At 34.9% G+C, this 57,671-nt stretch carries 62 protein-coding genes, 6 pseudogenes and 2 other annotated features (1 of these 70 only partly in view); of the genes and pseudogenes, 13 read left to right on the forward strand and 55 right to left on the reverse strand.

Going from position 1 to position 57,671, the window contains the following annotated elements:
- The 8 genes from NST60_RS00340 to NST60_RS00375 form a co-directional block, all read right to left on the reverse strand.
- Positions 1-1,253: the 5' portion of a glutamine--tRNA ligase/YqeY domain fusion protein gene (locus NST60_RS00340; RefSeq protein ID WP_341097934.1), read on the reverse strand. It extends 427 nt beyond the left edge of the window; only the first 1,253 of its 1,680 coding nucleotides appear in the window; it begins with the start codon at positions 1,251-1,253; its stop codon lies off the left edge, out of view.
- Positions 1,254-1,325: 72 nt separating this feature from the next.
- Positions 1,326-1,578, reverse strand: a binding site (T-box leader).
- A 148-nt stretch (positions 1,579-1,726) separates the two neighbouring features.
- Positions 1,727-2,116: a VOC family protein gene (locus tag NST60_RS00345; protein WP_016205177.1), complete on the reverse strand. Its 390-nt coding sequence runs from the start codon at positions 2,114-2,116 to the stop codon at positions 1,727-1,729.
- A gap of 179 nt (positions 2,117-2,295) precedes the next feature.
- On the reverse strand, positions 2,296-2,619 hold the full coding sequence (locus tag NST60_RS00350; RefSeq protein ID WP_016205178.1) for a HesB/IscA family protein: 324 nt from the start codon (positions 2,617-2,619) through the stop codon (positions 2,296-2,298).
- Between the two features lie 179 nt (positions 2,620-2,798).
- Entirely contained in the window at positions 2,799-3,293 is a 495-nt protein-coding gene (locus NST60_RS00355; protein WP_016205179.1) for a hypothetical protein, read from the reverse strand.
- A gap of 108 nt (positions 3,294-3,401) precedes the next feature.
- Positions 3,402-3,875 carry a hypothetical protein gene (locus NST60_RS00360; RefSeq protein WP_341097936.1) on the reverse strand — a complete coding sequence of 158 codons (474 nt, stop codon included), beginning with the start codon at positions 3,873-3,875 and terminating at the stop codon, positions 3,402-3,404.
- Positions 3,876-4,017: 142 nt separating this feature from the next.
- Entirely contained in the window at positions 4,018-4,320 is a 303-nt protein-coding gene (locus NST60_RS00365; protein ID WP_341097938.1) for a hypothetical protein, read from the reverse strand.
- A gap of 231 nt (positions 4,321-4,551) precedes the next feature.
- On the reverse strand, positions 4,552-5,724 hold the full coding sequence (locus tag NST60_RS00370) for an MFS transporter (protein WP_341097939.1): 1,173 nt from the start codon (positions 5,722-5,724) through the stop codon (positions 4,552-4,554).
- A gap of 58 nt (positions 5,725-5,782) precedes the next feature.
- Positions 5,783-5,962, reverse strand: coding sequence for a hypothetical protein (locus tag NST60_RS00375; protein WP_016205304.1), 180 nt, complete (start codon positions 5,960-5,962; stop codon positions 5,783-5,785).
- 175 nt (positions 5,963-6,137) lie between these two features.
- On the opposite strand from NST60_RS00375, the pseudogene NST60_RS00380 reads away from it, so the two are divergent.
- Positions 6,138-6,260 (forward strand): annotated as a pseudogene (locus NST60_RS00380) (LysR family transcriptional regulator); the annotation flags it as partial.
- 116 nt (positions 6,261-6,376) lie between these two features.
- On the opposite strand, the gene NST60_RS00385 reads toward NST60_RS00380, so the two are convergent.
- Complete coding sequence (locus NST60_RS00385; protein ID WP_341097941.1) at positions 6,377-7,714, reverse strand: ISLre2 family transposase; 1,338 nt, start codon at positions 7,712-7,714, stop codon at positions 6,377-6,379.
- A 187-nt stretch (positions 7,715-7,901) separates the two neighbouring features.
- On the opposite strand from NST60_RS00385, the pseudogene NST60_RS00390 reads away from it, so the two are divergent.
- Positions 7,902-8,696 (forward strand): annotated as a pseudogene (locus tag NST60_RS00390) (LysR family transcriptional regulator); the annotation flags it as partial.
- Between the two features lie 314 nt (positions 8,697-9,010).
- Here NST60_RS00390 and NST60_RS00395 read toward each other — a convergent pair.
- From NST60_RS00395 to dnaN, 6 genes and pseudogenes are all read right to left on the reverse strand, one after another.
- Positions 9,011-9,448, reverse strand: a complete 438-nt coding sequence (locus NST60_RS00395; protein ID WP_156827897.1) for a GNAT family N-acetyltransferase — start codon at positions 9,446-9,448, stop codon at positions 9,011-9,013.
- A gap of 105 nt (positions 9,449-9,553) precedes the next feature.
- A complete protein-coding gene (locus NST60_RS00400; RefSeq protein WP_016205302.1) occupies positions 9,554-9,745 on the reverse strand; it encodes a DUF6366 family protein in 192 nt (63 codons plus the stop codon).
- A gap of 236 nt (positions 9,746-9,981) precedes the next feature.
- Positions 9,982-10,575: pseudogene (locus NST60_RS00405) on the reverse strand (DUF2441 domain-containing protein).
- 83 nt (positions 10,576-10,658) lie between these two features.
- Positions 10,659-10,952 (reverse strand): antibiotic biosynthesis monooxygenase family protein, encoded by a 294-nt coding sequence (locus NST60_RS00410; protein WP_016205300.1) that lies wholly within the window; start codon positions 10,950-10,952, stop codon positions 10,659-10,661.
- 100 nt (positions 10,953-11,052) lie between these two features.
- Positions 11,053-11,316: a DUF2268 domain-containing putative Zn-dependent protease gene (locus tag NST60_RS00415; RefSeq protein WP_341099753.1), complete on the reverse strand. Its 264-nt coding sequence runs from the start codon at positions 11,314-11,316 to the stop codon at positions 11,053-11,055.
- 191 nt (positions 11,317-11,507) lie between these two features.
- Positions 11,508-12,638, reverse strand: a complete 1,131-nt coding sequence (gene dnaN / locus NST60_RS00420; protein WP_341097943.1) for a DNA polymerase III subunit beta — start codon at positions 12,636-12,638, stop codon at positions 11,508-11,510.
- 313 nt (positions 12,639-12,951) lie between these two features.
- Here dnaN and NST60_RS00425 point away from each other — a divergent pair, with 313 nt between their 5' ends.
- A complete protein-coding gene (locus tag NST60_RS00425) occupies positions 12,952-14,067 on the forward strand; it encodes an IS4 family transposase (RefSeq protein WP_016201461.1) in 1,116 nt (371 codons plus the stop codon).
- 141 nt (positions 14,068-14,208) lie between these two features.
- Here the strand turns inward: NST60_RS00425 and NST60_RS00430 are convergent, their stop codons facing one another.
- The 5 genes from NST60_RS00430 to argS form a co-directional block, all read right to left on the reverse strand.
- A complete protein-coding gene (locus NST60_RS00430) occupies positions 14,209-14,637 on the reverse strand; it encodes a YfmQ family protein (protein WP_254415031.1) in 429 nt (142 codons plus the stop codon).
- A gap of 186 nt (positions 14,638-14,823) precedes the next feature.
- The gene (pdxR, locus tag NST60_RS00435) at positions 14,824-16,266 is read right to left on the reverse strand and encodes a MocR-like pyridoxine biosynthesis transcription factor PdxR (protein WP_341099754.1); all 1,443 of its coding nucleotides are present in this window, start codon (positions 16,264-16,266) and stop codon (positions 14,824-14,826) included.
- A gap of 177 nt (positions 16,267-16,443) precedes the next feature.
- Positions 16,444-17,313, reverse strand: coding sequence for a DUF2268 domain-containing putative Zn-dependent protease (locus NST60_RS00440; RefSeq protein ID WP_341097945.1), 870 nt, complete (start codon positions 17,311-17,313; stop codon positions 16,444-16,446).
- A gap of 367 nt (positions 17,314-17,680) precedes the next feature.
- The gene (locus tag NST60_RS00445) at positions 17,681-18,457 is read right to left on the reverse strand and encodes a YcnI family copper-binding membrane protein (RefSeq protein WP_341097946.1); all 777 of its coding nucleotides are present in this window, start codon (positions 18,455-18,457) and stop codon (positions 17,681-17,683) included.
- Between the two features lie 122 nt (positions 18,458-18,579).
- Positions 18,580-20,262 carry an arginine--tRNA ligase gene (gene argS / locus NST60_RS00450; RefSeq protein WP_341097947.1) on the reverse strand — a complete coding sequence of 561 codons (1,683 nt, stop codon included), beginning with the start codon at positions 20,260-20,262 and terminating at the stop codon, positions 18,580-18,582.
- 65 nt (positions 20,263-20,327) lie between these two features.
- Positions 20,328-20,540: a binding site (T-box leader), on the reverse strand.
- A gap of 121 nt (positions 20,541-20,661) precedes the next feature.
- Between argS and NST60_RS00455 the strand changes: the two genes are divergently transcribed.
- Entirely contained in the window at positions 20,662-20,955 is a 294-nt protein-coding gene (locus NST60_RS00455) for a hypothetical protein (protein WP_016205293.1), read from the forward strand.
- Between the two features lie 56 nt (positions 20,956-21,011).
- Here NST60_RS00455 and NST60_RS00460 read toward each other — a convergent pair whose 3' ends face one another.
- The 17 genes and pseudogenes from NST60_RS00460 to NST60_RS00540 all read right to left on the reverse strand — a co-directional run bounded on the left by NST60_RS00460 (position 21,012) and on the right by NST60_RS00540 (position 33,255).
- Positions 21,012-21,407 (reverse strand): hypothetical protein, encoded by a 396-nt coding sequence (locus tag NST60_RS00460; protein WP_341097949.1) that lies wholly within the window; start codon positions 21,405-21,407, stop codon positions 21,012-21,014.
- A 680-nt stretch (positions 21,408-22,087) separates the two neighbouring features.
- A complete protein-coding gene (locus NST60_RS00465; RefSeq protein WP_016205291.1) occupies positions 22,088-22,531 on the reverse strand; it encodes a hypothetical protein in 444 nt (147 codons plus the stop codon).
- 106 nt (positions 22,532-22,637) lie between these two features.
- On the reverse strand, positions 22,638-22,868 hold the full coding sequence (locus NST60_RS00470; protein WP_254415026.1) for a hypothetical protein: 231 nt from the start codon (positions 22,866-22,868) through the stop codon (positions 22,638-22,640).
- Between the two features lie 168 nt (positions 22,869-23,036).
- Entirely contained in the window at positions 23,037-23,699 is a 663-nt protein-coding gene (locus NST60_RS00475) for a GH32 C-terminal domain-containing protein (RefSeq protein ID WP_254416418.1), read from the reverse strand.
- Between the two features lie 16 nt (positions 23,700-23,715).
- Positions 23,716-24,342 (reverse strand): PTS transporter subunit EIIC, encoded by a 627-nt coding sequence (locus tag NST60_RS00480; RefSeq protein WP_198013241.1) that lies wholly within the window; start codon positions 24,340-24,342, stop codon positions 23,716-23,718.
- Entirely contained in the window at positions 24,309-24,779 is a 471-nt protein-coding gene (locus NST60_RS00485) for a glucose PTS transporter subunit EIIB (protein WP_254415025.1), read from the reverse strand. Before NST60_RS00485 ends, NST60_RS00480 begins: the two co-directional genes overlap by 34 nt.
- The gene (locus NST60_RS00490) at positions 24,772-25,410 is read right to left on the reverse strand and encodes an alpha-amylase family glycosyl hydrolase (RefSeq protein ID WP_341099757.1); all 639 of its coding nucleotides are present in this window, start codon (positions 25,408-25,410) and stop codon (positions 24,772-24,774) included. Before NST60_RS00490 ends, NST60_RS00485 begins: the two co-directional genes overlap by 8 nt.
- A gap of 169 nt (positions 25,411-25,579) precedes the next feature.
- Positions 25,580-26,413, reverse strand: a pseudogene (locus tag NST60_RS00495) (IS4 family transposase); the annotation flags it as partial.
- Entirely contained in the window at positions 26,391-26,960 is a 570-nt protein-coding gene (locus tag NST60_RS00500; RefSeq protein ID WP_341099759.1) for an alpha-amylase family glycosyl hydrolase, read from the reverse strand. The gene NST60_RS00500 and the pseudogene NST60_RS00495, both read right to left, overlap by 23 nt.
- Before the next feature lie 131 nt (positions 26,961-27,091).
- Complete coding sequence (locus tag NST60_RS00505; RefSeq protein ID WP_341097951.1) at positions 27,092-28,090, reverse strand: LacI family DNA-binding transcriptional regulator; 999 nt, start codon at positions 28,088-28,090, stop codon at positions 27,092-27,094.
- A 285-nt stretch (positions 28,091-28,375) separates the two neighbouring features.
- Positions 28,376-29,020: a TVP38/TMEM64 family protein gene (locus tag NST60_RS00510; RefSeq protein WP_016205285.1), complete on the reverse strand. Its 645-nt coding sequence runs from the start codon at positions 29,018-29,020 to the stop codon at positions 28,376-28,378.
- 275 nt (positions 29,021-29,295) lie between these two features.
- Positions 29,296-29,472, reverse strand: a complete 177-nt coding sequence (locus tag NST60_RS00515) for a hypothetical protein (RefSeq protein ID WP_341097952.1) — start codon at positions 29,470-29,472, stop codon at positions 29,296-29,298.
- A gap of 223 nt (positions 29,473-29,695) precedes the next feature.
- Positions 29,696-30,811 carry an IS4 family transposase gene (locus tag NST60_RS00520; protein ID WP_100525938.1) on the reverse strand — a complete coding sequence of 372 codons (1,116 nt, stop codon included), beginning with the start codon at positions 30,809-30,811 and terminating at the stop codon, positions 29,696-29,698.
- Between the two features lie 117 nt (positions 30,812-30,928).
- Positions 30,929-31,177 (reverse strand): hypothetical protein, encoded by a 249-nt coding sequence (locus tag NST60_RS00525; RefSeq protein ID WP_341097953.1) that lies wholly within the window; start codon positions 31,175-31,177, stop codon positions 30,929-30,931.
- 140 nt (positions 31,178-31,317) lie between these two features.
- The gene (locus NST60_RS00530; protein ID WP_016205283.1) at positions 31,318-32,019 is read right to left on the reverse strand and encodes a hypothetical protein; all 702 of its coding nucleotides are present in this window, start codon (positions 32,017-32,019) and stop codon (positions 31,318-31,320) included.
- Entirely contained in the window at positions 32,016-32,891 is an 876-nt protein-coding gene (locus tag NST60_RS00535; protein WP_341097955.1) for an ABC transporter ATP-binding protein, read from the reverse strand. The genes NST60_RS00530 and NST60_RS00535 overlap by 4 nt, the downstream gene beginning before the upstream one ends.
- Complete coding sequence (locus tag NST60_RS00540; RefSeq protein WP_016205280.1) at positions 32,884-33,255, reverse strand: GntR family transcriptional regulator; 372 nt, start codon at positions 33,253-33,255, stop codon at positions 32,884-32,886. Before NST60_RS00540 ends, NST60_RS00535 begins: the two co-directional genes overlap by 8 nt.
- Before the next feature lie 222 nt (positions 33,256-33,477).
- Here NST60_RS00540 and NST60_RS00545 point away from each other — a divergent pair, with 222 nt between their 5' ends.
- Together NST60_RS00545 and NST60_RS00550 are read left to right on the forward strand one after the other, a co-directional pair.
- On the forward strand, positions 33,478-33,732 hold the full coding sequence (locus NST60_RS00545) for a YueH family protein (protein ID WP_016205279.1): 255 nt from the start codon (positions 33,478-33,480) through the stop codon (positions 33,730-33,732).
- Between the two features lie 197 nt (positions 33,733-33,929).
- Positions 33,930-34,433, forward strand: coding sequence for a GNAT family N-acetyltransferase (locus NST60_RS00550; protein WP_341097957.1), 504 nt, complete (start codon positions 33,930-33,932; stop codon positions 34,431-34,433).
- Between the two features lie 243 nt (positions 34,434-34,676).
- Here NST60_RS00550 and NST60_RS00555 read toward each other — a convergent pair.
- The 6 genes and pseudogenes from NST60_RS00555 to NST60_RS00580 form a co-directional block, all read right to left on the reverse strand.
- Positions 34,677-34,901: pseudogene (locus tag NST60_RS00555) on the reverse strand (histidine phosphatase family protein); the annotation flags it as partial.
- 13 nt (positions 34,902-34,914) lie between these two features.
- Complete coding sequence (locus NST60_RS00560; protein ID WP_341097958.1) at positions 34,915-35,247, reverse strand: histidine phosphatase family protein; 333 nt, start codon at positions 35,245-35,247, stop codon at positions 34,915-34,917.
- Positions 35,248-35,282: 35 nt separating this feature from the next.
- Positions 35,283-36,203: a ketopantoate reductase family protein gene (locus tag NST60_RS00565; protein WP_341097960.1), complete on the reverse strand. Its 921-nt coding sequence runs from the start codon at positions 36,201-36,203 to the stop codon at positions 35,283-35,285.
- A gap of 114 nt (positions 36,204-36,317) precedes the next feature.
- Positions 36,318-36,488, reverse strand: coding sequence for a hypothetical protein (locus NST60_RS00570; RefSeq protein WP_341097961.1), 171 nt, complete (start codon positions 36,486-36,488; stop codon positions 36,318-36,320).
- A gap of 2 nt (positions 36,489-36,490) precedes the next feature.
- Entirely contained in the window at positions 36,491-38,761 is a 2,271-nt protein-coding gene (locus tag NST60_RS00575) for an MFS domain-containing histidine kinase (RefSeq protein ID WP_341097962.1), read from the reverse strand.
- On the reverse strand, positions 38,739-39,431 hold the full coding sequence (locus tag NST60_RS00580) for a response regulator transcription factor (protein WP_169188443.1): 693 nt from the start codon (positions 39,429-39,431) through the stop codon (positions 38,739-38,741). The genes NST60_RS00575 and NST60_RS00580 overlap by 23 nt, the downstream gene beginning before the upstream one ends.
- Before the next feature lie 241 nt (positions 39,432-39,672).
- Here NST60_RS00580 and NST60_RS00585 point away from each other — a divergent pair, with 241 nt between their 5' ends.
- Both NST60_RS00585 and NST60_RS00590 read left to right on the forward strand, forming a co-directional pair.
- Positions 39,673-40,350, forward strand: a complete 678-nt coding sequence (locus NST60_RS00585; RefSeq protein WP_341097963.1) for a FadR/GntR family transcriptional regulator — start codon at positions 39,673-39,675, stop codon at positions 40,348-40,350.
- A 72-nt stretch (positions 40,351-40,422) separates the two neighbouring features.
- A complete protein-coding gene (locus NST60_RS00590) occupies positions 40,423-41,592 on the forward strand; it encodes an MFS transporter (protein ID WP_445304386.1) in 1,170 nt (389 codons plus the stop codon).
- 39 nt (positions 41,593-41,631) lie between these two features.
- On the opposite strand, the gene NST60_RS00595 is transcribed toward NST60_RS00590, so the two are convergent.
- The 4 genes from NST60_RS00595 to NST60_RS00610 all read right to left on the reverse strand — a co-directional run bounded on the left by NST60_RS00595 (position 41,632) and on the right by NST60_RS00610 (position 45,175).
- Complete coding sequence (locus NST60_RS00595) at positions 41,632-41,940, reverse strand: hypothetical protein (protein WP_341097964.1); 309 nt, start codon at positions 41,938-41,940, stop codon at positions 41,632-41,634.
- Between the two features lie 119 nt (positions 41,941-42,059).
- Complete coding sequence (locus NST60_RS00600; protein WP_341097965.1) at positions 42,060-42,941, reverse strand: NAD-dependent epimerase/dehydratase family protein; 882 nt, start codon at positions 42,939-42,941, stop codon at positions 42,060-42,062.
- 96 nt (positions 42,942-43,037) lie between these two features.
- Complete coding sequence (locus NST60_RS00605) at positions 43,038-43,427, reverse strand: DUF3841 domain-containing protein (protein ID WP_341097967.1); 390 nt, start codon at positions 43,425-43,427, stop codon at positions 43,038-43,040.
- A 1,226-nt stretch (positions 43,428-44,653) separates the two neighbouring features.
- Complete coding sequence (locus NST60_RS00610; RefSeq protein ID WP_412758699.1) at positions 44,654-45,175, reverse strand: ECF transporter S component; 522 nt, start codon at positions 45,173-45,175, stop codon at positions 44,654-44,656.
- Between the two features lie 148 nt (positions 45,176-45,323).
- On the opposite strand from NST60_RS00610, the gene pdxR (NST60_RS00615) reads away from it, so the two are divergent.
- Positions 45,324-46,721, forward strand: coding sequence for a MocR-like pyridoxine biosynthesis transcription factor PdxR (pdxR, locus tag NST60_RS00615; protein ID WP_341097970.1), 1,398 nt, complete (start codon positions 45,324-45,326; stop codon positions 46,719-46,721).
- A gap of 484 nt (positions 46,722-47,205) precedes the next feature.
- On the opposite strand, the gene plsY is transcribed toward pdxR (NST60_RS00615), so the two are convergent.
- The 7 genes and pseudogenes from plsY to NST60_RS00650 form a co-directional block, all read right to left on the reverse strand.
- A complete protein-coding gene (gene plsY, locus NST60_RS00620) occupies positions 47,206-47,829 on the reverse strand; it encodes a glycerol-3-phosphate 1-O-acyltransferase PlsY (protein ID WP_341099762.1) in 624 nt (207 codons plus the stop codon).
- A gap of 182 nt (positions 47,830-48,011) precedes the next feature.
- Positions 48,012-49,016, reverse strand: a complete 1,005-nt coding sequence (locus tag NST60_RS00625; RefSeq protein ID WP_341097971.1) for a serine hydrolase domain-containing protein — start codon at positions 49,014-49,016, stop codon at positions 48,012-48,014.
- 513 nt (positions 49,017-49,529) lie between these two features.
- Positions 49,530-50,117 (reverse strand): hypothetical protein, encoded by a 588-nt coding sequence (locus tag NST60_RS00630; protein WP_341097972.1) that lies wholly within the window; start codon positions 50,115-50,117, stop codon positions 49,530-49,532.
- Between the two features lie 231 nt (positions 50,118-50,348).
- A pseudogene (locus NST60_RS00635) lies at positions 50,349-50,525 on the reverse strand (S9 family peptidase); the annotation flags it as partial.
- A gap of 272 nt (positions 50,526-50,797) precedes the next feature.
- On the reverse strand, positions 50,798-50,974 hold the full coding sequence (locus NST60_RS00640; RefSeq protein ID WP_341097973.1) for a hypothetical protein: 177 nt from the start codon (positions 50,972-50,974) through the stop codon (positions 50,798-50,800).
- 78 nt (positions 50,975-51,052) lie between these two features.
- A complete protein-coding gene (locus tag NST60_RS00645; protein ID WP_341097974.1) occupies positions 51,053-51,988 on the reverse strand; it encodes a DNA/RNA non-specific endonuclease in 936 nt (311 codons plus the stop codon).
- Between the two features lie 174 nt (positions 51,989-52,162).
- Positions 52,163-52,543, reverse strand: coding sequence for a reverse transcriptase domain-containing protein (locus NST60_RS00650; RefSeq protein ID WP_341097975.1), 381 nt, complete (start codon positions 52,541-52,543; stop codon positions 52,163-52,165).
- Between the two features lie 251 nt (positions 52,544-52,794).
- On the opposite strand from NST60_RS00650, the gene NST60_RS00655 reads away from it, so the two are divergent.
- From NST60_RS00655 to NST60_RS00670, 4 genes are all read left to right on the forward strand, one after another.
- Complete coding sequence (locus NST60_RS00655; RefSeq protein ID WP_341097976.1) at positions 52,795-53,139, forward strand: ArsR/SmtB family transcription factor; 345 nt, start codon at positions 52,795-52,797, stop codon at positions 53,137-53,139.
- Between the two features lie 3 nt (positions 53,140-53,142).
- Positions 53,143-54,540, forward strand: coding sequence for an aldehyde dehydrogenase (locus NST60_RS00660; protein WP_341097977.1), 1,398 nt, complete (start codon positions 53,143-53,145; stop codon positions 54,538-54,540).
- Between the two features lie 156 nt (positions 54,541-54,696).
- Positions 54,697-55,812: an IS4 family transposase gene (locus NST60_RS00665; protein ID WP_169187985.1), complete on the forward strand. Its 1,116-nt coding sequence runs from the start codon at positions 54,697-54,699 to the stop codon at positions 55,810-55,812.
- A gap of 419 nt (positions 55,813-56,231) precedes the next feature.
- On the forward strand, positions 56,232-56,906 hold the full coding sequence (locus NST60_RS00670) for an oxidoreductase (protein ID WP_341097978.1): 675 nt from the start codon (positions 56,232-56,234) through the stop codon (positions 56,904-56,906).
- Between the two features lie 84 nt (positions 56,907-56,990).
- Here NST60_RS00670 and NST60_RS00675 read toward each other — a convergent pair whose 3' ends face one another.
- The gene (locus NST60_RS00675; protein ID WP_341099764.1) at positions 56,991-57,659 is read right to left on the reverse strand and encodes a Type 1 glutamine amidotransferase-like domain-containing protein; all 669 of its coding nucleotides are present in this window, start codon (positions 57,657-57,659) and stop codon (positions 56,991-56,993) included.
- Positions 57,660-57,671: the final 12 nt, after the last annotated feature.

Consider the following 57,671-nt stretch of genomic DNA (forward strand, 5'->3'; position numbering starts at 1 on the left):
TAGGCTCCTTTTAGTCGAACTTCTGCATGTAAAGCTAACCTTTTAAACCCTTTTATTGGTACTTCCATAAAGTCATCTTTTTCGATATAAATCTCTTTTGAGAATATGACATCTCTATTTCCTAATTTAGGGTTTTCTGGGTTATTTTTCATTTCTAGAAGTTCTGTCTTATCCTCAGGATAATTGGTGATTGTCACCTTTAATGGATTCAAGACTGCCATCACAGTAGGTACCTTTTCTTTCAATTCGCTTCTAAGTGTACTTTCCAGCATTGCTATGTCGGCTGTACTTTGATGCCTTACAAATCCAAGTTCTTGAATAAAGGTACGAATACTTTCTGAAGTAAATCCTCTTCTTCTAAGTCCACGGATTGTTGGTAATCTTGGATCATCCCAGCCATCTACCAACTTCCCTAACACTAATTCTCTTAAATACCGTTTACTCGTAACTACGCCAGTTATATTCACTCTTCCAAATTCCCTTTGTTTTGGGGCATCCTTTATTTCTAGCTCTGTCAATACCCACTCATATAAAGGTCTGTGGTCTTTAAATTCGATGGAGCATAAGGAATGGGTAACACCTTCGATCATGTCTTGGAGTGGATGAGCAAAATCGTACATCGGGTAGATACACCACTCATTACCCGTTCTATAATGACTGGCGTGAATAATCCTGTAAAGAATTGGGTCTCTTAAATTCATATTTGGTGATGCCATATCGATTTTTGCTCGTAAAACATGCGAACCTGTTGGAAATTCACCACTTTTCATCCTCAAAAACAAATTGAGATTCTCCTCTACTGATCTGTTTCGATAAGGGCTATTTTTTCCAGATTCTGTGAGCGTTCCTCGATATTCCTTTATTTTCTCAGGGGACAATTCACACACATATGCCTTCCCTTTCTTTATTAAATTTATCGCTGCATTAAATATTTCATTGGAATAGTCGGATCCATAATAAATACGATCCTGAGGAGAATATCCCAACCACTTAATATCTTCCATAATTGAATCCACATATTCGCTTTCTTCTTTTAAAGGATTGGTATCATCAAAACGCAGGTTAAAATTCCCGTTGAATTTTTGAGCAATCATGAAATTCATATGGATTGCATAGGCACTCCCGATATGCAGATAACCATTTGGCTCGGGAGGAAACCTTGTGCAAATAGTTCGATTAAATGCTCCATTTTGTAAATCCTCTGCCACTATTTTTTCCAAATTATTATCTATTTCTACTTTCTCTTCCTTCATTTTAATTCCTCCATTTTTTGAAAAGAATCATTTTTATCCAATAAAAAAAATCCCACCCCCAAGACAATTAGTCTTGAGGACGAGATTTTATATCCGTGGTGCCACCTCAGTTTATTAATATGTCACCATATTAAACTCTTCAGGTACGGTAGTTACATACTTATACCCTAGCTCTATAACAGGAGCTCCTGTCACACTATCCCTCTAATAAGTTCCAATGTGAAAGCTCAGAGTCTTGGTTCAATAAATAATTCTTACTCCTTTTCAGCACCTGGAGCTCTCTTTAAAGAATTCGTTTATTTACTCTTCTCTTCATCGCCATTACTGTGTTTTCGATTAAATTATCCATAATCATAGCAAGGTCTATCCTTTTTGTAAAGATAGTATACTCATTAAAGTTAAAAATAAACGAAAAACCCCAAAAATACAAAGAGAAGAAATTGCTATGAAAAAAATTTATCTTTTATTATTCTTTATAAATCTTTTTGATCCACATTTAGTTCAATCAAATTACCATCAGGATCCGCACAGAAAATTTGTGCAAATCCACTAACTCCATAAGGTTTTTCCAAGATATTGACATTGTTTTGTTTTAACCAATTCAGCGTATCATAATAGTTCTCGACTCTAAGTGCAAAATGCCCTTCTCGACTGTTTAACGTTTTATCTTTTCGAATGGTCTGTGAGTTAGGGTAGACAATTAAGTGAAGTTGTTGATTTTGTATTTCATACCAAGCACCAGGAAAATCAAAATCGGGACGCGGTAATTCTTTTAAGCAGAGAATATTCTCATAAAAATGTTTGGCTTTTTCTAAATCTGTAACAGTAAGACTTACATGATGGAGAGATTCATATTTAATCAAACTATTCACTTCCTTGCATATATTTTTTTCTGTAAAGAGTAGTATATTGATAAAAATACTAAAACACTATGTCAGTAAATATTTCGACACCTACTTATACAATCCTTCTTCCTAATACCCTTATACTATTTATTTGACTAAAAAAATCAGATCCTATATCGAGTGCCTGATTTCTCCTTTTATCCTTTATTTGCTTTTTGTTTTACTTCCAAATGAAAGGAATAAATTTCGCTTGGTCCAATAAGACGAAATCCTTTTCCTTGTACATAATCAAATTTTAAATCTTCATTTATATGCTTGATTGTCAGTGGATCTAAATAAATGGTTAATCCATTATCTTCGAATGGTTTATCCCCTTCTTTTGGAAAATCGACCGCTAAATCAAAATTATAGACATAGCTACAGCCCCCACTAAATATTGTACCTAAGCGATAAACTGCTCCTTCAGGAACGACATAGCTGCGGAATTTTTGAACGGCAGCATCTGTAATTGTTACGTTCATTTTTCCATCTCCTACCTGTTTTAATCTCCTATACCATTTTACTATATAGATATGGTAAACCTATTTTCAGCATAATGGATTTCGATGATTGTTGCAAAATTTCTGCTTTTAAATCTATTCAACTACTACTTTCATAATTTCTACCTAAAAGAAGGAACAAATAGCTAACTACTCACGATTTACACCTTTTGATCAATTAAATTTAAATGGTCAATTATTTTGTAATGTGCTTTAACAGTAGGAAGAAGAGTAATAGATTGAATGGCGATTCCTAGGAAGATGTAGAAGACATGAATAAAAGCTACTCCTTGAATAATATACAATTGAATTATAATCCAAATAATTAAGATAAAACCAATGTACAACGAAATATTCCACGACCAATGAGTTTCTTTATAAAGACTTAACTTTTCGGCAATTTTTAATGATTTTTCAGAGATAAGATAAATGGCAGTAATTATTGGCAGAATGCCTAATCCAACAAATAATATAAGTCCAGGGATAAAAAAATTATTAAAAGGGCTATTTTCCAGCATCTCCAGAGGCATTGACAAAATTGATCCGTCAGGAGAAAACATCAACAAACTTCCACCAAAAATAGCACCTATTCCAAGAAAAACATGTAAAAATATTAATAGATAGCAAGCAAAAGACTTTCGCGTTTTTGCAATCATTAGAATCATCTCCACAACAGAATAAGTTATAGGATTAATTATACAGGATTACAAAAATTTCAATATTGTGACTTATGACGAAAGTGTGAACATTTTATATATTTAATTTTATAATTCGTTCAATAATGGCTTTATTTGAAACTCTCTACAAATAATGAAAATTTTCGTTCTTGAAAGCAAATCTATCTCATGCGAAAACATGTTATCATTTGTTATTAAAATTTCATCATATCCCCAATTATCAATACCACTTCTCCCCTCATCAACAATTTTCTTTGTGTCAAAAACTATATTTCGTGTAATATCATAATCGAAGTAAAACCTTCTCACCTTATTCCAAACCACTTCATATACAGACCCATCCCAATGCTCAACATTCATTCGAATGGATGTTGGATCATCTATTTCTTCTTCTCTATTTCTATCAAAATGATTAATTAATTCTATATTCTTAATACCTCCATCATGAAGCGATTTTGTCAAAAGGAATTGCGATGTATATGTATCAAAAACATGCTGAATTGATTTTAAATACTCACAATAACCGTCATTATCCCAATTTTCGTCCCTTAAAAATTTCATAAAACAACCCTCTCTTGATTTTGATTTACTCTAATTACGAAAAAATATCATTAAAAGTTCCGGTTTTCCAAAATATACTTAAACTTATTCAAAGCCATAAGCAATAAGTGAACCGCCTTTTGCAGTATCACCTATGAACTTTTTAGTTTGAATAAAACCAAGGAATTGCTGGTGGATTACCTGCTTCTCCTAATAGATATACAAATACAAAATAAAAGCAGATGAGTAAACCAAAAATTAATACAAAATTTGAAAGACCAGTAGTTTCTTTTTTTATTAGTCCCATTACTCCACAAATAAGACTTATCAAACCTATAAACAATTCACATAAAGCTACAGGGTAAATCGAGTAGTGATTCATTACATATACACGAACTGGATTAAAGATGGTGATTGTTAGTACAAATATTAATTGAAAAATCAGACCTATTTTAGTAAATTTCATTTCTTTCTTCTCCTTCATTGATTGTAATTTCTTAACTTAAAATATTTAAAGATTTATTAGGATATATAGCTTTTCTACATATATAGAAATTCTATGTAGATAATAAACTATTTTAAAACAAAAGTAAATAACTTGAAAAGGCGCTACTTCTAATATAAAGTAACGCCTTCAAAAGTTTTCCCATCTTTCTAATCTATTAATATTTTAAGTGAATTGTAAATATTAATATTTTTATCTAGCTAATTGATCCGCATTCGTTCGGTACATCGAAATTCTTATCATAATAAACATGGCACTCAGTACCAACGATATTCCTCCTACTAACACAACGTATTGTGTACCTAAACCAGCTATGAACATTCCACCTAAAGCAGTTCCAATCGTTGTCCCGACGTTACATGATGAAATAAATAATCCGTTCGCAAAATCTGGAGATTCGGGTGCTGCTGACATAATCCAATATTGATTGATGTTTCCACCTACTCCAGCTAAAATTCCCCAAATTAAAGTGATGACGGCCATTGATATGGAGAAATGTCCAAATAGAAATATAAGAAGATAGATTGCTCCTAAGGCAATGGGAAAACTTATAATCGTTTTTTGAGCATTTTTAGTAAGTAGCTTACCTGCAACGATATTTCCAATTATGTTAGCACCACCGAAAACCATTAAGGTTATAGTAATAACGTTAGAAGACATATTTGTTACAGTCTTTAAATACTCAGCAAGATAACTATAAACCCCGAATACAGCGGAATTGAGGAAAATAACAGCAACAATGGACTGCCACGTAATCAATTTCTTTAAAACGGATATTTGTGTGCCATAAGAAAGCTTTTCTTTTACAGGCATGGAAGGTACATATATCCATGTAGCAAGAAAAGTTATGGCATTTACAAGAGAAAAGAATGCAAGTGCCATTTGTAAGGAAACTGCGCTAGCAATAAAACTTGCGATTGGCACCCCAACAACCATTCCTGCCGATACTCCTACAAATACTTTCGAAACAGCTTTCGGTGCTTCTTCTTTACTAACGGAATCCGCAGCTACAGAGAAAGCCAACGAACAGTAAATGGGGTGAAAAAAAGCTGGTATGATACGAGCAATTAATGCTACCGTAAAATTTGTTGTAAATATAGAAACAATACTCCCTAAAACAAAAACACCAAGTACGAGCAACATAACCTTTTTACGATCAATACTTGAAAACAGTATTGGCATAGTCGGACCAGACACTGCGATAACAAGTGCGAAAAGACTAACCAACCATCCTGCTTTTGATATACTAACATCGAAATGTTCAGCAAGAGATGGCAATATCCCTATAACACCCATTTCTGTATTAATGATTCCGAAAACACCAAAAGTTAATATAAATATGAGTAATTTATTTTGTTTAACCAATAGAACACCTCCTCTTTAATAACCACTGTTAGTAAAAACTAGCATAAATCAAGCAAATTTATTGGTCGAAATTAGTCCTTCTGTTTCGTTGGGTGGATAGTAGCGGCACTGTTTCAGGTGTGCTAATTGTATATGCCACTGCTGCAGCAATATCGTTAGATCGCAGGCCAACTGTTTGTTGAAGATTTTCTAACCATTTACTTCGTTCAGGATTATTAATCATTTTATAATCCCTCATAATTCCCACCACTTTATCCTAAATCGTAGACAAATTACTTTCATCCTTTCTCTCCTTTTGTTGATTATTTTAGAGATATTTTCAACATATAACCAATGCTTATATCTCATATCCTGTAATGCTTGAAAGGCATAACAAGGATATATATATTAAAATAGTAAAGGACGGTGTAAAAATGGAATTAAGAGTATTGCGTTATTTTCTTCATGTCGCAAGAGAAGGAAGTATTACGAGGGCTGCTGATCTTCTACATGTTACCCAGCCAACCTTGTCCAGACAAATAAAGGATCTCGAACGATTGAGTCAAGTTTTTGTGGGAGTTTTTTTAGCTCCCTTTTTTATAAAGTAAAACCTCTAAGTTTGTATCCGCTTTCCAATTGGTTTTGTTCTTCCAACTGTTGATTCTCTCATTTTTTAAAAACCTTTTAATCCCTGTAAGGCAAAGTGAACGGGTTTTCCAATCGCTTGATTTAAGTATGGCATGTTCTGACGCACGGTTTCTGTTACTAATTTTGTGGGTATTTTTCTTTTCGCTCGATGCTCTTTCTTTGATTTTTCCGTGGCTTTTTCCCATTTCCCATATATCGTTTGGATGGATAGGTCATCCTTCAATCCAATCCACAAGCGCGCCATGCTCATGACCCCTTTTTTGCTCCATGCTCTTCCATTCTTTAATCGTTTGGCTAATTGATTCATCATCGCCTCTGCACTTCCCATTGGACGATACGCTGTCGTGTCCACACCTTTTTCCTGTAACCAACTACGGTAATCTTTTATGGTTTCCTGATGATGCGTTAAAAAGGCAAGGAAATGCTCTAGTTTTTCTTCTTTTTCTGGTGTATCCATTGTTCCTACTGCGCTATTCAACTCTAGAAGTAATGTTTCTACCTGGTAGTTTCTTAACGCTCTTTTCATGTAGCGGTATCGAGGATGGCTCTTCATTAGTTGCTTCATCGAACGAGCGACATGAAAACGGTCCATGGTGAAAAAGGCGCGTTCCCGAAAATACTCCCGACATGCCGTTATCCAGCCTGCTCCATCACCATTAATAATAAGCAAGGTTTGGGTAGGATCATACGCATAATGATTCTGTAAGAACGTTTCAAAGGCTTCCCAAAAGGGTTCTTTTCCTTCATAAAGAAAATGCCTTTTATTTCGGAGCCTGATTCGCTTTCCGTTTTCTTTCCATCCCTCGTGTACAGCGGCGAATTTCAACTCCCATCCACGCTTTTTCTTTTCTTGACTCTTCACATATAATCCATCTACTTCTACAAACAATACCTTTTGAAAAGGGCGTTTTTCCTTAGCGGGAAGTACGCTTGTTTGAAGAAGATGTTGCCGTAATGCTTCGTGGCTCATCGCCGAATAGCCTAAAAATTGTTCGAACGTTTCCACCGCCTTTCGATAGGAGGAGCCATTTGTCGCTAGTTCTAGCCCCCATTCTTCTAGTAGCGGACTAAATCCCTTATTCCCCTGAAACTGTATATAGTGATCTAATAGACAAATATATTTTTTAGTCACACGATCAAAATAATAATTACGCTTCAGCTCCACAGCTCCAAACGCTGTATCTAATCGTATTTCTCGTTTATCACGTAAAGCAAATCTTCTTTTGTCTCGTTGCTTGGCAATCTCTTGATCCCAATTTTCTAACGTTTGAACAAGGATTTCTTGAAACGTCATTTGTAGTGTTCGAAATAAAGTTTTTTCCAATTCTTTTAATGATGGCATTTTTATGTTACATTGATTCATGAGAGCCTCTCCTTTTCGTAGTTTTCTAGTCAAACTCTACTTTACAAAAGGAAGCTCTCTTTTTTAATACTTAATTTTTTCCAGCTACCGCGCTTTCGCTTGGTGGCCTTTTTGTCTAGTTGGGGGACGAGTCCCCCAACTAGACAAAAAGGATATTTATTCTCCCACAAACATTTTACTCATACATCTCGAACTCGAATTAGGGAAAAAACTTTTTATAAGAAGTAGTCATAATATTATACTTACAGAAGAAGGTAGGCTTTTGCGTAAAAGAGTGGAAGAAATTGTCCATATGGTGGAGAAACTTGAGGCAGAATTTACTTCCATGGAAGAAACAATTAGTGGAGATGTCTATATAGGTAGTGGAGAAACAGATGCTATGAGGCAGATTGCGGAAGTAGTTAAAGATATACAGTTACAGTATTCGAATATACGTTATCATCTTTATAGCGGTAACGAAGAAGATGTATCTGACCGCCTTGATCGAGGACTTCTCGACTTTGGCCTTTTAATCGAGCCAGCTGATTTATCAAAATACAATTATATTAATATCCCTACCAAAGATGTATGGGGAGTTATTTTAAGAAAAGACAGTCCTCTTGCTGTTAAAAGGACTATCCAAGCAGCTGATTTATTCAATGTCCCTTTAATCTGTTCCAGACAAGCAATCAAACAAACCTATTCAAAAAATGTATTTGCTGATTGGTTTGGGGAGGATTTTGATAAGTTAAATGTTGTAACAACATATAATCTGGCTTATAATGCCGCTATTATGGTGGATGAAGGCATTGGTTATGCCATTACCCTTGATAAAATAGTGAATACATCTAATGAGAGTAACCTCTGTTTTCGACCGTTAGAGCCGCAACTAGAATCTGGTTTAAACATTGTTTGGAAGAAACAGCAGGTTTTTTCTGCCGCGGCTGAGGTATTTTTAAGGGGTATTCAAGCTAGATTTTCAAATCCTATATCAGAAAAGTAATAAGAGCTATCTTTTTTACAGGGTAGCTCCTGTATTAGCAAATTAATCCCTAGTCATCAAACAACTTAAAAATTTCTAGCCAACAAGATCCCTACTTGTTCCGCGACGACTTGTATAGATTCAGAGAATTTATTCGTGAATCACACTTCTACCTACCATCTCTACTATAGCTGCGCCAAAAGATTTAAAAATTAACACCTTGATCAACAGACCAAGCAATGAGAGCAGGATTAAGTGAATTTTACCGGGGTGCTATTGAACAGCCATCTGATATTGGCGTCAATGAAATGATTATATTTGAATAACACATATAATTAAATTTCCTTTTCCATCAAAACATTTGTAATCTCATAACCTAATTTTTCATATAATCCTCTGGCCACTTTATTATGACCAAAAACGTGAAGGCCTATTTTTTTCAATCCTAGTTTCTGCCCGACACTTTCTATTTCCTTCATTGCTTCCTTAGCATAGCCCTTTCCTTGGTATTGTTCTAAAATATAAATATCGTAAATAAATCCTAGTTTTTCAGACTTTTGTGCAAGCCAAATAACTCCAACTGCCTCGTCATTCTTTCTAACAGTATATAAGAAATTCCGTTCAGTCTTCTCTCCATTTGGCAAAAGCCTTATATATTCCTCTTCCGCTTTCCTTATGGACTCTTCCTGCTTCCAATTTCCAGATAACACTTTTTCTTCCGCATATGTTTTAATCGCTGAAGAAATATATGTTTGATATTCAGCGGAATTCATTAATACTAATTTAATCGATTGTTTTTTCTCCCCCTTAAACTGTAATCTGAAAAATAGCAATAAGTCCCTTTAGTACACCAAACCTCATCTTAAAACATACACTCGTTATTGAAAGAAAACACCATATAAAATAAACCCTACTATTATTACAAGAATAAGTATTCCAGTCCCTTTCCATCCTAACCCGCCTACTAAATCAGCAAGATTACTCCCATGAATACTACTGGATGGATGTTTCATTTCTTCTTGTCTCATTTTTTCTCTTCTTATTTCAGGTGTATCTTTCTCTTTGTGCATTTTGTAATCCCCCTTAATATTAATTAACGAGCTTTTATTAAAACAGGTTGCTAATTATCAACTAAATAGATATATTTCATTATTTTAGACGAATTTTAACACACTTCTCCCTTTCGTTTCATTTCCTTCTTCTTATAAAATAGCTGATACTATTGGGTTTACTTTAGTCTTTACTATTTTTCCCCCTAGAAATTACGATTCTCCATCAAATTTTCACGTTCCACTGTCACCGAAATTTATCCTTTTGTATAATCATCAATAATCTCTGTAACTTCCATTTTCCCATTTATCAAAAGTTCAGGAAGCTCATTTTTTTCATTCCCCTTCCAATATTCCCGAGCTTGTTCTATTTTTCTATGGAAAGGAACAGCCTCTAGTGTCGGTAATAGCTCCCCATCTCCCTCAAAATAATCCCCAATAACGCGAAGCTTAACAATCTGTAATACTTTACGATTATAGGAAGCAAATATTGCTTTCCATTTTAAAACCTCTTCATAGCTTCTTGCAGCATATAAACAAGATAACCTAGAAGGATAGGTAGGAAATTCTTGCAGTCTCACCATTTCGGCTATTACTTCTCTAATCGCTCTCATTGTATGTCCTGCATACTGAACAAGTACATTGGCATCCTCTTTACCCAAGTTTAATCCTTCGTCTGTATAATGATCATTTAAAATTTGCATACAATCTTCGTTTTATTGATTTACTAGCTCTTTTTCAAAAAAGAAGCGGTATAAAGTATTTTTTTGGTCCTTATCAAAGGTAATGACCTGTCCAAGCTCCATCTTTTTATTTGTGACAATATGATAGGCAATAAATTCTTTTTTCATGGTTTTTTCTCCTATTAGAATGCCAAATTACTTTTCTTATTTTCTATGTTACCCTAACCAGTTGGGCTAAGTTTTAAAAATAACTAAAGCTTCACTCTTTCAAAATGTTCAACTATTGGGAAAGGATCGTAAAAATGATGTAGCTGCCTTTTCCATTCTTGATACTCATTTGATTGTCTAAAGCCAACTGTATGGTCTTCTAATCTTTCCCATTGAACAAGAAGTATATATTTCCCCTTTACTTCCATACATCGCTGTAGTTCATGAGAGATATACCCATTCATAGAAGAAATAATTTTGGATGCATTGCGAAATGCGTCTTCATATTTTGCTTCCATGCCTTCCTTAACTTGTAACATCACAGCTTCTAGAATCATTTAAAGCTACCGCCTTCTAATTTAATTATTGATTCATTCTTTTAACTCTCTTCAATCCAGTTTTATAGATTTGTATATTTGCTCTTCCAAGAGTGAGCAATTACTGATAATGCTCTATATAGTTTCCTTCTTCATATATCTCTTTTCCACTAATCCCCGTCCATTCTTCAGGTGTTAGGTCTGGATGTAAATACAAATAAGATTTCAACATATTATATCCTTCACTGTAACCATAACTAGATGGAAATTGTTTGCCACCATTTAGAATTTGAGAGGTTCTACTATAATCTATTTTCTGTAAGTCTGGCTCTATTTGCTTCCATAAATCTTTGTTAAAATTGAAATATACAACGGTTCCATCAATATCAGGATAGACTAATTTTAGATATCATCTGACTCCTTGTCTTCTTTTATCGTCTCTGTATGTTCACAAGAGATTAATAGAAGGAAAACTAGTAGAATAACAAATAAACCAAGTTTTCGCATAAAATTCTCCTCGCCTTTTCCATACCTACGGAAATCACAAAAGGGTTTCAGAAAATTCATAATACAACATCAATATGCCCGCACTGGAGAAATAAGATGAAGATACATATTATTTCCAACAGGTTCCATTAAGACCGGTCTCATTGAACCACCAAAACTTATTCTTATTTCTTCTTCCTTTATTACTTTTAAAGCATCCATCAGAAAGCTTCCGTCTAAAGAGATACTTAAATCTATCTCTCCATTAATCTCCTTTATATTTTGCATTTCCTCTATTTTCCCTATCTCAGATAAGTTTGAAGTAATTTTTATTTTCGCAGCCTCTTTTATTTCCAAATATACGTTGTTATTCTTCCATTCACTTGCAAAAAGACAAGCACGATCTACTCCTTTTAATAGCTGTTTTGTGTTAACTGTTATAATTGTCCTTGCATTTTTAGGGAATAATCCTGAGACGTTTGGATAGTTTCCTTCTATTAATCGGGAATAAAGCGAAGTTGTATTGGATTTAAATACTATATAGTTGTCTGTAACAAATATATGAATAAATTCAGTTTTATTATGTATTAACTTACTCAGCTCATTAAGGCTTTTACTTGGAACGATGAATGAACCACTTACATTTGAATCAATGGTAAGTTCTCTTAATGCTAGGCGATGAGAATTTGTGGCAACACATGTAAGTTTGTTTTCTTTAAAAGACATATTAACTCCAGTTAAAACTGGTCGTGCTTCACTTTTTGATACGGCAAAAACTGTCTGTTGAATGATTTCTGTCAATTCTTCGCTTTGTATTTTAATGTGCCTCGTTTCATCCATTTGTGGAAGCCTCGGATAATCTGCTGAGTGAAAACCGTTAAGCGTAGTAGTAATCTCCTCCGATTTCAAGGTAGCTATTTGCTTTTCGTTCACTGTTATATGGATTTTATCCGATAACTTTTTAACCAATTCACTCAAATATTTGGCCGATAATACGACACTGCCAATTTCCTTAACTTCTAACACATTGACTCCATCAATCTCCAAAGGAATTACTTTTTCGATAATAATTTCTGAGTTACTTCCGATAAGAATTACACAGTCCTTATTAGTAGTAATTTTAATACCTGTTAGAATAGGAAAAGGTGTTTTCTGAGATACTACTTTATTCACATCTGCTATTGCTCTATTAAAGCATTCACTATCAATGATAAATTCCATTTCATGCAACACTCCAAAATAATTGATAGTTAAATATTCGACATATATTTCCAAATCTCCTGTTAATTCCGTGCAGTTAAATTATGCTTTTCCATATAAATAAAAAAAACTACCAAACTGGTAGCAAAAATGGTAAGTTATTTTATTTTTTAAATTTATTGTTTATTTAATATCACTAGTGTTGCATTAATTTATTTTCACTATTAAAAATACTTAAAATGTTCAATTTTATTATTTTATGCAAAGAAAAAGTCCTTTATAATGGATAAGTCAGGTGGTAACCCGTCCAAATCCACTAAAAAAGGACCAACTCATGGACAAGATTACACGAAAAACTTCATTTGGACAATGGTTTTCACCAATAAATCTTCAACTTTTTGAAGAAACCGTGAAAACGTTGAAATTAGATTACTATACGAAAAAACTAAAAACAGACTCATTTCTAAAATTACTCCTTTTTGCACAGCTACAAGAAGTCGAAAGTTTGCATGAGCTAAGCGATTGTCTTTTCGACGACCAACTACAAAAAGGCATTGATCTTGATTCAATCAGTATTTCTCAGCTCTCACGCCGATTAAACGGTATAAATCCAGATTTATTTCAAAGGCTTTTCCTTGATTTAGTCGCACAAATTCATGCAAAAACACATTATACAAAGCTTATTATGCCGTTAAAAATCATTGATTCAAGCACATTGCCACTTAATTTGACCAATCATAAATGGGCAAAGTTCCGCAAAACAAAAGCGGGTGTCAAGTTGCATTTGAGACTTGTGTTTATGGAAAAAGGGAGTTCCTATCCTGAAAAGGCTGTTTTAACAACGGCAAAAGAACATGATCGTGGTCAGCTTGAAATCATGGTTGATGATAAAGAATGCATGTATGTGTTTGACCGTGGCTACCTAGATTACGAGCGCTTTGACCGAATGACAGATGATGGTTACTTTTTTCTTTCAAGGCTACGGAAAAACGCAGTCATACGGGAAGTTTATAATTTTAAACTACCCGAGAATTCAGCTGTTTTGTCAGATCAAATGGTGTTGATTGGTACGACTCAAAACCGTGCTGAAAATTACTTTCGTCTTCTAAAAGTGATGGATTCAAAAGGAAATGAACTGCATTTAATTACCAATCGTTTTGATTTGAGTGCCGAAGAAATTTCAGAGATGTACAAATCACGGTGGGCAATTGAGTTGTTCTTTAAATGGATCAAACAGCATCTCAGCATCAAAAAGTTCTACGGTCAAAGTGAATGGGCGATTCAAAACCAAGTGTTTATCGCACTGATTGTTTTTTGCCTACATGTTCTCGTACAACTTGAAACAAGAAGTAAGCGAAAAACCTTACAAATTAGCCGTTATTTAAGGGCTGCATTGTGGAAACCAGCCCATATCTGGCTTCGAAAGATTGAAGGGAAAGCCATCCCTTAATAAGCAAATTGTTGTTGTCGCACAAGTCTAATTGTAAAAAAAACCCAAATGGATGGAGCCACCTTTGAATAGGTATTTACCTTTTTGGCTCTAAACAAGGAGGATAATCAGACTGAAAATTGCGACAATATTTATGCAACACTAGTGATTTAATATATCTAAATGAAGAGGATATATGCTATAAGCTACTATTTTATTTTTATACCTTTTCACAATATCTACATGATCTTGATAACTATTTAAAAATAATTTTATGTTTTTATTTCCTTTTTTTGTGTGAATAATAAGGGAATACTCAGCATTTTTTGAGTTCAGGTATGTTTCTTCACTTCCAGGATATAAGCTATATTTTTCTCTGACGATCGCTTCGTTAAATATTTTTATTATAGCGTCTTTATTCGCCCCATCTACCTTCATATCATTGTAGATTATTTCCGTATCCAAGTTATTAAGCCTCAAATGCAGCCTATATTTATCCAAAAGCCAATCTACCACTCCAGTTGGTAAGCACGTCATTAAAATTTTTATTATACAAAATAGGACTAATGCTATGATAGAAATCCAAGTCATTAAAATTCACTCCATTATTTATTCTATTGATGTTTTCTACAATATTAATAGTACTAAATTTTTTATAAATATAGACCGTCCAATTTATATATAAATTGACCATCCATTTCTAATTATTATACTAAAAAAAGATGCAAGTTTTTATACACTACCTGCATCTTTTCGGTATTATTAAGAAGCTACTTTTTATTCATATTCTCGACTGATTTGCAAGGCTTCGGCAAATCTTCTTATCCCCTCATCAATATTACTTTCCTTTTCTTTAGCATATGTAAACCGAACAAAATTATGGTTCGAACCCATTGTAGATCCAGGTGCATAAATAACCCCTTTTTTCAATGACTCCTCCAATAAACGATTTTCGTTAACTTCTTTCTTTATTTTGCACCATAAATGAATCCCGCCATTCGGAATGAAAAATTCCACTTCATCTTTTAAATAGGTTTCTAAGCTCGCGATGATTTGATTTCTTCTACTTTCCAGATGCTTTACTAAATTATTTAGATGGGATGCAAAATAAGGCGATTCTAAGAAGTCGTTCGCTACCCATTGGGAGTAACTAGAATGTCCAAAATCAATTTGTTGCTTTGCATCGGATAATCTTTCGATAACTGGTTTTGGTCCAATAATCCATCCAATTCGAAGGCCTGAAGCGACAATTTTTGAGAGGGAGCTAATGTATAAAACATTGCCATTTTGATCCATTGATTTCAGCGGAAATAGCGGTTTTCCGGTAAAAGACGTTAAACTATATGGATCATCCTCTACAACCGGTATGCCATATTTTGAAGAAATCTCTAAAACTTCCGCTCTTCTTTTTTGACTAAGAGAAACGCCAGTTGGATTCTGAAAAGCTGGGTTGAGAAATATCATTCTAATTCGGTGTTTTTTATATAAGGAGATTAAATCACCTGGTTTTATTCCGTTTTCATCTGCTGTCAAAAAATAAGGTTTAACTCCTGCCGATTCAAATAATGGGAGACTATAATGATAAGAAGGATCCTCAATCGCTACAGCATCACCAGGTTTCAACAAACATTGAATGACCAAATGCAAAGCTTGTTGGGCTCCAGACGTAATTAATATAGAAGTCTGGTTTGTATGCAAACCTCGATATTGTTGCATATGATTTGTAATGGTAATTCTTAACGCCTCATTACCTAAAGGATGATCATATCCTAATGAGCCAATATAGCTTCGGTCAGAAATAATTTCCCGTAAAGATTTTAAGGGAAAGAGATCTTCTGAGAGCTCCCCACTAGCTAAATTGATCAACTTATGTTCAACCATCTCTTTTCGTATCCGCTGCATAACAGGTAGATTAGGCAGAAAGGATCCAGCTTCAATATAGCGATTCCAACTGGGCACACGCTTATTGGTTATTCCCCATATATCCTTGCTTATCGTTGTTCCGCTACCCCGTTTTCGCTCAATTAGTCCATTTGACTCTAACTCATCATATGCTGCAACTACTGTGCTTCTATTTAAATCTAGCAATTTAGCAAGGTTCCTCTCTGAAGGCAGTGGCTTATCTAAAGGAAAGGCTCCATCTGCAATGCCATTTTCGATGTACTCTGCTAGTTGCTTATATATTGCTTTTTTTAATTTTCGATCAGGTTTCCACTCCATCGTTTCCACACTTCTTTACCTCATATTGTATAGGACAGCTATCTAAATTATGTTGTTTTAAATTATAACTTAATTTCCTTTCTTTAAACATTTATTAGACTTTTCCAATAGCATACTACATTTCATTTTTTATAACCTAACACCCATTGATTTGTCTAAACCCAACTGTCTTATTTACTAATAAAGCTCGATATAATTTCCATCCTCATAAATAACATCTCCAGTTAGCTCTGTCCATTCTTCAGGAGTAAGACTTGGGTGTGTATCCAAATAAGATTTTACTAAGTTATATCCCACGCTATATCCATAATTTTCTGGAAGATCATCCCCACCATAAATTATTTCATATGCTCGATAAGCGTCATATAAATTTAATTCTGGTTCCACTAGCTCCCAATATTCTTTGTGGAAGGGATAGTTTAGATCGCCATAAGAATTACCAGGGTAAACAATGTTTTCAAACATTACTGCTTTTCCTTCTAAGATTAAAATATCCAATATAGTATCCGCACTATCGTTATTAAAATACCTTTCTGTCCATACACTATGATGGTATTCGTGAGCTATACCAACCTTCAAAAATTCTTCATCAAAAAATATAGTGTAAAGAACACTTATTTTCCCTGTCCCTTCCGTTATCATTTGAGGTAAATCAGGATCAAATGGAGTTGGATAAATACATACATTCGTCGCTTTTTTTGATGGAATATAATTAGCCGATTCTATTAATGCTTCTTTTATTGCACTATTTGTCTTTTCCTCGTCAATTGTATTAATGATACCTTTAACTTGTTTCAAATCCTCTGGAGGTTCAATTGAATATGTTTTCCCGCTTCTTTCAAAGTATTCAGCATCTTGATAACATGCATCGAAAATTGGTTCGATCACTTCCTCTTCAAAAGCTTGAACTGCTGGAATAGTGGATTCTTCCTCTAACTTATTCTCATAGTTATCATAAAGCTTATAAGCATGGACAATGTTAAATTCTTGATCCGTGTTAGGATGTTTGAAGGAATAAATCAACCCTTTATTCCTTTTTTCTTCCAATATAGTCTCCCTATCTTCTGAAGAAATAGATAATATCAATGTGAACAAAAAAATAAAAATAGCAATCTTGTGCAACAAGAATTTCCCCCTACAACATTTCTTTTTACTTACATTAAACACCAACAAAGTAGTACCACTTAATTCCAATAACAGTAATCTATTATTTCGACAATTAATGCCAATTATCCTTCTCTACCAATCTTCTTTCTAATCCCATGTAGCATGGTTATCTACTTGAAAATCATATAAGCATATTCACTCAGAACGAGTTCTTTTTGAGAAAATATTTCTTCCTGTTCTAAAATAAAAAAAGTCCATTCCCTAGAAATATAATCATTTCTTAAGAAAATGAACTTTAGTCAATGCCTTATTTTTTTCTAATAAAAGTCAATACAATTGCAACAACCGATAAAACAATTGCGATGATTGATAAAATTGTATTTACGTTTGTACCTTCATGTGAATGTTCTGTATCTTCATCTGTAGCATGATGATCATCTGTTGTGTCATCATCCGTTGCTTCATCTGTTCCATGACTGTGTCCATGACTATCAACCGATACATTTGATTTAGCAATGCTTGTAATAGAATGAGGAAGTTCAGAATCACTGTCTCCAGTCCACTCCACGATGCTTCCATCTGCATAGTATTGGAAAGCATCCCATGCTATATCGCCAGCCTCTTTTGGATTTTGTGCTCTAAAGGTGAATTCCCGATATTGACCAGCTTTGATTGCCGTTTCTTCGGATTCTGCCTCCCATGTTATCGTTACCACTTTATCATTATCATCTGTTGTTGTAGTCGTCTTCCAGCCAGCGACTGGTTCATACATTTTGTATTCCACATTTTCCGGAATTTTAATGGTCACCTTCGTTGTATCAACATCTTTCTCAACCGGAATTCTAACTTGATAGGTTTCCCACGCCTCTGTTGTTGATTGGGATGGATTTACAGTAACATGGGCACTGACAGGCAACGCAATAAAGAATACAGCTGCTAATGCTACTAATCCGGATAAAAATTTCTTTTTATGTATCATTTCAAATCTCCTTTCCTTATCTCTGTATTTTGCAAAAAGAGAGGTTAACACCATCATTAATGTGTTAACCTCTTTCATCATATCAAATAGGCGAACTTCGTTCAAAGAAAAAACCGCTTAAATCATGTCTATTCTGTGAACATTTTATGACAAATGTTTGAGCTGTTCCCTATTGTAGCCAAAATTATTCTTCTTTATTCAAGAAATTCCTTTATTTTTTCAGACGGTTACATGGCTTTTGGAGCAGCAATACCAAGCAATCGCAACCCTTCTTTTAATACTAGTGTTACAGCATAGACGAGAGTTAGTCTAGCTTGTTTTTCGTTATCCTCCTCTAGAATTTGCACATGTGCATAGTACTTATTAAATGCTCTAGCTAAGTCGATGACATACTTAGCGATTTCCGAAGGATCATACTGTTCGATCGCTTTTTCCACGCTAATTGGAAAATCCATTAATAATTTTATAATGGAAAAACTTACATGATCCCACTGTAATCCCTCTATATTTGCCGGAAAGGAAAACTGCCCTTTCCGTAATAAAGAACAAGCTCTTGCATGTGTATATTGAATATACGGACCTGTTTCCCCTTCAAATTTAAGCATATCTTCTAAAGAAAATTCAATGTCCGTTAAACGATAATGTTTTAAATCGTGAAAAATAATCGCTCCCGTTCCAACTTGTTTTGCTACCTCTTGCTTCTTTTCTAGTGATGGATTTTTTTCTTCGATGTTTTGCTCTGCCAATTTAATTGCTGCTTGCAGAACTTCTTCCAGTAAAACAACTTTTCCTTTTCTCGTTGACATTTTCTTTCCGTCTTTTAACATCATCCCAAATGGAATATGAGCCATTCCTTTTGCCCAGTCATACCCCATCTTCTCTAATACTTGAAATAATTGCTTAAAATGTAGGGTTTGTTCATTGCCAACTACATATAAACTTTTGACAAAATGATAGTTCTCCTGACGATAAATAGCTGCGGCTAAATCTCGTGTTGCATAAAGGGTTGCTCCATCACTCTTTTTGATTAAACAAGGAGGAAAGCCCTCCAGTTCCACAACTTGTGCTCCTTCCGAATCTACTAAAAGCTCCTTTTCCTTTAATAAGTCAACGACTGCATCCATCTTGTCGTTAAAAAATGCCTCTCCATCACTGGAGTCAAATGTAATACCTAATAAAGCATAAATTTTATTAAATTCTTGTAAGGATTCCTTACGAAACCATTCCCATAATTGGAGTGCTTTTTCATTTCCTTGCTCCAGATAGTTAAACCACTTTCTTCCTTCCTCATTTAAGGAAGGATCTTCTTCTGCTTTTTCATGAAACAGGACATATAGCTTTAATAATTCTTTAATTGGATTTTTTTGTACTTCTTCTTCGTTCCCCCAGAGACGATAAGCAACTATTAGCTTACCGAACTGTGTTCCCCAATCCCCAAGATGATTAATACGGATTGGTGTATAACCACTTTTTTCAGCAATAAGACCAAGTGCATTTCCGATAACTGTAGAACGTAAATGCCCCATAGAAAATGGTTTTGCAATATTAGGGGAAGACAGATCAATCGTCATTATCCCTTTATCGTTCGGTGAATCTCCATAATGCTCCTTCTGATCATAAATCTCATGGATTACTTTAGTAGCAACCAATTGCTGATTTAAAAATATATTGACATAACCGCCTGCTACTTCGACATGGTCAACCAGTGGCGATTCAATTTTTATAGAAAGTTCTTTTGCAATGAGTGGTGGTGCTTTGCGCATTTTTTTCGCAAGGGTGAAGCACGGAAAAGCAAGATCTCCTAAATGAGCAAATTTTGGTTTTTCTAATAATTGTTCTATTGTTTCTCTCGTTAGTTCCAGATTAAATTGTGTTTCTAAAACGTTTGCTATTTCTTGTTTGATGTTCATTTATATTCTCCTTTGCCATCATGTTGAAATAAAATCCAATAAAAAAAGCTCCCACCTCTTCTATACGAAGAGGCGAGAGCTTGAATTCCCGCGGTACCACTCTAATTGTTATTTTCATAACCACTTAAATCAGTTAACGGCCTGTCACCGATCATCCCTACTTGTGTTCAGCATGATATCTCCAAAGTGCGCTTCACTGCTTGCTCTACATTAGGCTTCCACCGTCCCTAATTCGCTATCGCTTTGCAAACAGCTACTCTCTTTTTCTACGATTCCCTATATTTTTTTCTTATTATACACACACTTTTCGGAAGAATCCAATACTTTTTTATTTTTATCATAGATAGGCAAGCGCCAATCATTTCCAATTACATATAGTAAGGAAGGAGGTGAATAAAAATGAATCCTACAAATAGAGCTTATGGTGGCCATGTTGGACCGGTTGGCGTTGGTGGTTTTGCCGGTGCAGCTCCAGTAATCGGTCATGGTGCGGTGGGAGTTGGGGCAATCCCCCTTGGTGCTATAACACCAACTGGATTTACTGCAGGTAACCCACTTGTGATAACTCCTTTTCACCATACGCCTGGACAATATCAACAGCTATGGAATTATGGTCAACCTTTCTCTCCTTACTCGTATCCATATGGAAATAATCCAGCCTATTCTACTTACGGCAATTACCCATATTATTGACCAAATGAAAAAAGGCAGCATGAGACTATAGATAGTCTGGTTGCTGCCAATCTAAATTATTCTGCGATATCGATTTGTTTATTTTTTCTCCAATTAAGAAATGTTACGACTAAACCACCCAGAGAAATAACAATTCCTGCAATATAACCTATTAAACTTGCTGTATTATCATTATTATCCATCGGTGCACCGCCTCTTTCCTCCATCCCATTAAACGGCATCATGTCATTTTGAGTATCGGCTGAAAAATTATCATTTTCTGTTGTATTGCTATTTGCGTCTGTATTGGTATCTGTATTTGTCGAAGCAGTAGCCGCATTAGGTGGTTGTCCCATCATTCCCATCCTTTGGGAAGGTTCATCTTTATTTACATAATCTACAACTCCTATTGTTGATTGAGTTAATAAAAATAACATCGCAAGGATAGCTATCCAATTTTGTATTTTCTTCACTTTCATCTCTCCTATCTGTAATCTAATTACATTATGCGAGAGTTGCCTTAATTTTTTCTTAAGTTTTTGATAGATAGAGAGAAATGGTGACCTTTTCCTTTCTTTTCTCCAATTTTTTGCATTCATCTCACTTATGAACACCTTTTTTCTTGCTTCCGCTGAAAAAATGGTTTTCATTCTGCTTATGAACGCCTTTTTTCCTTGCTTCCGCTGAGAAAATGGTTTTCATCCTGCTTATGAACGCTTCTTTTCCTTACTTTCGCTGAAAAATGGTTTTCATCCTGCTTATGAACGCTTCTTTTCCTTGCTTTCGCTGAATAAATGGTTTTCATTCTGCTTATGAACGCTTCTTTTCCTTACTTTCGCTGAGAAAATGGTTTTCATTCTGCTTATGAACGCTTTTTTTCCTTACTTTCGCTGAGAAAATGGTTTTCATTCTGCTTATGAACGCTTCTTTTCCTTACAAAGTTCCAAAAAAATAATAAGTGCAGCTAAATAATTGTCAAATAGTTTCATAGAAACTACCAATAATAACAAAAAAATTAATGCTATCAATAAATTCAATATTGGATTTTTTTCATTCCATTCCCTTCCTTGTAGTTTGTCAAAAATATTATGTATGTAGTAATATCACAGTAAAATAGGCTGTCTAGTCCCCATCTTTGCGGGTCTTAGACAACCTATTCGACTTTTATGGAAAATGTGTAATTGGGGTTGCCTTGATCCCATTTTGCATAAATCATATAGACATATGTTCCTTTTTGGGCTGGTACAGTCATTGTATTTCTGTCTATCTCAATAAATTCCTCTTCTCCATCTTCAAATACTTCAGCAACTTGTAATGAGCCGTCTAATGGTTTCTTATTAAAATCAATTGTAATCGTTGAATTCGGTTCCACTGTCACAGAGCCATTCCTTAACCCCATATCCCAAGGAGATGCATAGACGTAATCGACACAGGATCCTTTTAATGAACCTTGCCAGCAATTCGAGCCAATTGTTGTTGGAATTCTGTTATTCTTCCATGATACCTCAGGTTTTGGTGGTTTTGAAAAATACATCGTATCCATTAGTAACCATATAAAGACGAAAATAAATCCTATCATTGTTACCATCATAAACATACGAACAATTTTGCCACCTTTCCTTACTCTTTTACTATTGGACGATTGATATTGTAGAAAAGTTTCGATTTTTCATTATAAATAGAAAATTCAATAGATATTTTTTCTATTCTCCACCGCCTCCACAATCTCCTCCACTATCAAAAGAGGAACCACCACAATCATTTCCTCCATCAAAGAAAGATGCATTTGAGCTTTCTGTTGATCCGCCTGTAAATGGTGGATAATAATGATTATTATGATGATTGCTTATGTTATTTGTCTTTCCTTTGGATGAGGCACTGAAAACAGATGCCACTATAATTGCTAAAAATAGTAAAATAATAATTCCAACCATGTTTTGCTCCTCCCTTATCCTATGTAGTTGATAATTTATATACGAACCTTTCCCAAAATAGTTTCATAATTTTTACAATTAAAAAACCGAAAAGTAGATATTCTACCTTTCGGGAAATTTTGTTAGCTCTTCCATTCAATTAAAATACACGGACAACCTTCATTTTTTTCAGTTTGTTTTGCTAAAAGGAAAATATGTTATTAAGCACTCCATATCCCCTTCTACATAAACATTATTTTGACCTTGTTCGGGATAATAAGTAGTGGTCATTACCTTTTGCCCATTGTTAATAAAGATTTCGCAAACCGATTGATCAACAAAAATCGATAATAATAATTCTTCGTTTTTCTTTAGATCCGTGCTTCTTTCCTCTCCATAGTTAAGATTAATAGGATTGAACGTACGAGAGCGATCTAATTTGAGTTTTCCGTTTACAGTATCATATTCTAAACATAGAAAATGATCTCGATCTTTATTTCCGAAAAGTTCTATATGTCCTTTACTGTTACTTGGCACCCTAATTTGCAACTCATAAGAATTTTTCGTTTCTTCTAAAGTAATCATTTTGTCATTAATGACAACTTTCTGTTCATCATTTCGTAACTTTTTCATTTCGTTTACCGGATATTGATAAAGCTCACCGTTAATCAACTTTAATTCCTTTACTAAGCTTAGACAATGAGCCCACCCATCCTTAAAAGTAGGATATTCCATTTCCGGTAGACCAATCCAACCAATGCTGAGACAACGTCCGTCTGGTGCATTAAATGCTTGTGTTGCATATAGGTCAAATCCCTCATCTAACAGAGTCAAATCTTGAACATGATTGATTTTACATGTTTCATAATCAAAGTTTTTCCTGTGGTATAGTTGATTCTTTCTTGAAAACTATTAGATTTGTCAAAACAAACGCTAAGATAACGGTTCCAATTCCAACTAATAAATAAGTAGTTACCTGATAAGGACTATAAATATACATTAACGGGGATAAAAGCACCGCTAACCCGTAGCTGTTTGCTTGGATATCTAAAAACGATAGTACCATCCCACCAATTGCTGAGCTTGCAAGCATTACACCAATCGCTTTCATACCTGTCCGCATGACAACTCCAAATAATGCTGGTTCACTAACACCTAACAACTGTGTTACAGTCGCCGATATTCCAGCCGTCTTAACCGCGGAATTTTTGGTTCGCAAGGCAATGGCTAAACAAACAGCAGCATTGGCAAAACCATACATAGCACAAACAGTAATCAAAGGATTAAACCCAGTTGAAGCAATTAAAGAAGTTTCAATCATAATAAACATATGGTGCATCCCTGTCATGACAGCAATCGGATAAAGGAATCCGATGATTAATCCGCCAATTCCTAATGGTAAATGTAAAAACAGCTCAATTACTTTGACTGCCTGTGATTCAAAACCATGAACTAATGGACCTAAAATAAACAAAGCAATGAAAACTGAAACCAAAATGATAACCCCATGGCATTTAATACAGCTTCATTAAAGAGCACGCCCTTTAATCCTAGGAAAAGACCAGTTGCTCCTAAAATCGGGATAATGGGAACAAAAATATCTGCAATATTACGAACAGCACGTTGCAGCCTAGAAGAACCATCTTTCATCATTTCATCTTTTGAATTTTCTTTATAAGAATAAAGCGATTGCATTTCGGCATAAACTTTATTAACAATTCCTGTTCCCAAAATTATTTGATATTGCCCTGCATTATAAAACACACCCTTTACCTGATCTACTTCTTCAACTTGTGAATCATCAATGACATTACGATCTTTGACTTGTAAGCGAAGACGGGTAGCACAGTGTGTAGCGGAGACGATATTATCTTCTCCGACTACTGCAACAATTTTTTTCGCAATATCTTGGTAGTTTGTTTTTTTAGCCATTGTTTTCTTCCTTTCTTAGCACAAGTGCTTGATATGGTTGTAATGTTAAGCCATTTTTCTCATAAGTTATCTCTGAATAGTTATTTAATAGAATCTCTCCACTAAGGCCCTCGATGAGAGATGCTTGATTGGATAAATTAATTATTACTTGAATCGTCTCTCTGCCAATTCGTTCATATGCAATAATGTGATCTGTCGTATTCATAGGAACAAACTCTCCATAAATCAACGTTTCGCGATATTTAGACTTATTTCTTAATTGAATCATTTTTTTATAATAACAGAGTACTGAATCTTCTTTTTCCAATTGTACTCTAGCATTTACTGTAGTGTGATCCCCAACCAACTTTAACCATGGAACAGTAGATTCGCTAAAGCCAGCTGTTTCACTAGAATTCCACTGAAATGGAGTTCTACTATTATCTCGTGAACGCTGATTAACAAACTCTAATGCCTCTTGACTAGTATAGCCTTCTAACATGGATCGTTGATAATTATCAATGCTTGATACATCATTAAAATCGGCGATTGTTCCACGTTTAAAATTCTTCATTCCTAGTTCTTGTCCTTGGTAAATAAACGGCGTTCCTCTAAGAAAGAAAAACAAAGTACCTAACGCCTTCGCCCCAATTTCATTTTGATATTTTTCATCACTAGTGTTGCGTAAATAGTGTCATAATTTTCAGTTTAATTGTTTACTCTACTTAGAGCCAAAAAAGTAATTACCTTTCTAAAGGCGGCTCCTGTCCATTTGGAAATTTATTTACAATTAGACCTGTGCAACGACAACAATTTGTTGATTAAGGGATGGCTTTTCCTTCAATTTTGCGAAGCCAGACATGTGCTGGTTTCCACAATGCTGCCCTTAAATAACGGCTAATTTGCAAGGTTTTCCGCTTACTTTTTGTTTCGAGTTGTACCAGAACATGAAGACAAAAAACAATAAGTGCGATAAACACTTGATTTTGAATCGCCCATTCACTTTGACCGTAGAATTTCTTGATATTGAGATGTTGTTTAATCCATTTAAAAAACAGCTCAATTGCCCATCGTGATTTATACATTTCCGATATTTCTTCGGCGCTTAAGTCAAAACGATTTGTGATTAAATGAAGTTCATTACCTTTTGAATCTATTATTTTTAGAAGTCGAAAATAGTTTTCAGCTCGGTTTTGAGTTGTACCAATCAACACCATTTGATCCGACAAAACAGATGAATCCTTGGGTAGTTTAAAATCATAAACCTCCCGTACGACTGCGTTTTTTCGTAGCCTAGAAAGAAAAAAGTAGCCTTCATCGGTCATGCGATCAAAACGCTCGTAGTCTAGATAACCTCGGTCAAACACATACATGCATTCTTTATCGTCAACCATAATCTCAAGTTGACCACGATCGTGTTCGCTTGCCGTTGTCATCACGGCTTTTTCGGGATAGGATTCTCCCTTTTCCATAAATACAAGGCGTAAGTGTAACTTTACGCCTGCCTTAGTTTTGCGGAACTTCGCCCATTTATGATTGGTCAAATTTAGTGGCAAAGTACTTGAATCAATAATTTTTAACGGCATGACAAGTTTTGTGTAGTGTGTTTTGGCGTGAATTTGTCCGACTAAATCAAGGAAAAGTCTTTTTGAAATAACCGTTATTACCAATATATTGATCATATTCTTCATACGTAACTCCTGGAGCTTCACCAACCGAAACACATTCATATTTTTGGAAAGTCTCCCGATTTAATTCACTCAAGAAGTCTTTAATACCAGGACGATTACGGCCTTTATGTTTTACACTAGCTAATCCGTCCGCACCATCTGGAATTACATCTGTATAGTCTTGATCCTTTTTAATGAAAGTAATCGAATCAATTCGAAAGCCTGAAATACCCTTTTCCAACCACCAGTTGACCATATCATAGATTTCTTGACGAAGAACTGGGTTTTCCCAATTAAGATCCGGCTGTTTTTTATCAAATGTATGAAAGTAATACATATTTTCTTCATTCGGAACTTTCTCCCAAACACTACCGCCAAAGATAGAACGCCAATTATTTGGGGGATTTCCATTATTTCCTTCTTTAAAGATATAATAATTGCGATAGTTGCTTTTTGAATCATTAAGAGCTGATTGAAACCATACATGCTTATCAGAAGTGTGATTAACAACTAAATCTAAAATTATTTTAATTCCGCTCTTTTTTCCACCAAAATGGTTTTTCCTTTAGTATCTTTGGTGCTTTTTCTGGAAAATAATTTTCCATTTTCTTTACTCCTCCTTTTATGGTATCGATACCACATGTGTGCTATGAAAGAACCTGCTTACACAGATTCTCGGATAATTAACTCTAAATTTAATTCTGAATGATCAATTTGATAGTTTCTATCTTCAAGAAGAGCAATTAACAAATTAGTCGATTCTTTTCCCAACGTCGCTACTGGTTGAGCGATCGTTGTCAATGGTACTGTTAACAATGCCGTAAATGGTTGATTGTCAAAACCCATGATTGCTAAATCTTCTGGAATCTTCTTCCCTGCCTTAATCATCATTTGGAGGATTCCACTTGCAACTTCATCACTACTAGTAAAGATTGCATCTGGACGATTTTCTTTTGGTAGTGCCAAGATTTTATTAGCGATTTGCTGACCATCTTTATTTGTATGCACCTGTTTAAATATCCAATCAATTTTCATTGGTAACTGACTTTCAGTTAATGCTTTTTCAAATCCACTGGTACGAGCATTACCATGTCCTCCACGAGTTAAGCTACCACCTGTACAATAGGCAATTTTGCGGTAACCTTTTGTGATCAAATAATTAGTCGCATCGTAGGTGGCTTTTTCTTGATTGGTAAAAACTTGTGGAATGGTGGAACTAGAAATTTGTTCGTTACACAAAACTATTGGTCCAAATTCCTGATAAGATTCAATGATAGTAGGATCGCCTTCTACTGAACACATGATTAACCCGGCAATGACTTGCTGTTTTAGCATCTCCAACATTCTGATTTCTGCATTTTTATCATCATATGTTTGCATAATTAAAACATTGTAGCCATGTAGTTTCACTTGCCTCTCAATTGAATCAACTAAATATGAAAAAAATGGATTGGTAATACGAGATACCAAAATTCCAATCATTGTACCTTTTTTAGATCGCAACTGTGTGGCGACAGAGCTTGGAGTATAATTAAGCTCATCCATGGCTTTTTTGATTCTTTCACGTTTGTCGTCGGAAATATAAGGATGATTATTTAGATATCGAGAAACAGTTGAAACAGATAGTCCTGCCTTTTTTGCCACATCTTTAATTGTAGCCATAAAGAGCATTCCTCTCTTTCTATGGTATCGATTTCATATTTACTATAATTTCTTTTTTACTTATTGTCAAGAAAAAATACGTCTTTATTTACTATAACACTCACTCCACTTTTCACCTATTTTATTGTATCTGACAACTATTTTTTTTGAAATATAGCAAGTTCATTTTCTCCTATTTCCCAAATCTACCTACTGTTTATTCTTTTAATCCCCTTTTGTTCTTGCTTTTTATAAAATACTAATAAAAAACCCGAAAAGTAGAAGCCTACCTTTCGAGAAATTTTGTTACGCTCTTCGCTTTATTTCCTTTACTCTTTCCATCAATGATGGCTTTTTTCTGTTAAAATAATAAAAAACTCCAGTAATCAGTAAAACAATAATGATTAATGCTAGTGGATTAATATCTGTGGAGAAAACGCCATATGGAATTAATGCAAGTACAAAAAAGTAAAAGAAGTTGCCTATTGCTGTACCAATTGTGAAGGGACGAATAGAAATGTTGCTAACACCTGCAATGATATTTAAGATACTTGTCGGGAAAAAAGGAAAAATTCTGCCATATACGACATATCGCATCCCTTTTTGTTCAATTTTATCCAACATTTCTTGATGTTTTTGAACTTTGCTAATCACAAAATCTTGGAACCAAAAGCGAGTGGCATAAAAAATAATCATCGCTGCTATTACACTAGAGAACCAGCTCCATAGAAATCCATAAAAGAAGCCAAATGAGTAAAAATTGAGGGTAATCACCAAAATTAAAGGAATAACAGTAAAGCTATTCTGAATAATCATAATGAATAAACTTACAATAAGTGCATAAGAAAGATTATTTTTAAATACAGAAGTGACTGAATCAATCTCCCCTTGACGAATCGCCTGAAAGATATCTGTATAACGGAAAAATATAATAAAGAGGCTAATCGTCACAAAAAATGTGAATGGCTTCCAAAAATGTTTTATAATAAATCACCTTTTTCATAAATTATATGTCGCATACTAAAGAGTGGTACACTTTAGATGATTCATTTTACTACAAAATTCTTCATTTTAATTTTTTTATAATTATCAGTTTTCTACCCGTTTCTTTCATTTTTGAATCAAAGGTAGTATTCTATGAATTATTAAGCCATTAAAACAAATATTAGTTCACAGAAAAAAAGCGCTAATTTTCCCATCAAAGATAAGTAAATGTAAGAGTCTTTTTATTCAAATAATAAAATATTTAACTCTTTTCCATATCCGTGAACAAGCATTGTATGTAATTGAGCTCTATGGTGATATACATGGGCTACTATTTCTATCAGCCACTCATATTTTGTGTAAGTTGTTCCCCAATAGGAAGTACTATGCTCGTGTAATTGCGTTTCTGCCAGATTCATATAATTATCTTTTAGAAATTGATAATTATCTACAATAGCCTCTTTTACATCCTTTTTGCTTTTTAATGAAATACTTCACTAGTGTTGCATAAATGTTGTTAGAATATTCAGTTTAAATATGTCCCCTGTTAAGAGCCAAAAAAGTAAATACCCAACTAAAGGTGGATCCATCCATTTGGAAATTTTTTACAATTAGACTTAAGAGACGACGACAATTTGTTTATTAAGGAATGGTTTTTCCTTCAATCTTTCGAAGCCAAATATGTGCTGGTTTCCACAAAGCTGCCCGTAAATATCGGCTAATTTGTAGGGTTTTTCGTTTACTTTTTGTCTCGATTTGTGCGAGAACATGCAGGCAAAAAACAATAAGTGCGATAAACACTTGATTCTGAATTGCCCATTCGCTTTGGCCGTAAAACTTTTTGATATGGAGATGTTGTTTAATCCATTTGAAAAATAACTCAATCGCCCAGCGTGATTTATACATCTTTGAGATTTCTTCAGCACTTAAATCAAAACGATTTGTGATTAAATGAAGCTCATTTCCTTTTGAATCAATCACTTTTAGAAGACGAAAGTAATTTTCGGCACGGTTTTGCGTCGTACCAATCAACACCATTTGATCCGACAAAACAGATGTATTCTCGGGTAGTTTAAAATCGTAAACCTCCCGTATGACTGCGTTTTTTCGCAGCCTAGAAAGGAAAAAGTAGCCGTCATCTGTCATCCGATCAAAGCGTTCGTAGTCTAAGTAACCACGGTCAAACACATACATACATTCCTTGTCATCAACCATTACTTCAAGCTGACCGCGGTCATGTTCTTTGGCCGTTGTCATAATGGCCTTTTCGGGATAGGATATACCTTTTTCCATAAACACAAGGCGTAAGTGCAATTTAACACCCGCTTTTGTTTTGCGGAATTTTGCCCATTTATGATTAGTCAAATTGAGAGGCAATGTGCTTGAATCAATGATTTTTAATGGCATCACAAGTTTCGTGTTGTGCGTTTTGGCATGAATTTGTGAAACTAAATCAAGGAAAAGCTTTTGGAATAAGTCTGGATTCATGCCATTTAAACGGCGTGAGAGTTGGGAAATACTGATAGAATCAAGATCAATGCCCTTTTGCAGTTGATCATCGAAAAGACAATCGCTCAGCGCATGCAGACTTTCGACTTCTTCTAGCTGCGCAAAAAGTAATAATTTTAGAAATGACTCTGTCGTTAGTTTTTTCGTATAGAAATCTAATTTCAACGTTTTCACGTTTTCTTCAAATAATTGAAGATTTATTGGTGAAAACCATTGTCCAAATGAAGTTTTTCGTGTAATCTTGTCCATGCGATAGTCCTTTTTAGTGGATTTGGACGGGTTACCACCTAACTTATCCATTATAAAGGACTTTTTCTTTGCATAAAATGATAAAATTGAACATTTCAAGTATTTTTAATAGTTAAATTAAATTAACGCAACACTAGTGGAAATACTTGAATAATAGTCATTCATTTCTTCTTGTGTTGCACCGTTAGAAATCAGAAAATCCGCTTTACAAATAACAGCGATATGTTCTAACAGTTCACCTATTGAACGTTTATTTACAAATAGTCTTTTTTGTAAGTCCGTCTCTTCTAAAGCATCGATTATTTCTATTGTCGTGTTTAAAGCTATTTCAATTTGATTTAATGCACTAGTAGTGTATGTATTCACCAATATCTCTCCTTACCCACAAAGAATATATGTTCGTTTTCGTCATTATAGTCCATTCTATCATAACTTCAACATACCTATTCGTGAATATAAAGGAGCCAAACAAATTCGTATTTGTTTGGCTCCTTATATTTTAAGGATTAATATGCTTTCTTTTGTCTCCAAAGCAAACGATCACTTTTTTCTAAAGGTGCGTTTTGCATTAATAAGTAGGAGGACAGAAGAAAAACAAGGGATATCCCAAATAAGCTGGTAACAAACTGGAGATGGTTCATGAAAATGACTTCTAATAACCAGCTTATATCTCCAAAAACAACGATAATCGTACCGATAATTAGGAGTAACGTAGCTACAGTAAGTGTTAATACGGTACCATAATTAAACCAAATCGTTTTTACAATCATTCCCAAACTAAATAAAAAGAATATCCAACAAAAATCTACCCATAGATATACAAGCCAATTGGAGCTACTCGTAAGTTCTGCTAAATGCAAAAGATTAATCGTACTATTTATATTATTGGTGATTAGATAAAATAAATTAAGGATTACTACACTACTAATACTATAAATGAATGCTGTAAGATACAAAGCCAAAACAAACTGTTTTCTAGTTCCGCCTAATGAAAGAATATATTTGTAGCCACTAAAATTAGCAAACGGATAGATGAGAAAGACAATGAATAAAGGTCCGAACAAGATAAATACTCCAGCATCTGCTACACCCATAAACCCTAAAATATTATAAAAAGCGAAGAGCACAAAAGTAATGGCAGCATTTATATAAAATGTTAGACTCATTTCTCTCATCATTAATCGGAATGGTCCAGTAAAAGTATTCATCCTTTTTGCACCTCTTTCTTTGTTGTATAGTTAACTAAATAATCCTGCAATTTTGCTTTTTCCACCGTAACACCAGCTTCTTTAGCTCTTAATTTCCACTCATCTGTAAATATGTCGTCAATCATTACATTGATTTGTTTTCCAAGTTTTCTTTTTTCTAAAATTGTATGTCCTTCTATTAAAGACTCTATCGATTTTGCTGATCCGGATAATAGAACACCATGCATTTTCAACTCTTCTGTTTCTTCATAACGCACAATTGTCTGTTCGTTAATAATCGCGATTTTTTCACACATTGCTTCAATCTCATCAATATGATGGGTAGATAAAATAATGAAGCGAGGATCTTCCTCATACGTATTAAGGAGTGCATCGTAAAACTGCTTTCTCATATATGCATCAAGCCCATTCGTTGGTTCATCCATAATGGTTACAGGAGCTTTACTAGCGAGCCCCAAGACAATTTGTAACATTGTTTGCATCCCTTTAGAGAAATTCTTGATTTTCTTTTTCCTTGGAAGTTCGAATAATGCAATTAGATGCTCAGCTAGCTCTATATCCCAGTTTTTATTAAACAATTCCCCATAACGTAAGGTATCCTCAACATTCCAAAGTACGGAGAAGGGATGATTTTCTTGGATATACGTTATATTGTTCATTGCCTCCTTATTGTTATATGGGGTAATACCATTCACATTGATAGAACCAGCATCAATATTTTCCATACCCGATAAAAGCTTCATAAACGTCGTCTTCCCAGATCCATTCCGACCCCAAAGTCCCATAATGATTGGTTCAGTTTCTGAAATATTTACATTTTTTAGAGCGGGAATATTGCCATATGCAAACGAGACATTCTCAAGTTTAATCATCTGTATAATCCTCCTTAATTACTTGAAGTAATTCTACTTTTTTTATTTCAATACGCTTTGCTTCTTCCATCATCGGTTTTACATATTCCTTGTAAAACTCTTCTTTACGCTTTTCAAGCAGCTTTTGTTTGGCACCTTTTGAAACAAACATGCCAACGCCACGTTGCTTATATACGTATCCAGCCTCAACCAATGCTGCAAGTCCTTTTTGAACAGTAGCACGATTAATTTGATAAAACTTTGAAATTTCAGTCGTAGAAGGGATTTGATCACCTTCCACTAACTCCCCTTCCACAATTTCATTTGCAATCATATCTGAAATTTGCTGGAAAATAGGCTTTGAGTCATCAAAAACAGCTTTCACGGATTACTCCTTCCTTCACACGTTGAACGGTTGATTAGTTATGTAATCAACTATACATCGGTTGTTTCTTTTTGTCAAACTATAGTAGGTGAGTATAGATACAAAAGCCCTTTTATATTGCAAAGATAACAGTCATTTAACATTTTATTTAAATATTCTATTTTTGGAAAAAAACGTCGAAAAAAAGGAGTATAATGGAAATAAAAATGGGGAGGTTGTTGAATGATTACCGTACGAGAAGATATTGCTCCACCAGGTTTAATTGATACGAAATTATATATCATGAAAACAACTAATTCTTTTATTATTTCTATCCCTAAAATTAACTGGTCTACAGAACTAAGTAATACGGATTCACCACCTGACCAATTCGATCATTTGCTTCATTCTTTAACATTTCATATGTATGAAGGGAATTGTTCTGAACTAGCAGAATGTATCACAACATCTATTGGCAAGTATGAAAATTCAAAATGAGTTTCTATCTCTTTTTTCCATTATATTTCAACATACTTAAAGCACAAAAGATAATAATCTTATCTTTTGTGCTTTTCATTTCTATATATTCCTCCATTCTTCTGCTCCTCTCTCTCTTCATTAAATTTTGCATGAAACTGTTCCTATAGGCTAAAATGTTTAAATGAATAATAGAATATATTAAAGGAGTTTTTTTATTGGATTTTCTTTTTACAAGTGAGCGATTAGGATTTCGTTTATTAACAATAGAAGATATTGAGGCGTGCGAACAGTTTTGGGGAAATGAAGAAGTAATGAAATATTGTGGAGGCAGTACTTCCTCTGCATTATTGCCTCAAGTTATTGATTTTTATCAGCAATGTCAAGGTGATTTTGGTCTCTCGGTTTATGGTGTTATTGACTTAGCTAACAATACAGTAATTGGGGCTGCCGGCTTTAATATCGAGGATTCTATCGAAGAAGTGGAACTTATTTTCCATTTCACAAAAAACAATTGGAATAAAGGCTATGCTACAGAAGCAGCTAGTGCATGTATGATGTTTGCTAAAGAACAAGGAAGTTTGCAAAAAGTAATTGCTTCTGCCAGCATTGAAAACAAAGCTTCTTTAGAAGTTCTTGGCAAAATTGGTTTTCAATATTTGGGGATAAAATATTTTGAGGATACAGATCAGGAAGAAGCTTATTTTGGGTTTGTTTTTTAATATTTATGTATACTTACTGCTAGTAACCCATCCGCAGCATGAAGGTAGTTCGATTTCCCCGGAACGAGAGCTGTGAACCTCCTAGTATAGGCGGTTCTCACTTTTCTCGCTATTCCACTGTGATGTCTACGTGTATTTAAGCTACTCACTTTTTCTAAAAAAGAATAGAAAGAAGGCCGTGAGTACAGATTTTGTGTGTTTTGAACCAATAGATTTTCTCCGTTCTATAGATTTAATTAATTACTATACACTAATCAACTTTGCATCTACCTCTGTAATTGAACTGTTTTCTGTCTTAAATTTTGTCATTTCTTCAAATGGTGTATTTGTTAAATAACATTGTAAACACATAATTACCGCGCTATGGGTAACAATTACAATATCTTTACTCGTTTCAGCTATTATTTTACTTAATGCTGACAAAAAACGGTCTAACATTTCTTGATACGATTCTCCTTTTGGTGGTTTCGTATATCTGCGATTATTGAATCAATTGTTCGTATCCTCTTGGGTATATTTCTTGAACTTCGCTCCACGATCTTCCTTCCCATTCTCCCAAGTCAATTTCTTGTAAACCATTTCTTATTATATAGTTTATTCCTGTTGTTCTGCTCAAAATTTCAGCTGTTTGAACCGCTCTCTCTTGTGGACTTGAATATATTTTTGAGAAGGAATATTGTAGATCAACGATTTTTTCACTTAATTGTTCTGCTTGAATAATCCCTTTAGAGTTTAGTTTAATATTTTTACTACCTTGAATTTTTCCTTGTACATTCCAGTCGGTCTCTCCGTGTCTTATCAAATATATTTTCATCTATATCCTCCGTAAGAAATCCTTTTTATCTCTTCTTACCCCTGCATTTCCTCTACTGTTTTAATAATTCGATATAATGCTTGATTAATAGGTGTTTCGATCCCAAGTTTTTGCCCATAGGCAATTACTTTTTCGGCAAATAGAGCTACTTCTGTTTTTCTAGCTGCTTCTATATCTTGCAGCATCGAAGTTTTTCCAGTTCCACTTACTTTGCTTAAGACATTATCAAAAAAATACTCCATATCATGGCCGGATAAATCAATTTGTTTAGCCTGTGCTAGTTTGATTACTTCTTTCATTGCACTTTTGGCTAGTTCTCTTGCTGGTCCTTCTTTTTGAAATAAAGCATAAGGGGCTCTTGTAACGGCAGATGCTTGATTCATGCCTACATTTATCATGAACTTATTCCATAATGCCCTTTCCATATCTGCTGGTACATCCACTGATATATTTGCATGTTCTAAGCAATGTTTTACTTCTTTCACGCGATCCGTCAGTACTAAATTTTCTTTCTCCCCAAAAGTGATAATTCCAGCATTGCTATAATAAATTCGGTTCCCTTCTCTTGTTGAGTCAATCCCATTACAAATCGAATAGAGAACCTTTTCTTCTCCATAGCTTTTTGCAATTTCTTCTTCGCTCGTAATTCCATTTAATAAGGATAGGATAACTGTTTGTTCTCCTACAAATGGACGAATAAGGGAGATTGCTTCTTGGAGTTGTCCATATTTTACTGCGAGGAGAAGCAAATCAAATGAGTCTGATTGTGTTTCTGGATTGATATAATGATAGGACGTTTCTTCTCCATTTATGTAAAACTTTTCTTTTTCATATTTTGTTTTCCGATATTCATCGACAATGATTTTCACTTCTAATTCTTCGATGGTTTGAAGCATTTTTCCGTATACTGCGCCTATCGCTCCAAGCCCAACTATACCGATTTTTTTGATAGCCACTTTCTGTTTCCTTCCTTCCGTGATTATTCGCAATCTTTCCACTATTTTAACATAAATTTCTAGTTAAAAAAAATACTTCCTTTTTATAATTAAAGAAAGTATTTTTATCCTATCTTATCTTTTTACTGTTTCAATCGCTCTATTAATCGCTTTGCGAGCAAGCTCTTTCTCTCCTAATTTATGATTGTCCTGAAGCATATCAATTACTATTTTTTTTGCGGTCGTTTTATTCCTAATAATCGGATATACTAATGCATACAGATGGGTTGCTTGTTTTTTATTCATGTTTATTTTTGCTGCATGTCATTTACATTCAGCGCTAGCGTAACTTTAAATAAATCCCCATCTGTATCAATTGTGATCATTCCCTCATGAAGGTCGATGATCGATTTGGCAATTGCAAGCCCAAGACCTGACCCATCTGTATGTCTCGATGTATCGCCTCGTTTAAAACGCTCATATAATTCATCCAAATTATCATCAAGCTCATACTTTGATATATTTTTAAATTGAAGAATAGCTTGCTCTTTTTCTAGTTTAATGGAAATATAGACACGTGAATGCTCTAAAGAATATTTCAAAATGTTACCTATTAAATTATCAAATACTCTCCAAAGCTTCTGCCCATCAACAACTGCATAAATCGATGGTTCTTGTTTGGTAACGCGAAAATCAAGAGTGGAAGCTCTTATATTTTCATCATATTCCCCTAATGCTTGCTGTAAAAGCTGGACTAAATCTACCTTTTCCTTTTTTAGTTCCACATTGCCGCTTACCATTTTAGAGACCTCAAATAAGTCATCAATCAATACTTTTAACCGTTGTGATTTCCTGTCAATAATGGCTACATATCCTTCTTTTTCTTCTTCTGATAGATTTTTATTTTTCAATAATTCTGTGTAATTGATAATCGATGTTAATGGAGTCCGTAAATCATGACTGACGTTCGTAATTAATTCTGTTTTTAGTCGTTCGCTTTTTGCTTGTGCATTTTGAGAGATAATTACACCATTTTTTAATGTATTGATATTATCTGCCAATGTTGCAAGTTCACTAGAATTTTTAATAGCTAAATCACTCACTTTTTGACCACTCATTATATCATTTGTATATACAACAAGCTCATTTAGTGAGTTGGTAGTTTTCACTAAATAATTGATGGCTGGGATTCCAATAATAATCAATACTACAAGATACAGTGGAGCGATAATTGGAATCATAATCGTCAATAGTAATCCAATGCCTAATCCGAAAACAATAACCAAACAGAGAATCAATTTAGTCAGCGGTGTTCTACTCGAAAATAATAGAATGAAAGGTCTTTTCATCGCTTTAAAACATGTATTTATAAATGTATTTGCCCAAGTTAATTTTTGCCCTTTTAATTTATCTTTATATAAATGAGATATTTGGACAAATGATAAGGATATAAAAAGCCATGCTAAGCATCCAAATAGAATAACATCTTTCCAAGATTCCCCTTCATTATACAATTGGATCTCAAATTGATCATATACTCCCCAAAGACCAATTATCGCAACTATTATACTAATTAACAGTAAAATAACCCCAATATCAATCGGAACTTTTTTATAAAACGACAATTCCCATTTTTTTAAGATGCTTCTTCTCGTTAAGAGGAAAAAACAGCTTACAGCTAAACTGATGATACTAATAACACTAAACCAAATTACTTGTTTTTGTTGTATTTTATAGTTTTCCTCGTCTTTATTTAACATACTATCTGCATTTAAGTTGTCAGGAACAGCAATTTGTCCCTCAAAGCTGCCTATATTCTTCTTTATGCCATTTAAAATCGAAACTTCAGTCGCAACTGTATCTGACGAACCAAACTCATACCAAGGAGAATCTAATGAAATGTATTGATGCTCCCACTCATCTTTTGGATCAACATGAATATCCTGAAGAAATTTTGTATTTTTCTGATTCAACATACTCTCCACGGTTTCGCCCTTGGAAGGATTTAGATTTGTTACTATTTCTCCTGTTTTCTTATTTTTAAAGTAATACTGGAAAGAATCTGCCCAGTCTTTATAATCGTATTCCCCGTACTGTAATTCTTGATAGTATTCATCTAATTGTCGTAATTTTTCTTTTTCTATCTTTGCTTCTACATATTCATCACTTTGAAAATTTTTCGTTATATCAGAGATTTTCTTATCTCTTTCTTCTATGTATAGCTGTTCTGCTTCATTGCTTCCCGTCTCTTTAGCTGTTTGAATTTGCTCCTCATACTGACTTTTTATATTTTGAATTTGTTCATTAAGATCTCCATAATAATAACGGTAATCATTGATTTCTTCTTGCGTCACTGTGATGTTCTTCTTTGCTTCTTCTAGCGGAACAGAATATAATTCATAATCACTAAGAAGACCAATAAAGTAATTCATCCTATTTTGAAAGATAGCGGTTTTATAATAATCTGTTTGCAAATATCTATTAAACCATATGTCTAAAGATGTAATTCCACTAAGTCCGATTGTAATAAGTAATGTCCAAACTAAAAAAAGAGCTTTACCTCTCGATTTTGTAGCCAATGCCCCACACCACCTTTAAAAATCGAGGATTCTTTGGATCTACTTCGATTTTCTCACGTATTTTTCGAATATGTACTGCTACCGTATTTTCGGCATTGTATCCAGGTTCTTTCCATACACTTTCATAAATTTCTGTAATAGAGAATACTCTGCCTGCATTTTTCATCAATAGATCTACTATTTTGTATTCAATCGGTGTTAGCTTTACGCATTCTCCATTCACCGCGACTTCCTTTGCCTCTTGGTCTAAGGTTAAACCATTTAAATCTATTTTTTTCTTTACTCCATCAAAAGTTCCAAGTGTCACATATCTTCTCAGTTGTGATTTTACTCTTGCGACTAGTTCCATGGGATTAAAAGGTTTAGTTATGTAATCATCTGCTCCAATTTGTAATCCTAATATTTTGTCGGTATCCTCACTTTTTGCGCTTAACATAATAATGGGGATATTTTTTTGCTCCCTAATTTTATAAGTAGCAGAAATACCGTCTAAATTCGGCATCATTATATCCATTAGAATTAAATGGATCGTTTTTTCCATTAATAGATCTAAAGCTTCTACACCATCACTTGCTTTTAAAACCGTTATTCCTTCGTTTTTAAGATAAATTTCAATTGCATCTCTAATTTCTTTTTCATCATCTACTACTAACACATTGTAGTTCCCCAACTCTACGCACCTGCTCTCTCTCTCTTGGATGTCTCTATCATATGAAAAAAATCTTAAATTTCCATAAGCAAAATTCTTAAGAATTTCTTAATATTCTACTAAGATATTCCATCCTCTTATTCTATCAAAGGAAGATGGTGTTCACATCCACTATTTATGTTTCTTTTTAAACTATGGTATATTTAGAACAATTAAATTATACGGAGAAGGACATGTGCTATCGTTAAGGAGAGTGAAAAGCATGACGAATCATTCATCCTCATTTTCTAAAGTAACAGGAAGAAAATTGACAGATGAAATCATTGAACAACTTAAAAATAAAATATTTTCTGGTGTCTTTAAAGTTGGGGATCGCCTTCCTCCTGAGCCCCAGTTAATGGAAGAATTTTCGGTTGGTCGTTCAACCCTTCGTGAGGCTATAAAGGTGCTCGTGCATGCTGGTATTCTTGAAGTGAAGCAAGGAAGAGGGACACGAATTATCTCACTGGATTGGGCAAATGAAACATCCTTTGATCAACAGCTTAGGCAGGCGGATACAAACGATATTTATGAAGCAAGGGCGATGTTAGATCAAGAGATCGTCAAATTGGCTGTCAAACGAAGAACGCAAGAAGATTTATTACATATAAAATCATGGTTAGATAAACGGTACCACGCCTTGCAAAATGGAAATTATGCCACCTATGTAGAAGCCGATATTGAATTTCATCTTGCTATTGCCAAAGCGAGCCATAATAAAGTTTTATTAGATCTCTATCAATCCTTTACTCCTGTGTTAACAAAGATTTTAAGTAATTTTCTTTTACATCAAAAAAACTACAGGGATAATTCCGTGATCCATCAACAACTGTTTGACGCTATTTTAAACCAAGAGGAAGAAAAAGCCCTTCAATGTGTACAAAAAAACTTGGAGCTATAACAGCTCCTTATTTACAACACAAAACATCTGATGATATGATGTATATATTAAAAATAAAAGGATGGACTGAAAATGAAGAAACAAACAGCTTTCATGATTATGGCACTTTTTTTCGTATCATTTAATCTAAGAACGAGTATTGCGGCAATCTCCCCAGTTTTAGAAAGCGTTCGAGCTGATTTACATTTATCCAATGGGATTGTTAGTTTATTGACCGCAATTCCGGTTATTTGCATGGGGCTTTTTGCATTTTTTGCAGTGAAAATAAGTGCACGATTCGGTTTAGAAAGAACAATTGCTGCCTGCTTAGTTCTTATTGGAGTTGCTACTGCTTTACGCGCTTTCAGTCATTCTGCTTTCACCTTGCTCTTTACCGCCTTTTTTATCGGGATTGGCATAGCGATCGCCGGACCACTTGTTTCTGGTTATATCAAACAACAATTCCCCCATCAAATCGGGATGATGATTGGCATCTATTCTGTAGGGATGGGATTAGGAGCATCCTTTAGCGCTGGATTGATGTTACCTTTGCAAAAGCACTTAAATAACTCTTGGCAACTGGCTCTTGCAAGCTGGAGCATTTTTGCCGTAATCGGTTTTCTTTTTTGGTATCCACAAATGGTCAAACATAGAGAGATTGCTCTTACCTCCAAGATACCAACTCTGCTACCATGGAAAAATAAAAAAGCATGGATGTTTACGCTCTTATTTGGCTTACAATCGGGAATTTTTTACACGATTAGTACTTGGCTTGCACCAATTGCTCAATCAATGGGCTTTAACGGCACTCAATCTGGGACACTCATTACCTTTTTTACCATTATTCAAATGATTTTTAGCTTCCTAATTCCTTCTCTAGCTGATCTATATAAAAACGAAAAAGCTTGGTTATTAAGTAGTATTGGATTCGTGCTTATTGGTTTATTGCTGTTCCTTTATCCCCTAGTCACTCCTTGGATTGCTACCGGACTAATTGCTGTAGGACTTGGAGGATTATTTCCCCTTGCCTTAGCTTTGCCATTAAACGCCACAAACTCTTCCCAAGAAGCAAGTGCCTGGACTTCGATGATGCAAGGAATTGGGTACATAATTGGTGGGATTATTCCCATTATAGCTGGATTAATAAGGGACTATATCTCTTATGATAAGCAAGTATTTGTCATGATGATGATTCTTTGTTGCATTATGATTATTGCTTTATCTAGGTGGAAAGAAAAAAGTTCAGTACCTTCAAATAGTTAAAAAAATGGTTTTCATCCTCCACGATGAAAACCATTTTTGCTATTGCTTAGCTTTAATTTGTTCCCGGATTTTCTCCAGTTGTGCGAGTGATAATTCTCCTAAAGATTCTTTAATTTCCTCTTCCATAAGTTTGCGATTCTTCTCTTTATATTGATTCCACCAGTCACGAAGTCCTGCCGTTTGATCCAATATGTAATCGATGTCGATTTCTTCTACCTCTTCATCAGAAATATACTCCAACACTGCCACTAACATGCGGTTTAGTTTATCTACTTCTACTTCTTTCTTTTTCGTATTAGTTGGTTCCTTTTCTACCTCTTCGCTAATCTCTTCATCTTTGCGAGGCATCGTTTTCCTCCTCCCTTTATTCCTGTTTTTTCTAGTATTTCCGTTAGAAAAAATCGCTATTCTTTCCAGTGCAGGAAAAAGGATATCCTTATAATGAAGGAATTAATGATGTTAAAATTTTATTTACTATTACTTGCAATCCCCTCAATCAAAGGTCTTAACCATTCATCCAGATTAGTGAACACAAAACCCGCTTTTTCTGCCTTTTCCGTATTCATATACCATGTGGCAGGAATCGCAAATGGAGATGTATTTTCCTCGTCACCTTCTAAAGTTATTTTCGCAGCATGCCCTGTAATCTTTTCGATCATACGGATTAATTCTCCCATTGAAATTTTTCCATTTGCCGTTGCATTAAATGGACCTTTCACGTCTGACAAACCTGCCCATTTTAAGAATGCAGCAGCTTCTGAGGCAAGAATAAAGGACATTTCTGCTTCCATATTAACAAATCCTATTGTTTTTCCTTGCTGAATCTTCTCCACATGAAAATGCAAACGACGAGTGTAATCATCTTTCCCTAACACGATGGGGAACCTTACTGCCACAACTGGAAATATTGCATACTGAAAGAAAACGGCTTCCGCTTGTCTCTTTCCTTCATTATATGTAAAAGCATCCTTATCTCCCCATACTATAGGATAGTGATATGGATCAAAATCTTCTTCACTTTTTTCTTTTCCATCTGCAGAATAGGTTGATAAGGAAGAGGTAAACACAAGCTTGCCAATATTCCCGTTAAAAACTTCACAGAAATCCCTTGCTTCATTCGATGTATAGCAAATATTGTCATAAACAATATCAAATTTTCGTCCTTCAAAATGATTTTTAAGTTGTTCCTTCATAGAGCGATCACCGATGATATGCTCCACTTGATCGCCAAATGGATGACTTGTTGTCCCACGGGTCATAATCGTAACCTGATGCCCCTCTTCCAACAGCACTTCTACAAGCTTTCTTCCGAAAAAACGCGTTCCACCAAGTACTAATATTTTTTTCATCTATTTCACTCCTAAACAATGACATGCGTATTACATTCCATATGGAAAAGATATTTCCTCCTTTTGCATTCATTATATTATTTCCATGAATCGATCTTAATTAGCAATAAAATATTCTATGTTCAAAATCTGTTCTTTCTGAATCACGGATGTAACTCCCTGAACAATTTGGTCCCCATTATTCCACATTTCTGAGTTGCGTAATTTCGCTAAGTGAAATATTCTTTCCCAGCTTTGTTCCTTTGTAATCGTTAATTTCCCCTGATCAAACAAACTATCTTCTTCCTCTGAAATCGTACAAAAGCCATCATTTAACACACAGTGCCAAGCATCAAAATCAGAAAGAAGAACTTTATTTTCTGGTATTTCAACTGTTAAACATACAGCTTTTGTTCCTTTGTTAAAATGACCTTCCTCGCTTAATTTCGGTTTTGTCGCCCATAGCCAAATAGGCATCAAACCATTATTATTTATTCTCTTATCCATTTGTTCAATCATCCACTTATAGGAAGGGAGGAAATCTTTATCCACAAACTCCCCGTTAGCCGTTTTTATTTAAGTTATTGACCACTTCTACTGCTTGGTTGGTGAAGTATACAGGCATCTATCAAACTTCCTATCCTTTATTTCACTATTTCAGAAAAACCTCCATTATGGTAATATCATACAAAAAAAGAAAAAGAGATTATAGGAAATAGAATTTCTTTAGCGATGGATCTTTTATTATTTTTTAGGCTGTTTTCTAAAGAATTGTTGTTTTTTAATCGTAAAAAAGAATTAGTTGAAATAATGGAGCAGCCGGAATACACGTAGACTCCTGTGGGATTAGCGAGACAGCTTAGACCCTGCAGGCTGTAAGCAGACCGCGGCTCAGCGCGAGCCCCACGGAAAGCGAAGTGTATTCCGGCTGCGGGTAATCGTAACAAACTTTACGAAAACAGCCTTTTTTATATCTCTTGTGGCTTATATTCTTGCGTTTTTTATGAGTTTCCCTTTTTCCAATCCTCTCTTTATTACTCCTTTGACTTTTTCCTCTCATTGGGATAATCTTTGGCTGCTTAGGAAAAAAAGGATTCTTTAAAATTAGCTGCCTTATTGGTAATATCCTTATTTTTATAGTAGTGCCAGTAATACCTGTCGTTACTTCTTTTTTTTGGAATTAACCTTGATTTCCTCTCATGATTAAATGTATTTTGACTGGGGGTATGAATTTGCAGCAAAAGCGCTCATTTTCATTAATCTTATTAATAAATATCGTTATTTTTTGTCTACATCAGTATCTATTCTTTTATGTTAAATATCCCAATTTCCTTTTGCAACTTTTATATTTTCTTTTCACTTTTTTGCCTTTAAATTTATGGATTTGGCGCAGTAAATTTAAGGTGAATTTTTATTCTCACTGGCTATGTATTTATATAGGACTCCTTTTCTCCACTTTCTTATTCTTTCTATTTAAATCATTGACAACGGATAAGTCAGATTTTTTATCTGAAGGCGAATTCTACTTTGATTTATTTTTAACTATTATTGTTTTTTCTTTTGTCGAGTTATTAATGTTAATTTGTTTGAACGGGGTTACTTATATTTTAAGAAGATTAAGCTACCACTAAATCTACTACATTTCGAAGCATAATTTATCTTTATCAATAAATAAAGGTATTTAAATGTCCTCTCAGCAAGGACATTTAAATACCTTTTGTCTTTTTGTGGTGTCAGGCACTCTTAATTATTCTTTGCTTAAATCCTTTTGTAAGTGGCACGACGATGATGCCGGCGATGACTAGTTGCATGATATTACCTGGGACGGAGCCGAACGGCAGGATCCAGTTTCCATAAAGGATCACTTCTGTAAAATAGTAGCCGACAACTTTAATGATCATGGCAACAGCAACTGCTAGTAGATAGACAAAAGATTTTTTGCCAGGCATCTTTTCCACAATAAGTCCAGCTATATATCCCATAGTACCAACGATAACAAATGTGAACGGAGCCCATAATGTCCATCCTGACATAATATCGAATAAAGCCATTCCAAAAGCGCCTACAATCGCACCTGATTTCTTGCCAAAAATAAACGCAGCAATCAAAAACGGCACGTTTCCCAAATGGATTAGTCCCCCATTTCCCATCAATGGCAGCCTGATGTTGATAAACATTGTGGCAAGAAACGTTAAAGTAATAAATAGTGCATTGAGAACCAGAATTCTCGTTTTGTTTTGTTCAGTCGCAAACATGCAAATCATCCTCTTCCTTCAAGTGTTTGTTTTCAGTTTATAAAAAAGAATCTCCTCTTTTTCCATGATTACTAGTATAATAAAATCTGACAATATAAAAAGTGTCAATTTTTATAAAAATAACGTGGTCAGAAAGGAGGATTCCCGAATGGATATGCTTATGTTTGAATTGAATAAAAACGCAACAAAACCCTTGTATGAGCAGCTTTATATGGGAATCAAAGCCGCTATTTTGAGCCAACAAATTGAAGTTGGAACGCAACTCCCCTCAAAAAAAAAATTGGCCGATTTTTTAAACATCAGCCAAACAACCATTGAAGTGGCATATGCTCAGCTGGTTGCAGAGGGATTTATTGTATCAAAACCGCGGATTGGTTTTTTTGTAGAGGATATAAATGAATTACCATATATTGAAACAGAACACGTTGAGTTGCCTATGGAGGATACGGAGGTAAAAATGATCCGATTTGACTTTCATCCTGGAAAAATCGATACAGAGTCCTTTCCCTTCTCACAGTGGAGAAAGTATGCAAAAACTTTATATGATACCCCGTCGAAGGAGTTGCTACAGATTGGAGAACCCCAAGGGGAATACACTTTACGGACTGAAATAGCCAAATACCTATATCAATCGCGTGGGATTATATGTAAACCGGAGCAAATTGTGATTGGTTCAGGAACAGAACAACTCTTTCCCATGATTTTAAGGTTACTTGAAAATGATTCAAACTTAGCCCTTGAAAATCCTGGCTATTCAGCAAGCCCTAGAATTCAACTGCAAAATAAAGCGATCCCTATTCCAGTTGATGAAGACGGATTGATTGTGGAACAACTTGAAAAAACAAATGCGAATGTGGTCTACATTACGCCTTCCCACCAATTTCCGACAGGTGCAATTCTTTCCGCCACAAGAAGAACACAGTTAATGCAGTGGGCAGCAAAAAGTAAAAATCGCTATATCATTGAAGACGATTACGACAGCGAATTTCGTTACACTGGTAAACCCATTCCCGCCTTACACGGGATGGACCAAAACGATAAGGTGATTTATCTAAGTACGTTCACCAAATCATTAATGCCCTCATTGCGATTGGCCTATTTTCTTTTGCCTTCCACATTGCTGAAAAAATATAAGGAAACATTCAGTTATTATTCAGCAACTGTCCCAAGATTCGACCAGCATATAGTAGCCAGCTTCATGAGAGACGGTTATTTTTCAAAACACTTAAACCGTATGCGGAAAATTTATCGGAAGAAACTTGATAAACTGACCCATATCTTTAAAACGGATTATCCTGAAGTCATTATCACTGGAGATCAAGCCGGGATGCATATTTTAATTTCCCTTCCGCTGCAAAAAAGTGAAAAAGAGTTAAAAGCCATCGCAGCAAAAAGCCATATCTCCATTTATCCTTTAACCGATTATCTGTTAGAACCCATAGAATATAAGTATCCAACATTCCTGTTAGGGTTTGGTGGCATCCCACTAGAGAAAATCGAGGAAAGCATTCACCAATTAATGCAATGCTGGGAAATGGCAAAATAATTAAGCTTGAACCAACTCCAGCTAGAATCTCTATTTGGTTTAGATTATGGCGCAGTATTATTTAAGAAGTATGTGTTAATTCTTCTTAAACTGAATGATTATGATAGCTATTTTTTTCAGAATCCAAAGCATTTTCTCCTTGAATAAATAAAATGACCCACCTTGGTCCGCATTAGTAAAGAGGCGTGGTGGGTTCTGTTTCATTAACCATATATTATAGCTTTAGCCATATCAAACAACAGCCTAGTTTATTGAAAGCACCTGTTAGTTTAAGTACAATATTTCACCTTCTACTTAAATTTGTAACAACCTAAAAAAGGCACAATATCCTCATTAGGTTCAATGTGCCCGTTCGTATGTATGTATTTCTTTTCTACTCCCGTATTTTGTTCATTAATAATACAGGTATGATGCAACCTATTGCTGAAAAGAAAAGAACCTCAACTAATAATTTCATTGTTGAAACAATTTACGTAATAATTAATTAAAAAGAGAGTTTACTTTCTGATACTGAAAGTAGCCTTTGAATATTTTTCATATGTCTAAAAATTACCATAACCGCCATTAAGCAAACAAATATATTAAAGTAAAAAGTATGACCCCAAAATGGGATAAATGAAATAGTAGCAACAAGTATTGTAGCACCTATTGATCCTAAAGAAACATAACGAGTTACAGCGACTAATATCACAAAAAATCCAATGCATAGAATTGCCAAAATCCAGTCAGCCATAAATAATACAGCCACTGCTGTAAGTGCTCCCTTACCTCCTTTAAACCTAAAATATATCGGCCAGTTATGCCCTATTACTGCTCCTGCTCCTGCCGATAGAAGGCTTAAGCAATCACTAACATCCCCAGAGAAAAAGTAAACATTTAAGTATAAGCCAATAAAACATGCAATAATGCCCTTTAATATATCACCCACAAGTACAAATGCAGCAGCAGAATTACCTAATACTCTTAGAGTATTAGTAAGACCGGCATTTTTACTTCCGTGACTTCTTATTTCCTTGCCATATATTTTTCCTACAATCACAGCAGTATTAAGGCTTCCTAAAAGATACCCCAAAACCAAGGCAACAAATATCCTTAAAACGTCCATCATCAATCATCACACTCTCTCTCACTTATCTTTCAAGCAATAAAAATCTTTACTTATCCAAATGGTAATATTCTCTTTTTAAAACTAGAAAACCTTCTTTAATTAAACTGCCCCTTTAGCTCCAAAAGTGTGTATTCAGATCGAATTACACACAAATATTTTTGTACAACACATATCAACACTCTTTAATTTTGAAAGATATCCGCAACTAAATTACTAAATTCCTTTAAGTAATAAAGGTAGTTTTCTCCTCCATAGTTATAACGTTTATTGTACATCTTTGCAACGACCACATTGTATTTGGGAATAACCAAAAGAGTTGGTCCTGTTATTCCTAATATTTGATAAGAACCTTTCGGAACCCTATCACCAAGCTCACTGTAAGCTGTTGGATTCCCTTGCACATACCAATACAACCCATTCAGTGGTAGCTTATTATCTCTGTAATGAGGACTTTGAATTTGAGTTGCAATCTCGATAACTTCTTTTGGTACAATCTGCTTTCCATCTGCAAACCCTTTATTTAAATGAAGGTTTCCCCACTTTGCAAACTCCCGTGCAGTGGTATGTAAGTTTGATTCCATTCCATCAGCAGAATTCCCTAGTTTGAAGGTCCCTTCATCTTCGCGATTAATGATTTGTTTTACTAATAATTCACTCTCTTTCGTTTGCCAAGCTGTTTCCCTAAATCCTAATTTTGAAAATACTCTTTCTTCCAAAAAATCTGGAAAACTCATGTTAAATAGACGATTTACTAGTTCTGTCATCATTAACACATTAATCCCTCTATAAGCCCAATTTTGCCCAGGTTCAAACTCTCGAAAAATAGTACCATCATCTTTTTCGTGTAATCCGTGTGAATGGGTAACTAAATGACTTAAAGTTGTTTTACCTAATAACTCTTCATCCATATCTTTAAAGTAATCAATGGCATAATCATTGAGGCTCTTAATTTTCCCTTCATATAGTGCATAGGCCACTACTAATCCAAGGTAGCTCTTTCTAGCAGATGCTACGTTAAATTGAGAGGTTGAGGTGATCGGAGGTGCTTTAGTGGAATTTGAATGAAAGCCATTATAATGTTCAAGTATTACTTCGTTATTCTTCAAAATATATAATGATGAGCTACTACTCCCATTTTTTTCTCTAATATTTTCTACCCATGTAACCAATTTATCAAGATACTCCATACTACTACTCCTCTAAATCCATAATTTGTATATTACCCTTACTACTATTCTCTACAAATTATAGAAGTCCTTCTTTCACTATCCTCCCCCTTTTCTCCCACAAGCAAGGGTTCAATTATTACAGACATTCTTTCCCCATTGTTACAAATATTTTATAGTGAAACTATTATACATTTTAAGCGTATAGTTGTATTAATAAATATTGATTGGCGGGTGTTGATTATATGTTTAAATCTGAATTTGCAATTTTGGTTGCCAAGCTAGTATGCTATGTAATACTTATTGTTGCTATTTTACTAAACACAACATTCAATACACCATTTGATATATTTTTTGTTATTGTAATTTCCTTATGGGGGATTACCGACATATTAAAATATAAGAGAGCTCAGAAGACAAAGGAGCCTACTAAATAGGCTTCTTCAACTAACCTGCCCCGTGAGTATAATAACTTCAACAAAAAAAGGCATTAATCCTTTTTAGATCAACATACCCCGTTAGTACAATAAGAAATTAACGTTTTATATTGTGATCATAGGTTTCCGCAACAAACACAAAGTCTAGCTGTTCTTTATTAATAAATACACTTGTTTTAAAAGGATTACCTGTGCTTGTCGAAACAATATCAACCTCTATAAGGTTAAAACTTACATTGTAAGCATCTTCTTCATCAAGTCCACCTGTTAAAGAATATATCCCATCCCCAAAAGACTTAAAAACGAGTACCTTTTCTACCAAATCATCATTATTCATCTCAATCCACTGTCCGTTTACTAAAACTGCAAAAGAATGGTACTTGGGAATGCATTCAATATGATTTATCCCTTTGTAGCATCTTAAAGAAAACATATAGGAATGCGTTTCATTCCAATTAATATCAATGCCATATTTAAAAGCAAAAGTATTGTAAACCATCTCATAAAATAAAGGCATTACAATATCATCCCAAGAATCATATGCAAAGGCATTAATCGGTATTAAATGAGGATATAAGCTGACAATAGCTTGTTGGAAATTCAATAAAATTGTTGTATCAGAGATTCCTTGCAAAGCATCATCTATCTCGTGTTCAAACTCTTTTAAACGTCTATTATCAATCACATCATTTCCCCCTAAAGTCATCCCTTTTATAAAGTAATTCAATGTTTGTGAAAAATATCCTTCTTAAGCTAACCTACTTCTATAGTTACATAAGCCAAATACCATTTATTTCAAACAAAATAAGCGTTAATCCTTCCTAATTTTAAACGCTTTTTATTAACACCTATTAGTACATCCATTCACCACTTTTAATAAGTTAGGTTACAACCTTCCTCCATTTCCACTTCCCCTCTAAAACTTTAAACCTTCTATACTTTCACCAAGAAGATAGTATGAAAACCATATCAAATTCTGATTCATAATAGTGGCATTAATTTGTGGTTGGTCGGAACTATAAGCCATTCCTTTAAATACAATTAATTCGGTTTCAACTTCCATATCTCTTAAGCCTTGATAAAGCTCATAAGCAATTCTATCACTAGATTGTAATTAATAGGTAAATTCTCTCAAAAAATGTTAAGAAAATCTTGCCCATTTACTTTTATAAGCATACATTTTGAAGCCAACTGCAACTAAGGTAGCTCACAAAAAACGTGTGAAGCAACTTTTATTTCGTGCTGTCCATAAATTAAATTAGATGACTGTTGAGATGTTAAGAAGTGCAAAAAAATGCAACTGATAGTATCAGCTACATTTTTATCGTTTGTTTCGTTTCATATTTTTTTGAAGTAAAAAGAATATTATCTGGCATTCAATTTAGCCTTTATTTCCTCGTAAGTTTCTACGGTTTTATATATGTTTACGGAGAAACCATTCGCTACTGTTATACGATTTTCTCTTACTTCTATTACTAACAAAGTGTTAATCAATATTTTTTCTTTGGACTTTTTATCCGTTACTTCGATGAATGAATTCAAAAAATCCCCTCCTTTTTATTGATTAATATAAGTTTTTAGTGTCGAAGGAGTTTTCCGATCTCCTAAAGGTCTAGAGACTTACTCCCCAACCATACCGTCGTTATCATTATCGCGCATATATTTGTACAACCAGTGATCACTTGTTATTGGCATACTGAAACCGGCTGCTTTTGCTTCTGCGATTGTCACGATACCATTACCGTTTGTATCAATACTAGAAATATCATCGTTTGTGTTTGAACTACTTGAATCGGAAGGCTCACTACCTGTTAAACCGAGTGATTCGTTTACTTCGTCAGGATTCACATTGTCAAATGAATCCGTAATGACATTTCCGTTCATTGTATAGGTATACTGATAACTGGAAGGAATCTGCGTTTCCGTATTCGGATAAGTGATAATTGCTTCAAAATTTGTGGCTCCACCTGCCTTGCGGATCACTTCTTCCATATAAGCTTGATCACCATGTCGGTTGAGCGTACTATCTTGTGGGGTAATATTATAAGCATTCGATACCCCTCCGAGAGAATCAGCTATGATATGTCCTTCATCTAAAACGTCACTTTCCACACCAGGAACCTTTGCCTCATCAGGGTAGTATCTACCAGACGATAATACAGGTTCATTATCGTCATCTTGTAGAATGATTTCATCGGCAACAACACGTACTAATTGCCCGTATTCATTCGTAAATGCCCAGTATTCACGGTCCCCATAACCAATGTCAACCACGACGTTAGGTTCACGATTTCCAGACAAATCACCACCATCCACTTCAATAAGTTTGTATCCTTTGAACAGTTCTTTTTTTGATTGGGTTGGAGTTTCCTCCGCTACTCGTTCATCCACATTAGTGATAGTTTCTTTTTCTTCACTATTTTTATTTGTATTATCTGTGGTTACTTTTTGTGAATCTGTTTCTCCATTTTTATTGGACGTATCTTCTACGTTGGTACAACCAACCATAAAAATGGTCATTAAAATCATGATTAAATAGTTCATTTTCTTTTTCATTCTATGCTCTCCCATGGTAGTTTTATATTATTCCTTCTGAAAATATCGGAATGTTAGGATAATTTAACGATATTAACCCAATGATAATAGTATATTCCAAGATTAACTTTATTTCAGTAGATATTTGTTTGAAGTGTGAAAGATTAGAATTTTAATAAAGGCTTGAATTCGTGGTTACAGTGACGCCTCGAAATTTATCGATGATTGATAAAGAGTTAGATTGTATGAAAGGGAGAAACTATTATCAAAGTAGCCTTTAATATCACAGTCATACATGTAATTGTATCCTCTCCATATTCCATGTAATAATTTGCATGACTCTTTTGCTCCTAAATTAGGACGATAACCACAGGACCATTTGCGAAAGATAAATTCCTCATATTTTGGTTCTAATACATTTACTATAGCTTGTTGGACTATACGGTCTTCTACATTAGGGATTCGGAGTGGACGCTGTTTACCATTCTTTTTCCCAAGCTGTTTTGAGCTTTCTATCAAGAGAATTTGTCCATATACATATACACTATGCCATTTGAACTTTAGTTCTTGGTTCAATATGTATTCCACACCTTTCATTGTGCACGTTCCATTCGTTTTTACCAAGGTAACTTTGATAATGTTGGTAAGGCAATCATCTTCTTCTACTTAAATACTTCAAACGAAGTTATCAAAGTTGTTGATTAGATGTAGGTATAACATAAAAACCCTGGTTGACAATAAATATAAATATTTATATAATCTGTTTAAACGTTTATAAACTTAAACATTTAAACATTTAATCTGCTGATTTACAACGGAGGGACAATATGAGTGAAAATTCGTTACAAATTTTACAAAAGTGTATTCCTATATTTGAAGCCTTAAAAGATCAAGAAAGACAAAATATTATTGTAAAGCTGTGTGAACAAGGTGAGCTGACTGTCAATGAAATTGCGGAACAATCAAGTCTTTCAAGACCCGCCATTTCTCACCATCTCAAGATTTTGCGTGAGCAAGGCTTAATTAAAGTACACCAAAAAGGGACTCAGAGATTTTATTCTATTTCATTACAAGATGCCATTCACCTTTTAAAAGAATTAACAGATCATCTTGAACAAGATGTACAAAATAGTCCGTGCACAAATACAGATAATTTGGATGGAGGATGTTGAACCATGGCAAATGCAGAATTAAAACCAGAAAATGTTACAGATATTCTTAAAGAACATCATGATTTCTTTCATTCCAATCAAACAAAAAATATCTATTTTCGTATACAGCAATTAGAAAAATTAAGAGAAGGAATTATTAAATACGAGGCAAAAATCACTAAAGCTCTACGTAAAGACTTAGGGAAGCATCCTTTTGAATCCTACACCTCAGAAATCGGATTTGTGTTAAACAGCATTACCCATACAAAGAAGCGTTTAAAAAATTGGGCAAAGCCCAAACATGTAAAAACACCATTTTCCCTGTTTCCATCAAGAAGCATGATCAGGTATGAGCCTTATGGGACAGTTTTAATTATCGGGCCATTCAATTATCCATTTCAGCTTTTGATAGAACCGCTAATTGGGGCGATTGCAGCTGGAAACTGCGTAGTTCTCAAACCTTCTGAAGTAGTTCCAAACGTCTCAGCTATCATTACAGAAATGATTGAAGCCATTTTTGAGAAATCTTATATCCGTTCAGTCCAAGGTGGAATAGAAACGAACACATCCTTAATCAATGCACCCTTCGATTATATTTTCTTCACCGGAAGTGTTCCTGTAGGAAAAATCGTCATGGAGGCAGCCGCCAAAAACCTTGTGCCCGTAACACTCGAGCTCGGCGGGAAAAGCCCTGTGATTGTCGATAAAAGTGCAGATATAAAAGTGGCGGCACATCGAATCATCTGGGGAAAAACGTTAAACTCAGGACAAACCTGTGTAGCACCTGATTATCTGATGGTGCACGAAGATGTGAAACAAGAATTGGTTGAAGAAATGAAGGAGACCCTTAAAGCCTTTTATAGTTCAACTGCTGAAGAGAGCAAGGATTATGGTCGTATCGTAAATAATCGACATTTTAATCGTTTAAAAACAATCCTGGAAAAAGATAACGATCAAATCATTTTCGGCGGAGCAACTAATTCAGATACTAGATTTATTGAACCAACCTTGATTGAGGGTACATGGACTTCTGCATCAATGGAAGATGAAATATTTGGTCCTCTCCTACCTATTATAACTTACAGGGATTTAGATGAGGCGATTAATTCCATTAACAAACTCTCTAAACCACTGGCACTTTATTTATTTACATCAGAAAAACGAGTCGAAGAAAAAGTACTCACAGAAATTTCCTCGGGTGGGGTAAGCATTAATAATACTATAACGCATTTGGCCAACCCTGAATTGCCTTTCGGCGGGGTTGGCAGCTCTGGAATAGGGTCCTATCATGGTCAATATAGCTTTACTACTTTTTCACATGAAAAAAGTATTCTTAAAACTAGTACGAAAATAAATGTTCAACTACTATTCCCACCATACAATGAAAAGAATTTAAGTCTGGTCCGCAGATTTTTAAAATAATTTTTTAAAAAAATATCACTAGTGTTGCATTAATTTAAATTCACTATTAAAAATACTCAAAATGTTCAATATTATTATTTTGCGCAAAGAAAAAGTCCTTTATAATGGATTAGTCAGGTGGTAACCCGTCCAAATCCACTAAAAAAGGACCATCACATGGACAAGATTACACGAAAAACTTCATTTGGACAATGGTTTTCACCTATAAATCTTCAATTATTTGAAGAAAACGTGAAAACGATGAAATTAGATTACTATACGAAAAAATTAACGACAGAGTCATTTCTAAAATTACTACTTTTTGCGCAGCTACAAGAAATTGAAAGTCTGCATGCGCTGGGTGATTGTCTTTTCGATGACCAGCTTCAAAAAGGGATAGACCTTGATTCTATTAGTATTTCTCAGTTGTCACGGCGGTTAAACGGCATAAACCCTGATCTATTTCAAAGGCTTTTCCTTGATTTAGTGTCACAAATTCATGCCAAAACGCATTACACGAAACTCGTGATGCCGTTAAAAATCATTGATTCAAGCACATTGCCACTTAATTTGACCAATCATAAATGGGCTAAATTCCGCAAAACAAAAGCAGGTGTAAAGTTACATTTGCGCCTTGTGTTTATGGAAAAGGGTATATCCTATCCTGAAAAGGCCGTTATGACAACGGCAAAAGAACATGACCGTGGTCAGCTTGAAATCATGGTGGATGACAAGGAATGCATGTATGTGTTTGACCGTGGTTATCTAGACTACGAGCGCTTTGATCGCATGACTGATGATGGCTACTTCTTTCTTTCACGGCTACGCAAAAATGCAGTCATACGGAACGTTTACGATTTTAAGCTACCCAAGGATACAGCTGTTTTATCAGACCAAATGGTGTTGATAGGTACGACTCAAAACCGTGCTGAAAATTACTTTCGGCTTCTAAAAGTGATGGACTCAAAAGGAAATGAACTTCATTTAATTACAAATCGTTTTGATTTAAGCGCCGAAGAAATTTCAGAAATGTATAAATCACGGTGGGCAATTGAGCTGTTTTTTAAATGGATCAAACAACATCTCAGCATCAAAAAGTTCTACGGTCAAAGCGAATGGGCGATTCAAAATCAAGTATTTATCGCACTAATTGTTTTTTGCCTACATGTTCTCGTGCAAATCGAGACCAGAAGCAAGCGAAAAACCTTACAGATTAGCCGTTATCTAAGGGCTGCATTGTGGAAACCAGCGAATGTTTGGCTTCGAAAGATTGAAGGAAAAGCCATCCCTTAAATATGCAAATTGTCGTCGTTGCAAAAGTCTAATTGTAAATAAATTTCCAAATGGATGGGGCCACCTTTGATTGGGTATTTACTTTTTTGCCTCTAAACAGGGAAGGTGAGTAAACTGAAAATTATGACACTATTTATGCAACACTAGTGAAAAAATATAATTTATGCAAAGACGTTTGTGCCGTTGGTATTCATTATAGGTGATACGTATACCAATTAGTTTTGCTAGGAAGAATAGATGACTTTTTGTATCTTGGTTCTTGTCCTTCTTCAAGACCACAAATAGGTCACTTCCTACTATTGTCGTGGTGCAATTTTTTGCTAAAAGCAATGGGAGGTGCTTGAAAACATCCCATTGTATTCCCATAAGTCAAGTTTTGTCACAAAGATTCTGAACAACTATAAGGGGAGGAATGGAAAATGAATCGAAAAGCGTTTGTTGCAGGAGCTACCGGTGAAGTGGGTAAAGAGATCGTAAAGTTGTTACTGAACGAGCCTGCCTACACTTCCATAACGCTCATAGTACGTCGGCCAACAGGAATTTCACATCCCAAGCTTCAGGAAAAGGTGGTTGATTTCGACCAATTGGAACAAACTGATATGGATCTAACCGGGGCAGATGTGTTTTGCACCCTTGGAACGACGATTAAAAAGGCCAGAACCAAAGAAGCTTTCCGTCAAGTCGACTATGTTTATCCGTTGACATTAGGCCGAATAGCGAAAGTACAGGGAGCAAAGCAGTTCTTAATTGTAACTTCTATAGGGGCAAACCCCTCATCGCGCTTGTTCTATACTCGCGTAAAGGGAGATATTGAGGAGTCGCTGCATGGACTTAACCTTCCAGGACTGCACATCTTCCGTCCATCGCTTCTGCTTGGGAACCGTGAGGAGTTTCGAACTGGCGAGCGGATTGCATCAGCCGTTTCCGGTATGCTTTCTCCCCTATTCGCGGGACCATTGCGAAAGTACAAACCCATTCAAGCACACTCCGTCGCCAAGGCGATGCTTCTTGCGGCGGAAAGTAACCTTTCAGGTATGCATGTCTATGAATCGAACAAGATCGCACAGGAGAGTGAACCTTCTCGGAGTCATTGAGGTTACGCACAGTGACTCCGAGAAACTTGTTGAACTATTCCACTATCCCATGAGATTATATCAAGATACGGGCGTATAGTATACTCAAGGTGTAAATAGTCTCCAATTCCCTTCAGATAAAACTTCTACCGCTCCGTCAACTACTTTGATTGCAGTTTGATCGTCAATTGCATATGCAGGTCCCTGCATCTCGGCTGCCCATCTCTCTGCAGCAGCCATGGTGTTTCCCGGCAGCATCTCATGATCCAGGTGTGGAAAGATTGAAAAATCCACTAGTCTCAGTGTTTCATCACCCCCACCTGGTGGATCCCAGCCAACGAAGTATTCTCCTATTTTAGGCGTCATCACCATGCTCCCAGCACTCATTCCCACATAAACTGAGTTCAGGGATGGTAAAAGGTCTGCCAGTCCGGATTGATGCATCCAGTGGCACAGATAAAGGGCGTCACCGCCTGACACCAGCAGTACATCTGTTTCCTGAACCAGCGGTATCCACCGGTTTTCATCGATACTCGGAAGCGCTGTGAGCTCCAACACGCCGACCGACTTCCAACCGAGACCAACCATGGGATTCTCTTCCTTCCCACTGATGAACTGCCAGGCTTTAACGCCAGGGCCAACCCAAGGGTGCCCATACATCGCAGTGGGGATGCACAGGGCGTTTGATTCAGCAATCGGCTTTCCTAGCATGTCAACCAGTGCGTCGTGTATGCTTTTGTTATTGATGCCTCCAGATGTAAGCAGAAATTTCATAACTTCACTCCT

It is taken from the genome of Niallia sp. FSL W8-1348 (assembly GCF_038006745.1).
Classification (GTDB): Bacteria; Bacillota; Bacilli; order Bacillales; family Cytobacillaceae; genus Niallia; species Niallia alba.

Bases quoted from the DNA above. Each gene is read 5' to 3' on its own strand.
- NST60_RS00350 (WP_016205178.1), bottom strand. From the start codon at position 2,619: ATGAACGTAACAATTACAGATGCTGCCGTTCAAAAATTCCGCAGCTAT.
- NST60_RS00355 (WP_016205179.1), bottom strand. From the start codon at position 3,293: ATGATTGCAAAAACGCGAAAGTCTTTTGCTTGCTATCTATTAATATTT.
- NST60_RS00360 (WP_341097936.1), bottom strand. From the start codon at position 3,875: ATGAAATTTTTAAGGGACGAAAATTGGGATAATGACGGTTATTGTGAG.
- NST60_RS00365 (WP_341097938.1), bottom strand. From the start codon at position 4,320: ATGAAATTTACTAAAATAGGTCTGATTTTTCAATTAATATTTGTACTA.
- NST60_RS00375 (WP_016205304.1), bottom strand. From the start codon at position 5,962: ATGAGGGATTATAAAATGATTAATAATCCTGAACGAAGTAAATGGTTA.
- NST60_RS00385 (WP_341097941.1), bottom strand. From the start codon at position 7,714: ATGAATCAATGTAACATAAAAATGCCATCATTAAAAGAATTGGAAAAA.
- NST60_RS00395 (WP_156827897.1), bottom strand. From the start codon at position 9,448: ATGAATTCCGCTGAATATCAAACATATATTTCTTCAGCGATTAAAACA.
- NST60_RS00400 (WP_016205302.1), bottom strand. From the start codon at position 9,745: ATGCACAAAGAGAAAGATACACCTGAAATAAGAAGAGAAAAAATGAGA.
- NST60_RS00410 (WP_016205300.1), bottom strand. From the start codon at position 10,952: ATGATTCTAGAAGCTGTGATGTTACAAGTTAAGGAAGGCATGGAAGCA.
- dnaN (WP_341097943.1), bottom strand. From the start codon at position 12,638: ATGGAATTTATCATTGATAGTGAATGCTTTAATAGAGCAATAGCAGAT.
- NST60_RS00425 (WP_016201461.1), top strand. From the start codon at position 12,952: ATGGACAAGATTACACGAAAAACTTCATTTGGACAATGGTTTTCACCA.
- NST60_RS00430 (WP_254415031.1), bottom strand. From the start codon at position 14,637: ATGACTTGGATTTCTATCATAGCATTAGTCCTATTTTGTATAATAAAA.
- pdxR (WP_341099754.1), bottom strand. From the start codon at position 16,266: ATGGAGTGGAAACCTGATCGAAAATTAAAAAAAGCAATATATAAGCAA.
- argS (WP_341097947.1), bottom strand. From the start codon at position 20,262: ATGAACATCAAACAAGAAATAGCAAACGTTTTAGAAACACAATTTAAT.
- NST60_RS00455 (WP_016205293.1), top strand. From the start codon at position 20,662: ATGAATCCTACAAATAGAGCTTATGGTGGCCATGTTGGACCGGTTGGC.
- NST60_RS00465 (WP_016205291.1), bottom strand. From the start codon at position 22,531: ATGTTTATGATGGTAACAATGATAGGATTTATTTTCGTCTTTATATGG.
- NST60_RS00470 (WP_254415026.1), bottom strand. From the start codon at position 22,868: ATGGTTGGAATTATTATTTTACTATTTTTAGCAATTATAGTGGCATCT.
- NST60_RS00485 (WP_254415025.1), bottom strand. From the start codon at position 24,779: ATGGCTAAAAAAACAAACTACCAAGATATTGCGAAAAAAATTGTTGCA.
- NST60_RS00505 (WP_341097951.1), bottom strand. From the start codon at position 28,090: ATGGCTACAATTAAAGATGTGGCAAAAAAGGCAGGACTATCTGTTTCA.
- NST60_RS00515 (WP_341097952.1), bottom strand. From the start codon at position 29,472: ATGAATCTGGCAGAAACGCAATTACACGAGCATAGTACTTCCTATTGG.
- NST60_RS00520 (WP_100525938.1), bottom strand. From the start codon at position 30,811: ATGGACAAGATTACACGAAAAACTTCATTTGGACAATGGTTTTCACCA.
- NST60_RS00530 (WP_016205283.1), bottom strand. From the start codon at position 32,019: ATGAATACTTTTACTGGACCATTCCGATTAATGATGAGAGAAATGAGT.
- NST60_RS00535 (WP_341097955.1), bottom strand. From the start codon at position 32,891: ATGATTAAACTTGAGAATGTCTCGTTTGCATATGGCAATATTCCCGCT.
- NST60_RS00545 (WP_016205279.1), top strand. From the start codon at position 33,478: ATGATTACCGTACGAGAAGATATTGCTCCACCAGGTTTAATTGATACG.
- NST60_RS00560 (WP_341097958.1), bottom strand. From the start codon at position 35,247: ATGAAAATATATTTGATAAGACACGGAGAGACCGACTGGAATGTACAA.
- NST60_RS00570 (WP_341097961.1), bottom strand. From the start codon at position 36,488: ATGAATAAAAAACAAGCAACCCATCTGTATGCATTAGTATATCCGATT.
- NST60_RS00585 (WP_341097963.1), top strand. From the start codon at position 39,673: ATGACGAATCATTCATCCTCATTTTCTAAAGTAACAGGAAGAAAATTG.
- NST60_RS00590 (WP_445304386.1), top strand. From the start codon at position 40,423: ATGAAGAAACAAACAGCTTTCATGATTATGGCACTTTTTTTCGTATCA.
- NST60_RS00595 (WP_341097964.1), bottom strand. From the start codon at position 41,940: ATGCCTCGCAAAGATGAAGAGATTAGCGAAGAGGTAGAAAAGGAACCA.
- NST60_RS00600 (WP_341097965.1), bottom strand. From the start codon at position 42,941: ATGAAAAAAATATTAGTACTTGGTGGAACGCGTTTTTTCGGAAGAAAG.
- NST60_RS00605 (WP_341097967.1), bottom strand. From the start codon at position 43,427: ATGGATAAGAGAATAAATAATAATGGTTTGATGCCTATTTGGCTATGG.
- NST60_RS00610 (WP_412758699.1), bottom strand. From the start codon at position 45,175: ATGTTTGCGACTGAACAAAACAAAACGAGAATTCTGGTTCTCAATGCA.
- pdxR (WP_341097970.1), top strand. From the start codon at position 45,324: ATGGATATGCTTATGTTTGAATTGAATAAAAACGCAACAAAACCCTTG.
- plsY (WP_341099762.1), bottom strand. From the start codon at position 47,829: ATGATGGACGTTTTAAGGATATTTGTTGCCTTGGTTTTGGGGTATCTT.
- NST60_RS00625 (WP_341097971.1), bottom strand. From the start codon at position 49,016: ATGGAGTATCTTGATAAATTGGTTACATGGGTAGAAAATATTAGAGAA.
- NST60_RS00645 (WP_341097974.1), bottom strand. From the start codon at position 51,988: ATGAAAAAGAAAATGAACTATTTAATCATGATTTTAATGACCATTTTT.
- NST60_RS00655 (WP_341097976.1), top strand. From the start codon at position 52,795: ATGAGTGAAAATTCGTTACAAATTTTACAAAAGTGTATTCCTATATTT.
- NST60_RS00660 (WP_341097977.1), top strand. From the start codon at position 53,143: ATGGCAAATGCAGAATTAAAACCAGAAAATGTTACAGATATTCTTAAA.
- NST60_RS00665 (WP_169187985.1), top strand. From the start codon at position 54,697: ATGGACAAGATTACACGAAAAACTTCATTTGGACAATGGTTTTCACCT.
- NST60_RS00670 (WP_341097978.1), top strand. From the start codon at position 56,232: ATGAATCGAAAAGCGTTTGTTGCAGGAGCTACCGGTGAAGTGGGTAAA.
- NST60_RS00675 (WP_341099764.1), bottom strand. From the start codon at position 57,659: ATGAAATTTCTGCTTACATCTGGAGGCATCAATAACAAAAGCATACAC.